Source organism: Spirillospora sp. NPDC048824 (assembly GCF_043198455.1).
In the GTDB taxonomy this organism is placed as follows: Bacteria; Actinomycetota; Actinomycetes; order Streptosporangiales; family Streptosporangiaceae; genus Spirillospora.
Genome location: NZ_JBICUS010000001.1, coordinates 493518 through 550764, shown reverse-complemented (window position 1 = coordinate 550764; position 57247 = coordinate 493518). Strand labels below are relative to the sequence as shown.

Annotated in this window: 51 protein-coding genes (1 of these 51 running past the window's edge); 32 read left to right on the top strand and 19 right to left on the bottom strand. The window is 71.7% G+C overall.

Translation table 11 applies throughout. The annotated features are described in order from the left end of the window. Positions 1 to 512 carry the 5' portion of a TetR/AcrR family transcriptional regulator gene (locus ACGFIS_RS02475; RefSeq protein ID WP_392910431.1) on the bottom strand. 133 nt of this gene lie to the left of the window's left edge, so only the first 512 of its 645 coding nucleotides appear in the window; the start codon lies at positions 510 to 512; the stop codon falls past the left edge of the window. A gap of 137 nt (positions 513 to 649) precedes the next feature. On the opposite strand from ACGFIS_RS02475, the gene ACGFIS_RS02470 reads away from it, so the two are divergent. Further along, positions 650 to 2434 carry a serine/threonine protein kinase gene (locus tag ACGFIS_RS02470; RefSeq protein ID WP_392910434.1) on the top strand — a complete coding sequence of 595 codons (1785 nt, stop codon included), beginning with the start codon at positions 650 to 652 and terminating at the stop codon, positions 2432 to 2434. 235 nt (positions 2435 to 2669) lie between these two features. On the opposite strand, the gene ACGFIS_RS02465 is transcribed toward ACGFIS_RS02470, so the two are convergent. Next, positions 2670 to 2921 (bottom strand): DUF397 domain-containing protein, encoded by a 252-nt coding sequence (locus tag ACGFIS_RS02465; protein ID WP_392910690.1) that lies wholly within the window; start codon positions 2919 to 2921, stop codon positions 2670 to 2672. After that, complete coding sequence (locus tag ACGFIS_RS02460; RefSeq protein WP_392910692.1) at positions 2921 to 3742, bottom strand: helix-turn-helix domain-containing protein; 822 nt, start codon at positions 3740 to 3742, stop codon at positions 2921 to 2923. The genes ACGFIS_RS02465 and ACGFIS_RS02460 overlap by 1 nt, the downstream gene beginning before the upstream one ends. 271 nt (positions 3743 to 4013) lie before the next feature. On the opposite strand from ACGFIS_RS02460, the gene ACGFIS_RS02455 reads away from it, so the two are divergent. From ACGFIS_RS02455 to ACGFIS_RS02430, 6 genes are all read left to right on the top strand, one after another. Beyond that, the gene (locus ACGFIS_RS02455; protein WP_392910436.1) at positions 4014 to 4643 is read left to right on the top strand and encodes an ATP-binding protein; all 630 of its coding nucleotides are present in this window, start codon (positions 4014 to 4016) and stop codon (positions 4641 to 4643) included. Positions 4644 to 4757: 114 nt separating this feature from the next. Beyond that, a complete protein-coding gene (locus ACGFIS_RS02450) occupies positions 4758 to 5111 on the top strand; it encodes an STAS domain-containing protein (protein WP_392910439.1) in 354 nt (117 codons plus the stop codon). 194 nt (positions 5112 to 5305) lie between these two features. Further along, complete coding sequence (locus ACGFIS_RS02445) at positions 5306 to 6562, top strand: M16 family metallopeptidase (protein ID WP_392910442.1); 1257 nt, start codon at positions 5306 to 5308, stop codon at positions 6560 to 6562. Beyond that, positions 6559 to 7923, top strand: coding sequence for a M16 family metallopeptidase (locus ACGFIS_RS02440; protein WP_392910444.1), 1365 nt, complete (start codon positions 6559 to 6561; stop codon positions 7921 to 7923). The genes ACGFIS_RS02445 and ACGFIS_RS02440 overlap by 4 nt, the downstream gene beginning before the upstream one ends. 215 nt (positions 7924 to 8138) lie before the next feature. After that, positions 8139 to 9950, top strand: a complete 1812-nt coding sequence (locus ACGFIS_RS02435; protein WP_392910447.1) for a sporulation protein — start codon at positions 8139 to 8141, stop codon at positions 9948 to 9950. Positions 9951 to 10107: 157 nt separating this feature from the next. After that, complete coding sequence (locus ACGFIS_RS02430; RefSeq protein WP_392969135.1) at positions 10108 to 10989, top strand: hypothetical protein; 882 nt, start codon at positions 10108 to 10110, stop codon at positions 10987 to 10989. Here the strand turns inward: ACGFIS_RS02430 and ACGFIS_RS02425 are convergent, their stop codons facing one another. The 3 genes from ACGFIS_RS02425 to ACGFIS_RS02415 all read right to left on the bottom strand — a co-directional run bounded on the left by ACGFIS_RS02425 (position 10990) and on the right by ACGFIS_RS02415 (position 16256). Further along, on the bottom strand, positions 10990 to 11733 hold the full coding sequence (locus tag ACGFIS_RS02425) for a hypothetical protein (RefSeq protein WP_392969132.1): 744 nt from the start codon (positions 11731 to 11733) through the stop codon (positions 10990 to 10992). Positions 11734 to 12776: 1043 nt separating this feature from the next. Continuing rightward, positions 12777 to 13661: a hypothetical protein gene (locus ACGFIS_RS02420; RefSeq protein ID WP_392910455.1), complete on the bottom strand. Its 885-nt coding sequence runs from the start codon at positions 13659 to 13661 to the stop codon at positions 12777 to 12779. Positions 13662 to 13787: 126 nt separating this feature from the next. Continuing rightward, entirely contained in the window at positions 13788 to 16256 is a 2469-nt protein-coding gene (locus ACGFIS_RS02415) for a SpoIIE family protein phosphatase (protein WP_392969129.1), read from the bottom strand. A 255-nt stretch (positions 16257 to 16511) separates the two neighbouring features. Between ACGFIS_RS02415 and ACGFIS_RS02410 the strand changes: the two genes are divergently transcribed. The 7 genes from ACGFIS_RS02410 (at position 16512) to ACGFIS_RS02380 (ending at position 25576) form a co-directional block, all read left to right on the top strand. Further along, the gene (locus tag ACGFIS_RS02410) at positions 16512 to 19667 is read left to right on the top strand and encodes a M14 family zinc carboxypeptidase (RefSeq protein WP_392969126.1); all 3156 of its coding nucleotides are present in this window, start codon (positions 16512 to 16514) and stop codon (positions 19665 to 19667) included. Positions 19668 to 20143: 476 nt separating this feature from the next. Further along, a complete protein-coding gene (locus ACGFIS_RS02405) occupies positions 20144 to 20674 on the top strand; it encodes a sigma-70 family RNA polymerase sigma factor (RefSeq protein WP_392910694.1) in 531 nt (176 codons plus the stop codon). A 127-nt stretch (positions 20675 to 20801) separates the two neighbouring features. Continuing rightward, positions 20802 to 21176 (top strand): SSI family serine proteinase inhibitor, encoded by a 375-nt coding sequence (locus ACGFIS_RS02400; RefSeq protein WP_392910463.1) that lies wholly within the window; start codon positions 20802 to 20804, stop codon positions 21174 to 21176. Positions 21177 to 21321: 145 nt separating this feature from the next. Then, positions 21322 to 21744 carry a CBS domain-containing protein gene (locus tag ACGFIS_RS02395; RefSeq protein ID WP_392910465.1) on the top strand — a complete coding sequence of 141 codons (423 nt, stop codon included), beginning with the start codon at positions 21322 to 21324 and terminating at the stop codon, positions 21742 to 21744. Between the two features lie 221 nt (positions 21745 to 21965). Then, positions 21966 to 22793, top strand: a complete 828-nt coding sequence (locus tag ACGFIS_RS02390) for an ANTAR domain-containing response regulator (RefSeq protein ID WP_392910467.1) — start codon at positions 21966 to 21968, stop codon at positions 22791 to 22793. A 148-nt stretch (positions 22794 to 22941) separates the two neighbouring features. Then, a complete protein-coding gene (locus ACGFIS_RS02385) occupies positions 22942 to 25011 on the top strand; it encodes a SpoIIE family protein phosphatase (protein WP_392969123.1) in 2070 nt (689 codons plus the stop codon). Between the two features lie 55 nt (positions 25012 to 25066). Continuing rightward, the gene (locus ACGFIS_RS02380; RefSeq protein ID WP_392910471.1) at positions 25067 to 25576 is read left to right on the top strand and encodes a DUF6328 family protein; all 510 of its coding nucleotides are present in this window, start codon (positions 25067 to 25069) and stop codon (positions 25574 to 25576) included. Between the two features lie 15 nt (positions 25577 to 25591). On the opposite strand, the gene proS is transcribed toward ACGFIS_RS02380, so the two are convergent. Further along, on the bottom strand, positions 25592 to 27040 hold the full coding sequence (gene proS / locus ACGFIS_RS02375) for a proline--tRNA ligase (protein ID WP_392969120.1): 1449 nt from the start codon (positions 27038 to 27040) through the stop codon (positions 25592 to 25594). 57 nt (positions 27041 to 27097) lie between these two features. Between proS and ACGFIS_RS02370 the strand changes: the two genes are divergently transcribed. Next, a complete protein-coding gene (locus ACGFIS_RS02370) occupies positions 27098 to 28792 on the top strand; it encodes a proline--tRNA ligase (RefSeq protein WP_392969117.1) in 1695 nt (564 codons plus the stop codon). A gap of 43 nt (positions 28793 to 28835) precedes the next feature. Then, complete coding sequence (locus ACGFIS_RS02365; protein WP_392969114.1) at positions 28836 to 30479, top strand: ABC-F family ATP-binding cassette domain-containing protein; 1644 nt, start codon at positions 28836 to 28838, stop codon at positions 30477 to 30479. A gap of 13 nt (positions 30480 to 30492) precedes the next feature. Here the strand turns inward: ACGFIS_RS02365 and ACGFIS_RS02360 are convergent, their stop codons facing one another. Beyond that, entirely contained in the window at positions 30493 to 31272 is a 780-nt protein-coding gene (locus ACGFIS_RS02360) for a rhomboid family intramembrane serine protease (protein WP_392910480.1), read from the bottom strand. Positions 31273 to 31596: 324 nt separating this feature from the next. Between ACGFIS_RS02360 and ACGFIS_RS02355 the strand changes: the two genes are divergently transcribed. From ACGFIS_RS02355 to ACGFIS_RS02325, 7 genes are all read left to right on the top strand, one after another. Continuing rightward, entirely contained in the window at positions 31597 to 31782 is a 186-nt protein-coding gene (locus tag ACGFIS_RS02355; protein ID WP_392910482.1) for a hypothetical protein, read from the top strand. A gap of 89 nt (positions 31783 to 31871) precedes the next feature. After that, positions 31872 to 32840, top strand: a complete 969-nt coding sequence (locus tag ACGFIS_RS02350) for an NAD-dependent epimerase/dehydratase family protein (protein ID WP_392969111.1) — start codon at positions 31872 to 31874, stop codon at positions 32838 to 32840. Further along, the gene (locus ACGFIS_RS02345) at positions 32837 to 33994 is read left to right on the top strand and encodes a glycosyltransferase family 4 protein (protein WP_392910486.1); all 1158 of its coding nucleotides are present in this window, start codon (positions 32837 to 32839) and stop codon (positions 33992 to 33994) included. Before ACGFIS_RS02350 ends, ACGFIS_RS02345 begins: the two co-directional genes overlap by 4 nt. A gap of 9 nt (positions 33995 to 34003) precedes the next feature. Next, positions 34004 to 34732, top strand: coding sequence for a hypothetical protein (locus tag ACGFIS_RS02340; protein ID WP_392910488.1), 729 nt, complete (start codon positions 34004 to 34006; stop codon positions 34730 to 34732). Beyond that, a complete protein-coding gene (locus ACGFIS_RS02335) occupies positions 34729 to 35091 on the top strand; it encodes a hypothetical protein (protein ID WP_392969108.1) in 363 nt (120 codons plus the stop codon). Before ACGFIS_RS02340 ends, ACGFIS_RS02335 begins: the two co-directional genes overlap by 4 nt. Then, positions 35091 to 36206, top strand: coding sequence for a glycosyltransferase family 4 protein (locus ACGFIS_RS02330; protein ID WP_392969105.1), 1116 nt, complete (start codon positions 35091 to 35093; stop codon positions 36204 to 36206). Before ACGFIS_RS02335 ends, ACGFIS_RS02330 begins: the two co-directional genes overlap by 1 nt. Then, the gene (locus ACGFIS_RS02325; RefSeq protein WP_392969102.1) at positions 36203 to 36970 is read left to right on the top strand and encodes a hypothetical protein; all 768 of its coding nucleotides are present in this window, start codon (positions 36203 to 36205) and stop codon (positions 36968 to 36970) included. The genes ACGFIS_RS02330 and ACGFIS_RS02325 overlap by 4 nt, the downstream gene beginning before the upstream one ends. On the opposite strand, the gene ACGFIS_RS02320 is transcribed toward ACGFIS_RS02325, so the two are convergent. The 4 genes from ACGFIS_RS02320 to ACGFIS_RS02305 all read right to left on the bottom strand — a co-directional run bounded on the left by ACGFIS_RS02320 (position 36954) and on the right by ACGFIS_RS02305 (position 40607). Further along, positions 36954 to 37487 carry a YceI family protein gene (locus ACGFIS_RS02320; RefSeq protein WP_392910497.1) on the bottom strand — a complete coding sequence of 178 codons (534 nt, stop codon included), beginning with the start codon at positions 37485 to 37487 and terminating at the stop codon, positions 36954 to 36956. The two genes, ACGFIS_RS02325 and ACGFIS_RS02320, sit on opposite strands and share 17 nt — an antisense overlap. 60 nt (positions 37488 to 37547) lie before the next feature. Beyond that, positions 37548 to 38354, bottom strand: a complete 807-nt coding sequence (locus ACGFIS_RS02315) for a VanW family protein (protein WP_392910499.1) — start codon at positions 38352 to 38354, stop codon at positions 37548 to 37550. 327 nt (positions 38355 to 38681) lie between these two features. Next, the gene (locus ACGFIS_RS02310; protein ID WP_392910501.1) at positions 38682 to 38918 is read right to left on the bottom strand and encodes a DUF6158 family protein; all 237 of its coding nucleotides are present in this window, start codon (positions 38916 to 38918) and stop codon (positions 38682 to 38684) included. A gap of 33 nt (positions 38919 to 38951) precedes the next feature. Next, positions 38952 to 40607 (bottom strand): bifunctional phosphatase PAP2/diacylglycerol kinase family protein, encoded by a 1656-nt coding sequence (locus tag ACGFIS_RS02305; RefSeq protein WP_392910503.1) that lies wholly within the window; start codon positions 40605 to 40607, stop codon positions 38952 to 38954. Between the two features lie 110 nt (positions 40608 to 40717). Between ACGFIS_RS02305 and ACGFIS_RS02300 the strand changes: the two genes are divergently transcribed. From ACGFIS_RS02300 to ACGFIS_RS02270, 7 genes are all read left to right on the top strand, one after another. Beyond that, positions 40718 to 41689 (top strand): ABC transporter permease, encoded by a 972-nt coding sequence (locus ACGFIS_RS02300; RefSeq protein WP_392910505.1) that lies wholly within the window; start codon positions 40718 to 40720, stop codon positions 41687 to 41689. Further along, positions 41682 to 42473: an ABC transporter ATP-binding protein gene (locus ACGFIS_RS02295; protein ID WP_392910507.1), complete on the top strand. Its 792-nt coding sequence runs from the start codon at positions 41682 to 41684 to the stop codon at positions 42471 to 42473. Before ACGFIS_RS02300 ends, ACGFIS_RS02295 begins: the two co-directional genes overlap by 8 nt. Before the next feature lie 256 nt (positions 42474 to 42729). Continuing rightward, a complete protein-coding gene (locus tag ACGFIS_RS02290; RefSeq protein WP_392910509.1) occupies positions 42730 to 44187 on the top strand; it encodes an ABC transporter substrate-binding protein in 1458 nt (485 codons plus the stop codon). Between the two features lie 33 nt (positions 44188 to 44220). Then, entirely contained in the window at positions 44221 to 45294 is a 1074-nt protein-coding gene (locus tag ACGFIS_RS02285) for an ABC transporter ATP-binding protein (RefSeq protein ID WP_392969099.1), read from the top strand. After that, positions 45291 to 46235, top strand: a complete 945-nt coding sequence (locus ACGFIS_RS02280; protein WP_392910513.1) for a carbohydrate ABC transporter permease — start codon at positions 45291 to 45293, stop codon at positions 46233 to 46235. Before ACGFIS_RS02285 ends, ACGFIS_RS02280 begins: the two co-directional genes overlap by 4 nt. Positions 46236 to 46257: 22 nt before the next feature. Further along, positions 46258 to 47181: a carbohydrate ABC transporter permease gene (locus ACGFIS_RS02275; RefSeq protein WP_392910515.1), complete on the top strand. Its 924-nt coding sequence runs from the start codon at positions 46258 to 46260 to the stop codon at positions 47179 to 47181. Between the two features lie 67 nt (positions 47182 to 47248). Next, positions 47249 to 47770: a YbhB/YbcL family Raf kinase inhibitor-like protein gene (locus ACGFIS_RS02270; protein ID WP_392910517.1), complete on the top strand. Its 522-nt coding sequence runs from the start codon at positions 47249 to 47251 to the stop codon at positions 47768 to 47770. A gap of 43 nt (positions 47771 to 47813) precedes the next feature. On the opposite strand, the gene ACGFIS_RS02265 is transcribed toward ACGFIS_RS02270, so the two are convergent. The 5 genes from ACGFIS_RS02265 to ACGFIS_RS02245 are packed head-to-tail and all read right to left on the bottom strand — an operon-like array spanning position 47814 to position 52528. After that, positions 47814 to 48611: an ABC transporter ATP-binding protein gene (locus ACGFIS_RS02265; protein ID WP_392910519.1), complete on the bottom strand. Its 798-nt coding sequence runs from the start codon at positions 48609 to 48611 to the stop codon at positions 47814 to 47816. Further along, positions 48608 to 49627 carry a FecCD family ABC transporter permease gene (locus ACGFIS_RS02260; protein WP_392910521.1) on the bottom strand — a complete coding sequence of 340 codons (1020 nt, stop codon included), beginning with the start codon at positions 49625 to 49627 and terminating at the stop codon, positions 48608 to 48610. Before ACGFIS_RS02260 ends, ACGFIS_RS02265 begins: the two co-directional genes overlap by 4 nt. Continuing rightward, the gene (locus ACGFIS_RS02255; RefSeq protein WP_392969096.1) at positions 49624 to 50700 is read right to left on the bottom strand and encodes a FecCD family ABC transporter permease; all 1077 of its coding nucleotides are present in this window, start codon (positions 50698 to 50700) and stop codon (positions 49624 to 49626) included. Before ACGFIS_RS02255 ends, ACGFIS_RS02260 begins: the two co-directional genes overlap by 4 nt. Further along, positions 50690 to 51520 carry a siderophore-interacting protein gene (locus ACGFIS_RS02250; protein WP_392910525.1) on the bottom strand — a complete coding sequence of 277 codons (831 nt, stop codon included), beginning with the start codon at positions 51518 to 51520 and terminating at the stop codon, positions 50690 to 50692. Before ACGFIS_RS02250 ends, ACGFIS_RS02255 begins: the two co-directional genes overlap by 11 nt. A 12-nt stretch (positions 51521 to 51532) precedes the next feature. Next, on the bottom strand, positions 51533 to 52528 hold the full coding sequence (locus ACGFIS_RS02245) for an ABC transporter substrate-binding protein (protein ID WP_392910527.1): 996 nt from the start codon (positions 52526 to 52528) through the stop codon (positions 51533 to 51535). A 120-nt stretch (positions 52529 to 52648) separates the two neighbouring features. Between ACGFIS_RS02245 and ACGFIS_RS02240 the strand changes: the two genes are divergently transcribed. Beyond that, positions 52649 to 53524, top strand: coding sequence for a helix-turn-helix transcriptional regulator (locus tag ACGFIS_RS02240; RefSeq protein WP_392969093.1), 876 nt, complete (start codon positions 52649 to 52651; stop codon positions 53522 to 53524). Positions 53525 to 53627: 103 nt separating this feature from the next. Here ACGFIS_RS02240 and ACGFIS_RS02235 read toward each other — a convergent pair whose 3' ends face one another. Further along, a complete protein-coding gene (locus ACGFIS_RS02235; protein WP_392910531.1) occupies positions 53628 to 54608 on the bottom strand; it encodes an ArsR/SmtB family transcription factor in 981 nt (326 codons plus the stop codon). 59 nt (positions 54609 to 54667) lie between these two features. Between ACGFIS_RS02235 and ACGFIS_RS02230 the strand changes: the two genes are divergently transcribed. After that, positions 54668 to 55861: an MFS transporter gene (locus ACGFIS_RS02230; RefSeq protein WP_392910534.1), complete on the top strand. Its 1194-nt coding sequence runs from the start codon at positions 54668 to 54670 to the stop codon at positions 55859 to 55861. 61 nt (positions 55862 to 55922) lie between these two features. Here ACGFIS_RS02230 and ACGFIS_RS02225 read toward each other — a convergent pair whose 3' ends face one another. Next, the gene (locus ACGFIS_RS02225) at positions 55923 to 57239 is read right to left on the bottom strand and encodes a KamA family radical SAM protein (protein WP_392910536.1); all 1317 of its coding nucleotides are present in this window, start codon (positions 57237 to 57239) and stop codon (positions 55923 to 55925) included. Positions 57240 to 57247: the final 8 nt, after the last annotated feature.

The following is a 57247-nucleotide window of genomic DNA, read 5'->3' as shown; positions in this document are numbered from 1 at the left end:
GCGACGATCTCGTCGAGCAGGATCGTCACGTGCCGATGCCAGAAGCCATAGGCGCCGATGCGGTACCGCGCACCCGGTGAAGCCGTTTCCGACATGCGGACCAGGGACAAGTGGGCCAGCACGTAGTCCAGGTAGGCGTCGGCGAAGGCGTGCAGACGTTCGGACGGTGGGACCGCCGAACCCGCATCGCCCGGCCCCAGAGGGGGCGGGCCGGACAGGATCGCGTCCTGCAGGTCGCGTTCACGTTCGTCCAGGAGCGCCACGGCCAAGCCCGCCTTGTCGCCGAAGCGGCGGAACAGGGTTCCCTTGCCGACGCCCGCAGCGGCGGCCACCGCGTCCATCGAGACCGACGCGACGCCGTGCCGGGCGAAGAGCGCGGCGGCGGCTTCGAGCACCTTCACCCGGTTGCGCGCGGCATCCGCGCGCTCCTTGGGGGGCGGCGTGCGCATCAGCTCCAGGTCGACACTCCTCCCGCCGGCCGGACCACGGTCCATCACCGCATCCCCTCCCATCAATCGGACTATAGTCCATTTAGGCCGGTATCGCCGGCTCCTTGATCATTTGCTTTGCGGAGCGCCTACCATCATCTGGCCATAGGCTTGCTGCAATGTCTTGCCGATGAGCCGAAAGTGACGGGGGAGCGAGTGGCGTGACGGACAGGACGATGCCGGACGCCCTTCCGCTGCGGTCGGGCGACCCGACCGAGCTGGGCGGGTACGTGATCTTGGGCCGCTTGGGCGAGGGCGGTCAAGGGGCTGTCTTCCTGGGTCGACCCAGCGGCGCGGCCCAGACCCTCCCCACCGTCGACCACGTCGCCATCAAGCTGCTGCACGGAGGGCTCTCCGGGGACGAGTCCGCCCGCGCGCGCTTCGTCCGCGAACTCGAGGTCGCCAAGCGCGTGGCGCGGTTCTGCACCGCTCAGGTACTGGACGCCGACGTCGCGGGCGACCAGCCCTACATCGTCAGCGAATACGTCCCCGGCGTGTCACTGCATCATGTCGTGCGCACGGAGGGCCCGCGCACGGGTGGCGCGCTGGAACGGCTCGCCATCAGCACCCTTACCGCGCTCACCGCGATCCATCAGGCCGGGATCGTCCACCGCGACTTCAAGCCGCACAACGTGATGATGGGGCCGGACGGCCCCCGCGTCATCGACTTCGGCGTGGCGCGCGCGCTGGGCGCGGCCGGTGAGACGCAGAACGTCGGCACGCCCGCGTACATGGCGCCCGAGCACTTCACCAGCGGTGAGGTCAGCACGGCCTCGGACATGTTCGCCTGGGGCACGACCATGGCGTTCGCCGCGACCGGACGTCCCGCGTTCGGCAACGACGAGATGGCCACGGTCATGCACCGGATCCTTACCGCCGAGCCGGACCTGGGCGACCTGCCCAGCCCGATGCGCGAACTCGTCCTGGCATGCCTGGCCAAGGAGCCCGCGCAGCGCCCGACCGCCCGCGAGGCCCAGGAACGCCTGGTCGGCGCGGCCGGCGGCTCGTCCTCGGCCCCGGCGCCCATCCAGCCGCTGCCCGCGTTCCCCGGAGTCGCGGCCGGTGCGGTACTGCCGCCCGACCACGTCACGGACCCGTCCGGCGTCAGGCACCAGACGGCCCCGCAGCCTCCGCCCTACGGAGAGCAACTCCATCCCCAAGGCGAGCAGCCGCCCTATGGGGCACAGCAGCCGCCCGGTGGGCACATGCAGGGCCCGCCTGGCACGCCCCCGCCGGTTTCCCTAGGGCCACCCCAAGCTCATGGGCTGGACGGTAAGAGGAGCGGGCGTCTCGTCCCGATCGCGGCGGCCGCCGCAGTGGCGGCCGTCCTCGCGAGTGGCGCCGTCTGGGCCGCGACAAGGCCGGGCGACGACAACGGCAACCAGAAGCAGACGGTGGCGTCCGACCAGACCCAGGGCACGCAGGGCGGTTCCGAGTCCGCGAACGGCGCCGGCGGTGAAGCCCAGAGTCCGACGAAGAAGCCCCGGCAACCCAAGGGTGAGCAGAGCCGGAACCCCGCGGACCCGAACTCGTCCCAGAAGCCCGGCACGCCGCGGCAGCCGGGAGATCCTGAACCGACGACGGGCAGTGGCGGCGGGGGCTCCACGCCCGACAAGGAACCGGCCAACAAGTACAGCCCGCAGCAGGTGTGCAACAACGGCGGCCATGGAGGCGGCTACTACGTGCAGCGATCGCTGCGCGTCTCCGGAGGCATCGCCTACCTGCTGTACAACAACTCCACTTACAACTGCGCCGTCACGATAAAGACGGTGAACGTGGGCACCAAGTCCCCGGTGTCGGTCTGGATCCAGAAGCAGGGCGGCAGCACGATCGCCGACAGTGGACAGTTCGACTGGTACGCGGGACCGGTGTACGTGAAGGCACCCGGCACCTGCGTCCGGTTCGGCGGCAACGGCCAGTCCGCCCCCTACGGCAACTGCGGCTGAGGGCCGACGGCCGACCCTCTCAGAGGCCGACCCTCATAGAGGCCGACCCTCATAGAAAAGGCCACCCTCGCGCCTGGGGTGGCCTCTGCTCTGATGGCGGTCGGGTCGACGTTCGGCGCACCGGAGCCGACCCGCCGCGTTTCGGACTGGCCACCGGGGTTCCCGCCCCTAGGAACTTCGTCGTCCCCATTGCGGCGGGTCAAGCGGCGGCTGCTGGCGGTTTTCCTGGGGTGTTTCAGTTACGGGAGGCGATGAGATGGTCGAAGTCGCCATCCTTGGCTCCAAGGATGAGCGCCTCGATCTCCGGACGGGTGTAGATGAGTGCGGGGCCGTCGGGATGACGGGAGTTGCGCATCGCGACCCGCCCGCCCGGCAGTTCGGCGATTTCGACGCAGTTCCCCTGGGAGTTGCTTCGCCGGGACTTCAGCCACCGCGCCCCCTGGAGGTTGGTGGCCGGCATCCCGTTGTCGTAGTAGTTCTGGAGCATCATGTCTCTCTGAGAAGATCACCGAGAAGCTCGACGGTGCGTTCCGGTGTCGCACTGTCGACGCACAGGCGTTCCATCGCCTGCAGATAGGTGTCGACGTCGTCGCGCTTGTCCAGGTACATCGCGCCGGTGAGGTTCTCGACGTAAACCACGTCCGGCAGGTCCTGCTCGGGAAAGCGCAGGATGGTGAACGCGCCCCCCTCGGCGGCGTGGCCTCCGAACCTGAACGGCATGATCTGGATGGTGACGTTCGGCAGCTTGGACATTTCGATGAGGTGCTCGAACTGGCCCCTCATCACCTCCGGGCCGCCGATGGGACGCTTCAGCGCCCCCTCGTCCACCACCGCCCACAGGCGCGGAGCGTCCGGGCCTGTGAGGCGTTCCTGCCGTTGCATGCGGAGTTCCACGCGTTGGTCGATTTCGTGTTCGGCGGCTCCGGCGTTGCCCAAGCGGATCACTGCCCGCGCATACCCCTCCGACTGCAGCAGTCCCGGAACGAACTGCAGTTCATATGTGCGGATCAACGCCGCCGACTCCTCCAGGCCGACATAGGTCTGGAACCAGCCGGGCAGCACATCGTTGTACCGGTGCCACCAGCCTGGGGTGTTGGCCTCCCGCGCAAGCTGCAGCAGCGCCTCGCGTTCTGTCTTGTCGCTGACGCCGTACAGCGAGAGCAGGTCGTCCACGTCTCGCTCTTTGAAGCTGACCCGTCCGAGCTCCAGGCGGCTGATCTTCGACTCCGACGCGCGGATGACGTAGCCGGCGTCCTGACGGGTCACGCCCTTCTGCTCGCGCAGACGGCGAAGCTGCGACCCGAGCAGGATCCGACGAACCGTCGACCCGCTTCCCGGCGTCTCTGAAGTCACGCCCAACCTCCCGGCTATTCGGCGGACAGCGAACCTAGTGTGCCACTGGCCTCAGTGTCCTGCGGTTACCTCCGATCAGCTCGCGTACATTCGCGCCGCCCCACACCCTCACATCGCGGATGCACGTGCATTGGGCCTTGCATTCGCACGCTACGATGCGCAGGATAACGCACGAGACTTCCGAGCACGGCTGCACAACGAGATCACTCTGCGGGGTCCGGTTGGAATGACGTCACGCCACGCGCACGACGACACGCGGTGGGAGCTCGGCCCCTTCGTGGGGCCGGCCGATCCGCACGGCCATGCCGGGTGCTCCACGCCCGTCCCGGAGTCGTCCGACCTGCCCCCTCGCCTGGACACGGCCGTGACGGCCCTGACCGAGCTGCGGGGCCCCACGGTCTCGTTCACGGTCAAGCCCGATCCGGAGTCGGTCACCGAGGCACGACATTTCGCCGTGTCGCGGCTCACCGAATGGGGCGTGCCCGAACTCACCGACGACGTCGGCCTCGTCGTCTCCGAACTCGTGACGAACGCACTACGGCACAGCGGGGGGACGACCCGCGGCCGGCCGGGCGGCCCGGTGATGGACGACGTACACCACGAGGGCGTGTACGACGACCCGGCCGATCCGCTCGGCTCCGCACCGTCCGCCATCAGGCTGCGCCTCGGCCACCAGGCTCCCTGGGTGCTCTGCGGGATCATGGACGCGAGCCCGGCCGCGCCGCGCCGCAAGGAACCGGACTACATCGCCGAGACGGGCCGCGGCCTCCACCTCGTTGAGTCGTTCAGCGTCCGGTGGGGGTGGCGCACCATCCCCCAAGGCAAGATCGTATGGGCCCTCTTCCGTTCCCCATGAGGACCAGGACGGGTTCCGTCCCGCGTAACGACGTGCCATAGGGGTAACAAACGAGTTCCCACTAGGCTCGGCGGGACGGGCGGCAGGCGAGACGAGCGGCAGAGAGGAGAACCGGTGGACTTCGCGGTCGAGCATCGCGTCGAAAAGGGCCTCACGGTCGTGAAGATCAGCGGTGAGATCGACGTCTTCACCAGCCCCCGGCTGCGGGAAGCCCTCCTCGACATCATCGACAACGGCGGCGCCCAGCTGGTCATCGACCTCGGCGAGGTCACGTTCCTGGACTCCACGGGCCTCGGCGTGCTGGTCGGCATCTACCACCGGCTCCGCGCACGGGACGGCTCGATGTCCTTCATGGGCGTCAACGACCGGGTACGGCGCGTCTTCCACGTCACCCAGCTCACCAAGATCTTCGTCTTGCACGCTTCCCTGGAGGAAGCCGTCGCCGCCCACGAGTCCCCGGCCTCCTGACTCGCCACCTCATCCCGATTCGGTGGGGTTCATACGGGTTTGCCTGTACGGGTTATCCACAGTTTGCGTGGGCGCGCCTCCGGCCGCGGGTACCCGGTACGGTGAGACCGAGATCAAGCCCGCCGCCTGGGTACGTCCCGCCGACGCGCGCGGTGCTGTCCGCCAGCCGACCCATCGAACGGACGGAGCGCTCCGTGGCAGAACAGCCGCTGCATGAGCACACGCTCGGCAATGGCCTGCGCGTGGTGGTCTGCGAAGACCATGTCGTACCACTGGCCGCCGTGAACATCTGGTACGGGGTGGGCTCACGACACGAGCGGGCCGGCCGCACCGGGCTCGCCCACCTCTTCGAGCACCTCATGTTCCAGGGCTCGGCGAACGTCGCCGAGGGCGAGCACGCCGCGCTCCTGGAGAGCGCCGGTGCCGCGTTCAACGCCAGCACGTCGTTCGAGCGCACGAACTACTACGAGACGGTGCCGGTCAGCCATCTGGAGCTCGCGCTCTGGCTGGAGGCCGACCGGATGGGCACGCTGCCCGCCGCGCTCACCCAGGCCAACCTCGACAACCAGCGCGACGTAGTGAAGAACGAGCGCCGCCAGCGCTACGACAACCAGCCCTACGGGACGGCGTTCGAGCGGCTGTGCGCGCTGACGTTCCCCGAGCGCCACCCGTACGCGCACACCCCCATCGGCTCCATGGAAGACCTGGACGCCACCACCCTCGAAGACTGCGCGGACTTCTTCGCCACCTGGTACGCGCCGGGCAACGCGGTCCTGTCCGTCGTCGGCGACGTCGACCCCGAGAAGACGCTGAACGCGGTGGAGCGCTACTTCGGCGGGCTGCCCGCCGGCCCGGAGAAGCCGCCCGCGCGGCCCGGCGAACTCGGGCCGCTGAGCGGTGTCCGCGGGGAGACGCTCGACGAGGACGTCCCGTCCCCCGCCTACTTCGCGATGTTCACGCTCCCCACCGACGGCGGAGACGACGTCGAGGCCGCCGAGCTGGCGGTCGAGATCCTCGGCGGCGGCTCCGGCTCCCGCCTGTACGACCGGATGGTGCGGCGCGACGAGATCGCCACCGAGGTGTGGGCCGGGGTGACGCGGCTGGCGTCCGGCCCGTCCCTGGCGATCGTGGACGCGATCGGGCCGGAACCGGACAAGATCGCCGCGGTGCTGGACGAGGAGCTCCGGCGCTTCGCCGACGAGGGCCCGGACGCCGACGAGACCGCCCGCGCCACCGCCCAGGCAGAACGCGGCTTCCTGGAGCAGACCGAGACCGTCACGGGCCTGGCCAACGCCCTGTCGCAGAACGCCACGCAGTTCGACGACCCGGCCCGGGTCTTCACCGCCCCCGGCCGCGCGGCCTCGGTCACCGGAGACGCGATCAAGGAGATGGCGGGCCGCTGGCTGGCGCCGGGCGCCCGCACCGCCCTGACCTACGGAGGCACCTCGTGAGCAGCGGCCTGGACCTGCAGCCTCGTCCCGTCCCCGGGCCCGTCCCGGCCTGGTCGTTCCCGGCCGGCACCGCGGGCCGCGTCCCGGCCGGCCCGGCGACGCTCCGCTGCGACCTGCCCGGGCGCCGCCTCGCCGCGGTCCGGCTCGTCCTGCACGCCGGGGCGGGACGCGAGCCGTCCGATCTCGACGGTGTCGCGACACTCGCTGCGCACGCGCTGACGGAGGGCACCGAGCCGGGCGGCGGCACCGCGCTGACCGCCGCGTTCGAGCGGCTCGGCGCCAGTTTCTTCGCGCACGCCGACCTGACCGCGCTGCGGATCGCGCTGGACGTCCCGACCACGCGGCTCGGCGCGGCCATGGAACTGTTCTCCGAGGTCGTGCGGCGCCCGGCACTCGACGACGCCGACGTGCGGCGGCTCGTCCGCGAACGCCTGGAGGAGATCGCGCAGGAGGATGCCGACCCGGGGTCGCGCGCCATGCGCGAGCTGCGCGCCGTGATGTTTCCCTCCGACGCCCGCGCGGCCCGCCCGACCGGCGGCACCCGCACCTCGGTCGGCGCGCTCCAGGGGTCGGACATCCGCGGCTTCTACGGCTCCGTGGTGCCCGCTGAGGCGACCGCGGTCGTCGCCGGTGATCTGTCCGGGGTCGACGCCGGCGCCGCTCTCACCGCCGCCCTGGAGGGCTGGTCCGGCACCGGGGGGCCGCTGCCGACCGCCGACCGGATCCTGCCGGAGTCGGCCGCCAGGATCGTCGTCGTCGACCGTCCGGGGTCGGTGCAGACGTACCTCAGCTTCGGGCACGGCGTCCCCGACCGCTCCCACCACGACTGGCCGTCCCTGACGGTCGCGTCGCACGTGCTCGGCGGCGGGCTCACGTCCCGGCTCAACGCGGTGCTGCGCGAGGAGAAGGGCTACACCTACGGCATGCGCGCGGGTCTGCTCCGGATGCGGCACTGCGGGCTGTTCATCGCGCAGGGCGCCGTCCACACCGAGGTCACCGCCGACGCCGTCGCCGACGCACTGACCGAGCTGCGCGGCATCCTCTCCCGGGGGATCGACGCCGACGAGCACGGCTCGTCCGTCCGCGCGCTGGCCGACCGGGCTCCCGCCGAGTACGAGACGGCCCGCGCCGTCGCCGCCGAGCTCGCCGACGTGTCCGCCAACGGCCTGGGCGCCGACTACCCGAACGCCTACCTGGCCGCCGTACGCGCCTCCACCCCGGACGGCGTCGCCCGCGCCTACCGCAAGCACGTCGACCCGGAGGCGCTGACCGTCATCGCCGTCGGAGACGCGGCGCAGATCCGCGAACCGCTGGAGAAGCTCGGCTACGCCACCGTCACCGTCACCGCCAAGGAGGAGTGAGGCCTCCGGCCGCGGAACCCCTCCCCGGCAGGAACCGGCAAGGTGCGAACTTCGTACCGTGCCGGAGGAAAAAGCCACGGTATTCCGCTTCGCGGTGTGAACCGATGGCATGGTGGAGTAGGTCTAACTCGCATCGGCCCGCTTCGCGCGGGCCGACTCAAGCGGGCTGACTCGTGCGGGGAAACGTCCTCGCCGCCGGAAGAGGGGAACGGCCGTTGTCCTACGGGCAGATGGCGGGCGGCGGCCCGTCCGTCGACACGATCCTGTCGGAGCCGAACTGCAAACCCGGCGGGGTCGTGGCGGGCAAGGTGCATCTGCGCGGCGGCGCCCAGCCCGTGGAGATCCGGCACGTGACGCTGGCGCTCATGCCGCGCATGCAGAACGGCTACGGCGGTGAGACGGCCGGGCCGGAGGTGTACCGGGGCGCCCTGACGCGCGGTTTCCGGCTGGACACCGCGCAGCAGCGCGACCTCGCGTTCTCCATCCCGCTGCCGTACGAACTGCCGTTCACCACCGTGCTCGGCCACGAACTGCCCGGCTTCACCATCGGGATGTGCACCGAGGTCGACGCGGCCGGCCAGCCCGACCCCGGCGACGTCGACCCGATCTCCGTCGAGCCGCTGGAATCCCAGCAGTGGGTGCTCGCCGCGATCGCCCGGCTCGGCTTCCAGATCTCGAACGTGACGTTCGAGGCGTCCAAGCTGCGGGGCGTCTCCCAGCAGCTGCCGTTCCACCAGGAGATGCACCTCAACCCGCCGACGTCGTACCAGGGCCGGATCGACAAGGTCGGGCTGAGCTTCGTGGCCAGCCCCCGCACCATGGCGTTCGTGCTCCGCGCCGAGGACCGCGAGGCCCCGCCGGACGAGTCGTTCGGCGTCTTCCAGGTCCCGCACGGCGAGGCCGCCGAGACCGACTGGAACACCAAGATCGGCCAGTGGCTGGAGGCCGCTGTCGCGCTGCCACGCTCGTCCCGCCCCGGCTCCGCCCACAGCGCTCCCCCACCCCCTCCGGGCCAGGCACCGCCCCCTCCGGGCCAGATAACACCGCCTCCCGGCCAGATGGCCCATCCTCCGGGCCAGATGACGCCGCCGCCTCCCGGCCAGGCACCGCTGCCCCCTCCCGGCGGCCCCTCCGCCTTCCCGCCCCCGCCGCCACCGGCACAGCCCGCCGCCGCGTCCTACGGAGGCCCCGGCGAGTACGGCGGTCCGGGCAACGCGCAGTTCCCGCCGCCCGCACCCGCCCCGGGCCAGGCGCCCGCCCCCGTGCAGGGCCCCGGCCACGGCCACGCGCCCGGCCCCATGCAGAGCCCCGGCCACGGCCAGGTGCCGCCCCCACCCGGGCCCGCCTACCCACCGGGCCCGTCGCAGCCGCTCCCCCCGCCACCCGGCGGCGTCCCCGGCCACGCACCAGGAGCCTTCCCGCCGCCCCCTCCGGGCGCGCCGCCCGCGCATTCACCCATGCCGGGCCACGGCGGCCCGCCCGCGCCTCCCGGCCACGCGCCGCCCGGGCCGGTACCGCCCCCCGCACCCGGGGGCGCCGCACCGTACCCGCCGCCCGCCCACACCGGGCCGCCGCCGCCCGCCCCGCAGGGTCCCGCGCCGTACCCGCCCGCACCCCACGGCCAGCCAGGCCCGCCGCCCCTGCACGTCCATCACGGTTCGCCGGGCTACCACGGGCACCGCGGCTACGGCGGCTACGGCGGCTACGGCGCCGCCGCGGCCGGTGTGGTCGGCGGAGCCGCCGCGCTCGGCGCAGCCGGAGTCGCGGGCGGCATGGCCGTCGGCGCGATGGGGGACGCGGCCGGATACGCGCAGAATGTCGCCGGCTACGTCGCGGGCGCCCCCGTGGACGCGTTCGGCAACGCCATCGCCGGCTACGCGGGCCAGGCCGCAGGCGACATCGCCGGCAACATGGTCGCGGACGCCGCAGGCGGCGTCGCCGGCGATATGGCGGGGAACGTGGCCGGAGAGATCGCGGGCGGCGCCGCCGAAGTCCTCGGCGGCCTCCTGGGCGGCCTGTTCGGCTGACCCGCACGAACAAACCACCCACCACGGTCCGAAGACGGCTCTGTCCGCGGGGCGGGCGCGGGAAATGCCGGGCCTTTTGGACGAGATCCGCCGCGTCCTCCGCCAACACGGCCGCGGATGGTTATCGTCGAAAGCGCAGCCCCTTTCGAGGAGTCACATGACCACCGTGGTCCTTGTCCTGCTCTGCCTCGCGATCGCCGGACGCGAGCTCTACCTGGCGTCCGACAAGCGGCTCCCCCGCGCGCAGGCGGAACTGCGCGACCTGCGCAACCAGCTGTCCGAACTCGCCCGGCGGCACGAGGCGCTCAGGACCGTGGTCGACGAGGCGACCGAACCCGCCGGCATCACGATCCCGCCGCCGCAGCCCGAAAGCCCGCCTGGCGAGGTGATGGACAGGCTGGATTCCGTCACCGGCCGGCTGGACCGGCTGGAGAAGCAGTTCGGTGACATCTCCGACGAACTGGCGGGCGTCGACCTCGACCGCGATGCCCAGCGTGCCCTCGCCCGCTCGCTGGACGCGGTGGAGCAGGACGTCGTGGAGCTGCACCGGGAGATGCTCGACCGTCTCGACCGCGAGGAAGGCGTCGTCACCGGCGTCCTGCTCAGCGAGGAGGGCGAGGCGGAGGCGCTCCTCGCCGACGCGTACGAACGGTGCGCCGCCGAGTACGGGCTGCGGGCCCGGGTCCGCGACGGGCGTTCCGCGCAGGCCACGGGCACCTACCGGGGAACGGTGTACTACCTTTCGGGCCGACGCCCGGAGGTGCTCGCGGAGGACATGTTCACCCACGTCCGCGGCCTGTACGACCCGCGCGACTCCTCCGCCCTGAACGCGCTGCTCACGGAACTGGCGGCGCTGCGCGGCGGGGGCGTCGCGCAGTTCGGCCCGTTCACCGCCGTCAGCACGCAGAGCGCCCTGGTCTGCGGCGTCCTCCCGGAGGAGGGCACACCGCCGACCGAGCCGTGGCAGCTCGTGGACCATCTCCGCGAGCTGCCACCCGACCGGCAGAGCGACCTGTCCTGGCTGCGCTCGGACGACTGATCAGGGCCGGACGAAGCGGGGCGCGACCTCCGTCCGGTCCACGTGGAACGCCAGCAGGCACCGGGGCACCCGGGCCGCGTCGAGCTGCAGGCACAGCCCGAGCCCGAGGTCCGGATCGACGAGGACCACGCGCCGCAGCGCCCACAGCGCCTGCCTGACCCGCGCTCGTGTCTCCGGACGCGCCGACTCATGCAGGGTCCCCGTGACGACCTGGCCCGCGTATCGCCACAGGGCGGCCGAGTCCAGCACCCGTACGCCCGCGGCCGTCAGGTTCGCGACGATCACGACACCGCTGTCGTCGTCCTCCGCCACCGGCGGCACCGGCAGCGCCCCCTCACCCGGCAGGTCACGCGGCGCCCGCGGCCCGCCCACGGCACGGTGGTACCGCAGCGGATCGAGCGTGTCGATGACGAACGCCCCGGCGTAGGGCCGTGACGCGCGGGGGCGCCCCGGCCGTTCCCGCAGCGACGTCCGCGCGGTCCGCATACCGAGCTGGGCGCTGAGGTCGAACACCATCCCGGCGTCGTCCAGCCATGCCGGAACCCGGAGCCTGGCCGCGGACTTCCGGTCGAGGGCGTCCATGGTCCGCCACAGCTCATCGGTGCGGCGGGAAAGCGTCGCCGCCATCCCCAGCCCGGGGAACGCCCCCTCCAGCACCGCGAGCATCGCCCGCCACGTCGTGCTTCCGACGAACTCGGCCACGAACGCGTCCGCCAGCGCCTTGCGCCGCTCCGGGTCCGCCATCGGCCCCGGCCGCACCGGCGGCGGCGTCTTCTCGGGTCTCGTCCGCGGCGGCTCGGCCGACAGCCCCTTCCCCGGCAGGAAAGGCTCGTCACCGGCCCGCTCATGCCGTCCGGAGGATCTGCCCTCGACGCCCCGCCGCGCAGCCGCGTCCCCCGCCGGGGAACCGGCTCCAACGCCCGACGGGTCGTGCGACGGAGACCGTCCCGAAGGCTCGTCCCTGCCCGGCGGCTCACCAGGAGCGCGCCCCGCCGCCGTCCCGAAGGACGGAGCAGGCTGCGGCACGGTGCCCGGCCCACGCGACTGCCAGGTCGCGGGTGAATCCGGCGGAACGCTGGGAGAGGAACCGGCCCCAGCACCCGGCGGAACGTGCGGTTCCCAGGACGAAGGCGACTCGGCTTGCGGGGCGCCCGACGCAGAACCAGCCGGGGAACCGGCCCCGGCCACCGGCGAGGAACCCGCCTCCGAAGCCGACGGGACGTGCGGCTCCCACGACGGGGACGGCTCGGGTTGCGGGGGGCTCGGCGGAGAGGCGGGTTGCGGTGCGGCGCCGGGGTCGTATGGGCGCCGGGCAGGCGGCTCCGTGCCGCTCACCGGCGAGGCGGGGCGGGTGGGGGGTGGGTTCGCCGGCGCGTGCGGTGTCCATGGGGCGGACGACTCGGGGCGCGGGCGCCTGGGTGGTGGTGGCGGGGATGCCGGCGTGTCCGGAGGGCGGCGGGACGGAGTGTCGCCAGGAGCGTGGCGGAGGGGCTCCACGCCAGAGGGGGGTGTGGCGCCGGGCGGTGGGGTCGGCTGGTGGGGGGTCCAGGGCGGGTCGTTCGCGGGGGCCTCCTCGACGGGGACCCAGTCCGAGGGGGGTTGGTCTTCTTGCGGGGCGGAGCTTCTGCCCGCCACGTGGACGTCTTCCGGGTAGGGGCCGGGACGCGGCCGGGGGGCGGCGTCTTCCGGCTCCGGGGGGCCGGGGTCCTCGGGTTCGGGGCTTGGACGGTCGCGCGGGCCGAATCTCACGTGTCGATCCTGCGCTCAGATCAAGATCATCGGCAAGTTCATCGGCGGCTTTCGGGTGCGCCGAAGAGGGCGGCGCACAGGGATTCGAGACGGTCCGGGCCGTCCTCGGCGGGCAGCACCGTGAGGACGGGAGGCTCGCCGGTGTCGAGGCGCAGGCGGACCGACACCTCGCGGCGCATCGGGTCGTCGGTGCCCTGAGCGGCGGCGATGTCGCGCAGGCCCACGGAGACGAGTTCGGGGACGTCGACGACGAGGGGCTGTTCCCCGGCGGGGAGTTCGTCCAGCCAGAGGTCGAGGACGCGGCGGGCGAGGCCGTTGAGGAGGCGCCCCCACGGTTCCAGGAGGGCAGGTGGGACATTTTCGGTCTGCAGTTCGGGGAGCCCGAATCTGGCCAGGCCCTTGGTGGTGAAGAAGAAGCCGTCCGGGCCCGAGGTGTGCGGGAGCAGCATCCAGTCGGTGAGCCGGAAGGTGCCGTCCGGGCCGGGCAGGGAGCGTTCCAGGTGGGCGAGAGGCAGGACCTGCGGGGTGAAGACGTCGATCACGGGGGCGGTCAGCGCGGCCCCGACGGCGCCGGCGACGGCGCGGGCGGCCCATTCGTGCGCGGGCGGGCGGCCGGGACGGTACGCGGAGCTGACCGCGAGCAGGTGCGCGGCGGAGTCGATGGCCGTGAGGTCGGACGGGGCGGCCCTGTAGGCGGCGAGGAGGTCGCCGGGAAGCGGCGGGAAGTCGCCGGCGGGGCGCTGGTCGAGGGTGAGCATGGGGCTGTCGAGCATGCCGAGGACCAGGTCGCGGAGGGGCGGCCGGGTCCGTCGCGTCACCTCGTCATGGGCCAGTGCGGCCGGGTCGGCGATGGGTGTGGGGAGCGCCACGGCGTAGGTGCCGTAGAGCGTCTCCGGGACCGCCAGCGTCAGATTCCGCCCCAACTGTTCCCCCGGTGGCCTCGATGCACGAATCACCATCGATCAGAGCGGACGGGAACGGCGGAAACCATCCATTGAAACGGGACATTTACCTCACAGGGCCGCGATGCGGGCCCACGACCTCGGACATCAGCGCGGCAGCGGATGTTCGAACCAGACGACCTTCCCCCGTTCGGTGCGGTGCGTGCCCCAGCGCGCGGCGAGGTGGCTGACGAGCTGGAGTCCGCGGCCCGACTCGTCGGTGGCGTCGGTGTTGCGGAGGCGGGGAAGGTCGGCGCCGTCGTCGTGGACCTCGCAGAGCAGGCTTCCGCCCTTGATCACGCGAAGGCCGATGGTTCCGGCGCCGTGCACGAGTGCGTTGGTGACGAGTTCGCTGACGAGCAGTTCGACGGTGTCGGTGAGCGGTTCGAGGCGCCAGTCGGCGAGCCGGCCGGCGACCTGCGTCCGGATCCACGGGATGGTGCTGGGCCGCGGTTCCAGTCGTTCCCAGATGGAGACGTCGTCCTTGGGGATCCCGTCGAACCCGACCGCCACGATGGCGATGTCGTCGGCGGGGGTGGGTGCGGCGAGGGTGTCGAGCAGGGTGTCGCAGGTGCCGTCGAGGTCGGCCGTCGCCCCGGTGAGGCGGCCGCGCAGTTCCTCCAGCCCCTGTTCGAGGTCGCGGTCGCGGCGCTCCAGGAGGCCGTCGGTGCACAGGATGAGCTGCGCCCCGTCCTCGACCTGCACCTCGACGGCCTCGAACGGCACGCCGCCGACGCCGATCGGCACACCGGACGGGACGGTCAGGACGCGGCTTTCGCCGTAGGCCGACACCAGGACGGGCGGGACGTGCCCGGCGTTGGCGAGGGTGCATCTGCGCTCGACGGGGTCGTACACCGCGTACAGGCAGGTGGCGAGGTAGTCCTCGCCGAGCCGGCGGGCGAGGCCGTCGAGCTGGCGCAGGAGCCGAGCGGGCCGCATGTCCTCGGCGGCGAGGGTGCGGACGGCGGTGCGCATCTGCCCCATAATCGCCGCTGAGGTGAGGCCGTGGCCCATGACGTCGCCGACGACGATGCCGAGCCGGCAGCCGGGCAGCGGGATGGCGTCGAACCAGTCGCCGCCGACGTTGACGGCCTGCTCGGCGGGCCGGTAGCGGTAGCGGACGCGCGCGCCGGCGACGTCCGGCGGATCGTCGGGCAGCATGCTGTGCTGCAGTTCCTCGGCGACCTGCACCTCGCGGCGGTACAGCCGGCCGTTGTCGATGCACAGCGCGGCGCGGCGGGCCAGTTCGTCGACCATGGCGAGGTCGAGTTCGCCGAATCCGGGCCGGTCCGGTTTGCGAAGCAACTTGAACGTCCCGAGCACCCGGCCCCGCGCGATCAGCGGGACGATCAGCAGCGTCCGGCCGGTGAACAGCGGCCGCAGGTCGCGGTCGCCGAACGAGGCGGCGATCTCGGCGGCCCGCCGGGTGTCGACGCGGGGGATGTGGACGGGACGTCCGGTCCGCATGGCCTGGACGAACGGCGAAGCGGACGACAGCAGCAGCGCCTCCCCCTCGGGGACGAGGTCGTCCCAGCGTCCGCACTCGTCGTTGTGGACGACCGCGACGCGGCGCACCTGCGTGGTCTCGTCGATCTCGTCGAGGGGCGGCGCGGAGTCGGCGACGACGCGTTCGAGCAGTTCGACCGCGGCGAAGTCGGCGAGCCGAGGGACCAGCACCTCGGCGAGTTTCCGCGCGGCCTGCAGATGGTCGAGAGAGCTGCCGATCTGCTGGCCGGCCTCGCCGAGGTAGGTCAGCGGCTCCCGGACGGCCATGGTCTCCCACTCTTCTTCGGCGCCCGGTCCGGTATCGGGGGGCGGGTGGGGCGCAGCCGGGGGCGATGCGTGGGGCGGGCGCATCCGGTCGGCCTCCCCGTGCGGGCGGATCTCCTCAGGCGGGAGGGGACCGGGCCCCGGCGGCGGAGCGGGCACGGGACGGGGCGGCGGGACGGGCGGCGCATCCGCGTGCGGGACGATCGGCAGCCGGACGGTCAGCCCGAGCGAGACCGCCGGGCAGCCGAGGCCGAGCACCCGCAAGGTGATCCGTTCGGCCGCGGCCGGTTCCATCGCGGGCAGCAGGCCGGGAAGCAGGTCCGCCAGCCGGGCGGAGGCGGGCCCGGCCGGGGAGGCCAGCGCGGGCTCGACCCGCAGCAGCCGCGCCCCGGCGGCGCGCCGGGCGGCGCCGTCGGGCGGCGCCACGGGCAGGTCGCCCATGGTGACGCCGGGGCCGTCCTCGCGGAGCCGGCGCAGGTCGGCGGCGAGCGCGAGGACGCGGACGTCCAGGCCGCCGGGGTCGGGTTCGATCGGGTAGACCCACCAGCCGACCTCGGCGGGCTCGCCGTCGTCGACGCGCGGCAGGGTGCAGGCGCCGCACCAGACGTGGCCGAAGATCTCCGGCTCGAAGGCGCCGCGGTGTTCGCGCGGGAGCCGCAGCAGCGCGGCGGGCGGGCGGCCCACGGCCTGGTGCCGTCCGGCACCGAACAGGCGGGCGGCGGCGTCGTCCCAGTGGCTGATGCGTCCGCGACCGTTCAGGGTGATGGCGGTCATCCGCGCCACACCCAGTAGCTCATCGACGACCATCTGGTCCCCTCCCCCGGAGCGAAGGACGCTCGACACTTTCGGCCACTCCCGGTAAAGGGGACGTTACCTGGCGTAAGAAGATCGTGCCGGCACTCTGCGGAATTCGGTTCGGCCGGAGGGCCCGAAGCACAGATGGAGACGGCCGCCAAGACGGTGACCGAATGCGGCATAGGACACTAATGCCCCATTGACACCCACCATCCCCCGGCAGACGATCACGCAACCCCCGTTCGTGTTCCCTGCCAGGGAGGCGCAATGCCGCGCACACATTTCCGGCATCGAAGACTCACCCCCATCCTCGCCGCCGCCGCGCTCCTGATCGGAACCCTGGTGGCGGCCCCCGCCCACGCCGCCCCCGGCCCCGCATCCCCCGGCGCGGCCGTGAACGTCTACACCGCCGAGCTGAACCCGGCCCAGGTCGAACTGCTGAACGGCTCCGGCCTCGACCACGAGGACGTCCGTATCACCAAGGGCGCGAAGAAGGGCACCGTCCGCGTCGAGGCCGTGATGAGCGCGCCCCAGGCCGCCTCGCTCAACAGGCAGGGCCTCGGCCTCACGGCGAAGGCCGGCGGCCAGGACGCCCGCGCGCGCACGAAGGCCGCCCCCGACGGCGTCTTCCGCCCCTACAGCGGCCCCGGAAACATCCGCGAGGAACTCCTCAAGGTCGCCTCCGACAATCCCTCCATCGCGACCGCGGTGGAGATCGGCAAGAGCGGCGAAGGCCGGCCGATCACCGCCGTCAAGGTCACCAAGGACGACGGCAACGAGAGGGGACGGCACAAGCGCCACGAGAAGCCCGTCGTCGTCTACCAGGCGGCCCAGCACGCCCGCGAGTGGATCACCCCCGAGATGGTTCGCCGGCTGCTGCACCACTACGTCGACGGGTACGGCACGGACGCCGGCATCACCGGGATCGTCGACACGACCGAGCTGTGGTTCATCCCCGTCATCAACGTCGACGGCTATGACCTGACGTTCCAGGACGGGTTCCGCCTCTGGCGCAAGAACACCCGCGACAACAACGGCGACGGCCAGATCACCGGCGTGGACGGCGTCGACCTGAACCGGAACTTCCCCTACAAGTGGGGCTACGACAACGAGGGGTCCTCGGACCAGCCCTCCAACCAGACCTACCGCGGCCCGTCGGCCGGGTCCGAGCCCGAGACCCGTGCCCAGATGGACCTCTACAAGAAGGTCCGCCCCACCTTCCTGATCAACTACCACTCGGCGGCGGAGCTGCTGCTGTACGGCGTCGGGTGGCAGGCCCTGACCGACAGCCCGGACGACGTGATCAATAAGGCGCTGCTGGGCGACATCGACAACCCGGCCGTCCCCGGCTACACGCCGCAGCTGGGCGCCCAGCTCTACACCACCAACGGCGACACCGACGGCTACGCCGACAACGTCGACCACGCCCTGTCGATCACGCCGGAGATGGCGACCTGCGAGTCGGCCGCCGAGTCCGACCCGGACGACGAGTGGGAGCCCGGCGACTGCGGCAGCGGCTTCGAGTTCCCGGACGACGAGACACTCATCCAGAAGGAGTTCGAGAAGAACATCCCGCTCGCCCTGTCGGTCGCCAAGTCGGCGGACGACCCGGACGAGCCCGTGTCCCCCGTCGGACGCACCGCCGCCGACTTCGAGACCGACGCGTTCGGCACGTCCTACGGCCACTCGCAGGAAGTGGCCTCGGTGATCCGCAGGTCACTGCGCCACAAGACGCTCAGCTACCGGATCAACGGCGGCCGCGTGCACCACGACCGGGTGCGCGAGTGGCGCGGCGGCGAGCGGTACGGCGACGAGAACGACACCTACTACGGCGAGTTCCGCGGCACGGTCGAACGGCAGCGGCCCGGCGACAAGGTCGAGGTGTGGTTCACCGGCGTGAAGGGCCGCGACCGTGTCGAGAGCGAACACTTCACCTACACCGTGCGCGACCAGAACAGGGCCGACGTCCTGGTCATCGCGGACGAGGACTACACCGGCGTCAACCCGTCCTACCCACCCGGGACGGACAAGCCCCGGTACGCCGAGCAGTACGCCGATCTGGTCAGGGCCGCCAAGCACAAGCCGCTCATCTGGGACATCGACAAGGACGGCGTCCCGCACGACCTCGGCGTCCTGAAGCACTTCAAGGCCGTCGTCTGGTACCTGGGCGACAACCGCCTCACCCAGGACGAGGCCGACGAGCCCCTGCGGACCGTCATCGGCGACTACCCGGACTCACAGGTGGCCGACCGGGCGAAGGACCTGCTCCTGAACGTCCGCTCGTACCTGAACGAGGGCGGCAAGCTCCTCCACACCGGTGAGACGACCGGATACAACGGACCGCTCGGCCAGGCGAACGGCGGCGGCATCTACTACGGCCTGAAGGGGCATCCGGAGAAGCCGTGCGTGATCACCACGAGCTTCCGTGACGACTGCGAACTTCTGTCGGACGACTTCTTCCAGTACTACCTGGGCGCGTACGACAGGCAGCGCATCGGGGCCCCGACGGAGTTCACCGGCACAAAGGGGCCGTTCGACGGCGTCACGGCCGGACTCCCCGGGACCGCGACGAACCCGCTGAACGAGACGGGCGGGTTCCAGGTCACCTCGACCGTCCTGCCGAAGGACGACTTCCCGCAGTTCGACAGCTGGAAGATCGGCGACTACGCAGGCGCCGCCGCGCCCACCGAACCCGTCGAGGGCGAGTGGTACGTCGCCGGACCCCACCAGGACTCCACCTGGCGGCGCCTGACCCGGACGATCGACCTGTCCGGCGTCACCGCCGCGCAGGCCCCGACCCTCCAGGCCCAGCTCGCCTACAGCACCGAAGCGGGCTTCGACAACGTCATCATCGAGGCGCACACCGCCGGCGGCGACGACTGGACCACGCTGCCCGAGAAGAACGGGCGGACGACCACGACCGTCCCGGCCCAGTGCGAGCAGGGCTACTACCTCGACATGCACCCGTTCCTCAACCACTACCTCACAGGAGGCAACCCCTGCGGCGACACCGGAACGTCCGGTGCATGGAACGCCCTCACGGGCAACTCCAACGGCTGGGTTCCCGCCGCGTTCGACCTGTCCGCCTACGCGGGCAAGCAGGTCGAGGTGTCCTTCTCCTACGTGAGCGACCCCTTCACCGGCGGAACCGGACTGTTCATCGACGACACCAGGCTCACCACGTCCCCCGGTGAGATCGACGCAGAAGGCTTCGAGACAGGCCTCGGCCCCTGGGCGATCCAGGGCGCACCGGAGGGAAGCCCCGGCAACAGCGAGGAGTTCCTCCGCACGCAGGCCCTGATCGACTCCGTCTCGTCGGTCGCGACCAGGGACACCATCCTGTTCGGCTTCGGGTTCGAGCAGGCGGACCCCGCGGACCGGCAGGCCCTGATGGCCAGGGCCCTGAGACACCTCACCCGCTGACCGTCCGTCCCATTCCGTTCACCTGCGGCGTGCCGCCCTCATGGAACCTCCGATGAGGGCGCCGCGCCGCAGGTGAACGTCGTCCGGGAGGGTGTGACGGACGACACGCCGCCGCGCGCAACCATTTGGACCCTTCCAGGCGTCTTACATGACAGGAAGACCACCGATGGGTGGGAAGCGCCTGATCGAGCATGGCCCGCGACGTCTCGGAAGACGGGGTCGCCCTGGCATCGCCGACCCGCGCAAACCCCTCGGCCCACCCTCCATGCGCGGCCGAGACCCCTCCGAACCCGTCGGGAACGGTGGCACGTACCACTTGAACGGGGGGCGGTTCGTCCGCCCGGTCCGCGCGTGCCCCCGAACACGCGCCAGCAACCGGCCCTTTCCCGCCGGGCCACTACCTACGGGGAGCGACGATGACCGCTGTGACCACGCCTGTCCGCCGCAACGCGAGCCGCGCCGCGACCGCCGACAGCATGCGGCGCTACGAGCGCGACGTCCTGCCGCTCGCCGACCCGCTGTACGCCAGCGCCGTCCGCATGACCCGCAACTCCGCCGACGCCGAAGACCTCGTCCAGGAGACCCTGGCCAAGGCCTACGTGAACTTCCACCAGTTCCAGGAAGGCACGAACCTGAAGGCGTGGCTGCACCGCATCCTCACCAACAACTTCATCAACACCTACCGCAAGAAGCAGCGCGAGCCCCAGCGCGCCGGCTCCGAGGAGCTGGAGGAGTGGCAGATCGCGCGCGCCGAGGCGCACTCGTCCGGTTTCCGGTCCGCCGAGTCCGAGGCGCTGGACCGCATCCCCGACTCCGAGGTCGTCACCGCCCTGCGCGCCCTCCCGAAGGACTTCCGGGACGCCGTCTACCTCGCCGACGTCGAGGGCTACGCCTACAAGGAGATCGCGGAGATGATGGGCACGCCCATCGGCACGGTCATGTCCCGGCTGCACCGGGGCCGCAAGCAACTCCGTGAGGCCCTCTCCGACCACGTACTCGCCGCATAACCGTTCGCACTCGGTCCCGCAGTTGCCCCGTGACTGCGGGATCGGCCATTTTTCCGCACGATCAGTTACTTTGCGGATACTCTGAGCGATCGTCGATGCCCTTACGCCCTCGACCCTCGGAGTATCGATGCCGAACCTCGCCACCGGCGTCATCGCGGGTGCGGTGATCGCCCTCATGCCGGCGGTGCCGGCGGAGCCGGGGACCTCCCTCAGGCTCACCCTCACCCACCCGGACCGCGCCACGACCGGTGGCAGGGCCACCACGCTGCGTTGCGGACCGCCGGGAGGCGGGCACCCCGAGGCGGCGCGGGCCTGCTCGGAACTGGGCGAATCCGGCGGGGCGTTCACCCACGCGCCGGACGGGCGAATGTGCACCGCGGTCCACTCGCCGGTGATCGCCGAGGCGAAGGGGCGGTGGCACGGAAAGCCCGTACGCTTCCGGGCCGGGTTCGGCAACGACTGCGCCATGCGGTCGCGCACCGGAATGGTCTTCGCCTTCTGACGGCAAGTCCGGTTCACGGAAAGACCGGCTCACGGCAAGTCCGGGCAAGGTCCGATAGCGGAACCGTCCGCATAGGCGCGCCGACCGTGGGTAGGGCGCGCACACGGGCCACGCGAGCCGCCGGCGATTCGGAAGGATGTGCTCGATGCCACCAAGGGTCAGCGACGTGATGACGGCGGCTCCGCAGACGCTGCCGCTGGACGCGACGCTGTACGAAGCCGCCCGGATCATGCGGGACAGGGGAATCGGCGACGTTCTGGTCACCTACGCGGGACGGCTGTGCGGCGTGGTCACCGACCGGGACATCGTCGTCAGGGCGGTCGCCGAGAGCCGCGACACGTCGCTCACCCCTCTCGGTGACGTGTGCACGGCGGAGCTGACCACCGTGCACCCGGACGACGACACCGGGACCGCGGTCCGGCTGATGTGCGAACAGGCCGTCCGGCGCCTCCCCGTCGTGGACGCCGAGCACCGTCCGGTCGGCATCGTCTGCATCGGTGACCTGGCCGTCGCCAACGGCGAGGTCGGTCCACTCCCCGAGATCAGCAAGGCCCCGCCGAACAACTGACCCCGCCAGGCAACGCCCCTCCCCGGTCGAACGAGCCCTCCCACCTGAACCGCCCGTCCCATCGAACGCCCTTGCGAGCAGCCCATCCCTCCCACCACGAAGCAGCAGCGTCCTGGCACTTTCGAGCACTGGGGACTTCGATGAACCGCGGATACAACGGAAGGGGAGCGGGACAGGCGCCGCCGACGCCGGAACCCTCAGCGCAGGATAATCTCGGAGGGGTGAGGCCCACCGAAACGGTTCTGACGGACCAGCTCGCGATGGAGATCGCCCGGCTGGGCGTGGTCGGGGAGTCCTCCGACATCGGCACCCTGCACCGGGTGACGGAGCTGGCCTCGCGCGCCGTCCCCGGATGCGCGGGCGCGGCGAGCGTGCGCTGGGCGCTCCCCGATGCGTCCGGGAACGATCCGGGCACCGTCCCGGCCGTCTCACGCAGCGCCAGGCAGAACGTGCGTGCGCGCGGTACCCGGCCCGGTGCGCCGGTGCCCGAGGAGATCAGGCCCGAGCCGCTGGCGGCCGCGGCCAGCCATCCCGATCTCGCCGAGGTCATCGAGCGGCAGCTGTCCCGCGGGCACGGGCCGATCTTCGACGTGGTGCTGGGCCGCCGGGCGCTGGCGTCCGACGACATCCTCGCCGAGACCCGCTGGCCCGAGGCGATGGCCGACATGCTGCGCCGCGGGGTGCGCTGCTTCACCACGACCCCCCACCTGAACCAGCCCGTCCTCGTCACGCTCTCCCTGTACGGGGTGACGCCGAAGTCCCTCGGTTCCGGCCGGCACGTGCTCGCGTCCCTGCTCATGGCCCAGGGCAGCGCCGCGGTGACCAACACCCGGCAGTACGACGACGTGCACCGCACCGCCGTGCAGTTGCAGGAGGCGGTCGAGGCGCGCGCCGTCGTCGACCAGGCGAAGGGCATCCTCATGCACGCGCTGGGGTGCGACGCGGACAAGGCGTTCGCCGAGATGCGCCGTATCTCACAGACACGTCACGTGAAGCTCACCGCCCTCGCCCAACGTATCGTCGGTGAACAGGGGCTCCCTGAGGCATGAATCTAGGCGCGCGGGGGTGAGGCGCATAGGCTGCGCTCAGTCGAGCCCGGCAGGGCCGGCCGTTGCGCGGTACGAAGACCGTGGTCCGGTCGGCCGTGCGAAAAGCCGACCTGGTTTCACCGCGTGATGCGGACGAGAGGGTGACCAGATGCACGATCAGCCCGACCAGCTCGAACCCGAGGCCGTGATGCGGGAGATCTCGGACCTCGAAGGGCGCATCGGCGAGCTGCGCCAGGCCGCCGGTGTGCCCGAGCCCGACCTGCGGGCCACGCTGGACGCGGCCCTGGTCGAGCTGGAGCTGGCGCTGACCGTGCTGCGGACGATGGGCACCGAGCACACCGGTGAGCAGGGCGGATCGGCCGCGGCCGAGAACGAGCGGCGGGTGCTTCGCACGGTCTTCCAGGACGCCCCGGTGCCGCTGTTCCTGTTGGACCGCAACACGAGCGTCCGGCGCGTCAACCGGCAGGCGGCGGCGCTGCTCGGCACGTCCGCCGGTTACGTGTCCGGCAAGCAGTTCACGGCGTTCTGCGACATGGCGGGCCGTGCGGCCGTGCGGTCGCAGCTGGCCGCGGCCGTCCGGACGGGTGGGCGCCGCCGTGTCCCGGTCCGTTTCCTCGGCCGCGACCGGCCGGTCGACGCCGTGGTGACGCTGGCCCGCGTGTGGATACGCGGCGAACCGGACCCGATGGTCGTGGTGGCCGCCGGTCCGACGAACACCCCCACCCATCACCAGGCCCCGCCCGTCCGGCAGGGGAAGGCGAAACGGGCGGCGTCCGCCCAGATCGCATCGGCCCAGGCGGTGCCCGCCCGGGCGGTGCCCGCTCCCGCCGCGAAGGCGGCCGCCCAGGACGGGCCCGCCCACCCGAAGACGGCTCCCGGCGCACCGCCGGACGATGAGGCCGTCGCCACGATCGTCCACCGGATGGACGTCCTCGCCACCGCCACTGAACTGCTGCTCGACGAACCGGTCTTCAACGAGACCGTGGCGGTCCGGCGGTGCGCCCGGCTGCTGGCCGCCGAACTCGCCGACTGGGCGTTCATCGACCTGACCGGCCCGAACGGCGGCGCGGGGGCGTCCTCACCGGCCGGGGCGCACGCGGCGGGCTCGGCGCCGCCGCTGCGCCGCCAGGTCGTGATGGGCCCGGAGGACGAGCATTCCGTCGAGGCCGCACGGATGCTGGAGGAGGTCGAGCCCGTCCAGGGCACCCTGCCCCACACCGTGTTCGTCACCCGGCAGAGCGCCCTGCGGCCCCACGTGGAGGACCTCGACATCCTCGGCGTGTGCCCGGACGGCCAGCCCGTCTGCGGCAAGATCGGCGCGACGTCGGTGCTGAGCGTCCCGATCGAGGACGGCGTCCACGCCATTGGAACGATCACGCTGACGGCGAGCGGCGAGTACGGCCCGTTCGATCTCATGGATCTCGGGGTCGTCCAGCGGCTCGGCCGCTACCTGGCCCTGGTGATCCGGGCGGCGCGGCTGTACCGGCGCCGCGCCGAGGTCGCCGAGACGCTGCAGGCCGGGCTGCTGCCGAAATCACTGCCGGCCATTCCGGGCATCAGCGTCGCCGCGAAGTATCTGACGGCGACGCACGGCTCGGAGGTGGGCGGCGACTTCTACGACGTGTTCCGCACCGAGAACGGCTGGGGGCTGATCCTCGGCGACGTGTGCGGCAAGGGCGAGGACGCGGCGGCCGTGACCGCGACGGCCCGGCACTGCGCGCGGCTGGCGGCGCGGTGGAAGGCGCACCCGGGCGACGTCCTCGGCGTCGTGAACGAGGCGCTGCTGGACGAGGACCGGTTCGTCACCGCCGTGATGGCCGGGCTGACCGTGGAGACGGAGCGGGTCATCGTCACCCTCGGCACCGCGGGCCACCCGCCCGCGGTCGTCGTCCGCGCCGACGGGGTGATCAGGTCGGCGTCGCGCGGCGGCGTCCCGCTCGGCCTGTTCGAGGACTTCGAGGCCGGGCTGGACACGGTCGAACTCACCGTCGGCGACACGCTGATCCTGTACTCCGACGGCGTCCTTGAGGCGTGCGACATGCTGCGGCAGGAGTTCGGGCAGGAGCGCATGCTGGAGTGCCTCGCCGGTCACGCGGGTGAATCTCCGGAGGAGATGCTGGCCGCGGTGGAACGGGCGCTGCTGGATTTCTGCGACAGCGACCTGCGCGACGACGTGTCGATGCTCGCGCTGCGGGTGGAACCGCCGTCCCTCGGGTAGGAACGGCCGGCCCGGTCGGTGGACTGATGGTCGTTCAGCCGGGTAAATGCGTTCCATGACCGTCGATCCCTCGAAAAAGCCACGCAACGAGACCGAACACGAACGTCTCGACCGGCAGCTGGTGGAGCTCCTCCAGGGGTTCCGTGTCGCGGTCACCGGCGTGCAGGTGCTCTTCGCGTTCCTGCTCACCGTCCCGTACTCCGCCAACTTCGACAAGGTCGACGGTGCGGGGATACCGCTGTTCTACATCGCGCTGTTCGGGGCGGCGATCGCCTCGATCTGTTTCACCGCGCCGGCCTTCCACCACCGGATCCTGTTCCGGCAGGGGCAGAAGCCGCTGCTGATCCGCCGCGCCAACTTCTTCGGGATCATCGGCGCGTTCGCCCTGATGGCGTCGATGACGGCGGCGACCACGCTGATCGTCGAGTCGCTCGCGGAGACACCGACCTGGACGATCCTCACGGCGGCGTCCCTGGCGGCGTTGTGCACCTACGTGTGGTTCATCCAGCCGTACATGACCCGGCTGAAGGTGAAACGCACCCCGTCGAATCCCGAGAGCACCTGACGCGAGCGCGGCCTCTCAGTAGGCGCGGCTGAAGATGACGCGCTTGCCGTAGGCGGACGGGCGGCCGCACTTCACGCAGTCGCCGGCCTCCTCCGGTGCGTCGGACGCGATGACCCGCGGTGTCGCGGCGGTCTCCGCCTTGATGTCGTCCTCGCAGGCGCCTTCGCCGCAGTGGAACGCGCGGGCCCATCCGGACGCGACCTGCGCGCCGAACGCGTCCCAGCCGTCCACGACGGCGGTGCGGTCCTCGCGGAACGCTTCGGCGCGGCCGAGCAGGAACGACTGGAAGTCGTCGAGGACCCCCGGCAGAACCTCCGCCAGCTTCTCCAGCGGGATCTGCTCCTTGCCCTGCCCCTCGACCGTAGGCAGTCGCCGCACAAGGGTGGCGACGCCCGCGTCGATGTCGCGCTTCCCCAGCTCGATGCGGACGGGGACGCCGCGCATCTCCCACTCGTTGAACTTGAAGCCCGGCGACAGCTGCGGACGGTTGTCGTCGACGTGGACGCGGATGCCCGTCGCCTTCATCGCCGCGCCCAGCCTGCGGGCCTCCGCCGCGACCTCCTCGCCCTGCTCCTTGCGCCCGATCGGGACGATCACGACCTGGTACGGCGCGATGCGCGGCGGCAGCACGAGGCCCTTGTCGTCCCCGTGCGTCATGATCACGCCGCCGATCATGCGGGTGCTCATGCCCCAGGACGTGGTGTGCGCGAGGGTCAGCCTGCCCGCCTCGTCCTGGTACTGGATCTCGAACGGTTTGGCGAAGTTGGTGCCGAGGTAGTGCGACGTCCCGGCCTGCAGGGCCCGGCCGTCCCGCATCATGCCCTCGATGGTGTACGTGCGGACGGCGCCGGCGAACCGCTCACCGGGCGTCTTCTCCCCCGCGACGACGGGCATCGCCGCCAGGTCGCGCGCGAGGCTGGTGTAGGCGTCCAGGGCCCACATCGTCTCGCGCATCGCGTCGTCCTCGTCGGCGTGCGCGGTGTGGCCCTCCTGCCAGAGGAACTCGGTCGTCCGCAGGAACATCCGGGGCCGCATCTCCCAGCGGACGACGTTCGCCCACTGGTTCAGCAGCAGCGGCAGGTCGCGGTGCGAGTCGATCCACTTGGCCATGTACTCGCCGATGACCGTCTCGGACGTCGGCCGCACGACCAGCGGCTCCTCCAGGTCCTTGCCGCCCGCGTGCGTCACGACGGCCAGCTCGGGGGAGAAGCCCTCGACGTGCTCGGCCTCGCGCTTGAGATACGACTCCGGGATGAACATCGGGAAGCACGCGTTGTCGTGCCCCGCGTCCTTGATCCGCTGGTCCAGGTCGGCCTGGAGCAGCTCCCACATCCGGTAACCGTACGGGCGGATGACCATCGTGCCGCGCACCGGTCCGCGGTCGACGAGCTGGGCCTGCACGACCAGCTCGTTGTACCAGGCGGAGAAATCCTCGCTCTGCGGCGTCACACCTTCTCGACTCACGGCAATCAGGGTACTGACCGGCGGCGGCGGGCAGGAACGATTGGTTAGGCTCGCGGGATGCGCTGGTCCCAGATGTTCGTGCCCACTCTCCGCGAGGACCCCGCCGAGGCGGACGCGCCGAGCCACCGGCTGCTGCTCCGCGCCGGTCTCATCCGGCAGCTGACCGCGGGCCACTACTCGCTGCTGCCGCTGGCCGTCCGCGTCCGCGCGAAGATCATCCAGATCGTGCGGGAGGAGATGAACGCGATCGGCGCGCAGGAGATGCTGCTCCCGGCGCTGCACCCGGCCGAGCCGTGGCAGAAGTCGGGCCGCTGGGAGCTGATGGGCCAGGAGATGTTCCGGCTCCGCGACCGGCGCGGCGCCGACCTCGCCCTCGGCATGACGCACGAGGAGATCTTCGCGACCGTGGCGCGGGAGCTGAGCTCCTACAAGCAGCTGCCGCAGCAGTGGTACCAGTTCCAGACGAAGTTTAGGGACGAGCCGCGCCCCAAGGGCGGCCTCATGCGCACCCGCGAGTTCACCATGAAGGACGCCTACAGCTTCGACATCGACCGTCCCGGCCTGGACGCGTCGTTCGACGCCTACCACGGCGCCTACACGCGGATCTTCGAACGGCTGGGCATTCCGGCGCTGCCGTGCGAGGCGTCCAGCGGGACGATGGGCGGCTCCGGCTCGACCGAGTTCATGTGCCCGTCCGACGTCGGCGAGGACCTCGTCGCCCACTGCCCGGCCTGCGGCTACGCGGCGAACATCGAGCGTGCGACCTCGGCGCTGCCCGCTGCTTCGGACGGCCCGGGGCTGGACGCACCGGAACGCTTCGACACACCCGGCGTCCGCACGATCGAAGATCTCTTGGCGTACGACGCGCCGGGCGGCCGGCAGATCAAGACACTCGTCTACATCCTGGACGGCACGCTCACGCTCGTGCTGCTGCGCGGCGATCACCCGCTCAACGAGCAGAAGCTCGTGGACGCGACCGGCGCGACCGAGATCCGCGCCGCCGAGCCGTCCGAGATCCTCGACGCTCTAGGGGCTCTGCCGGGCAGCCTGGGCGCGGTCGGCGTGGCGCTCCCGGTGATCGCGGACGAGGCACTGCGGGGCCGCCGCGACATGTTCACCGGCGCGAACACCGACGACGTCCACCTGCGCGGCGTCTCGGTCGAACGCGACATCGGCGTGGGCACCTGGGCCGACCTGCGCGAGGTCGCCGCCGGCGAACCCTGCGTCCGGTGCGGGTCGCCGCTGGAGATCGTCCGGGCCATCGAGGTGGGCCACATCTTCAAGCTCGGCGACCGCTACGCCCGCGCCCTCGGCGTCGAGGTCCTGGCCCCGGACGGCCGCCTCGTCCCGGTGGTCATGGGCAGCTACGGCATCGGCGTGGAGCGGGCGATGGCCGCGATCGTCGAGACCCACAACGACGAGCGCGGCATCGTCTGGCCGCTCTCCGTGGCGCCGTTCCAGGTCGCGGTCGTCCCGGCCCAGTCGGACGACGCCGAGGTGGCCAAGGCCGCCGAGGACGTCTACGCGGGTCTGGCCACCGCGGGCATCGAGGTGGTCATCGACGACCGCTCCGAACGGGCGGGCGTGAAGTTCCGCGACGTGGAACTGACCGGCATCCCGTTCCGCGTGACGATCGGCCGGCGCAGCCTGGCCGAGGGCCTGGCGGAGGTCACCACGCGCGCCACCGGCGAGACGTCCAAGATCGCTCTGGCCGAGGTCGTCGCCCACGTCGAGTCGCTGCTCGCCCCGTAATTGGTTTGACGCGTCCAGCCGGCCTTCCCGAGACTCGGGCACCATGGGACACGTCGAGGTGGGCCACGTCGGCCATGTGCTGCCGGACGGCCGGATGCTGCTGGACGACGTCTCCTTCCGCGTCGGCGACGGCGTCACCGCCGCCCTGGTCGGCCCGAACGGCGCCGGTAAGACGACGCTGCTCCGCCTGATCGCCGGCGACCTGACGCCCCAGTCCGGAACCGTCGGGCACAGCGGCGGCATCGGCGTGATGCGCCAGTTCATCGGCAGCATGCGCGACGACTCGTCCGTCCACGACCTGCTTCTCTCCCTCGCGCCGCCGCGCGTCCGGTCGGCCGCCGAGGCGGTGGAATCAGCCGAACTCGCGATGATGGAACGCGACGACGAGCCCACCCAGCTTCGCTACGCCACGGCCCTGGCAGGCTGGGGCGACGCGGGCGGCTACGAGATCGAGGTGCTCTGGGACGCCTGCTGCGTCGCCGCGCTGGGCATCTCGTACGACGGCTGCCGCTGGCGCGAAGTCCGCACCCTCTCGGGAGGCGAACAGAAGCGCCTGGCCCTCGAAGCCCTGCTCCGCGGCCCTGACGAGGTCCTCCTCCTGGACGAGCCCGACAACTACCTGGACGTCCCGGGCAAACGCTGGCTGGAAGAGAGACTGCGCGAAACACCCAAAACAATCCTCCTGGTCTCCCACGACCGCGAACTCCTCGACCGTTCCGCCGACCGGATCGTCACCGTCGAGGCGTCCCGCGTCTGGATCCACGGCGGGCGTTTCGCCACCTACGCCGCGGCCCGCCGCGACCGCAACGAGCGCCTCGAAGAACTGCGCCGCCGCTGGGACGAGGAGCACGCGAAACTGAAGGAGCTCGTCAACACTCTCCGCACCAAGGCCACCGTCAACGACGGTTTCGCGTCGCGCTACCGGGCGGCTCAGACGCGCCTGCGCAAGTTCGAGGAGGCGGGCCCGCCCGAGATCCCGCCCCGCGACCAGAACCTCAAGATGCGCCTGCACGGAGGCCGCACCGGCAAACGTGCGGTGATCTGCGAGAGCCTCGAGCTGACGGGCCTCATGAAGCCCTTCGACACCGAGATCTGGTACGGCGAACGCGTAGCGGTCCTGGGCTCCAACGGCTCCGGCAAATCCCACTTCCTACGCCTCCTGACCGCAATAGCCGAAGCACTCCCCCGAGGCGCCACACCGGTAGAACCCGTAGCCCACACCGGCCTGGCCCGCCTGGGCGCGCGCGTCGTCCCCGGCCTTTTCGCGCAAACGCACGCCCGCCCTGACCTGGCGGGCCGCACCCCGTGCGAGATCGTCATGACCGAACACGCCCGCCTGCGCAACGACGCCATGAGCGCCCTGACCCGCTACGAGTTGAACGTCTGCGCGGAACAACCCTTCGAAACCCTTTCAGGCGGCCAACAGGCCCGCCTGCAGATCCTGCTCCTAGAACTAGGCGGCGCCACACTCCTCCTCCTGGACGAGCCGACCGACAACCTGGACCTGGCCAGCGCCGAAGCCCTCCAAGAGGGCCTGGAGTCCTACGAGGGCACGGTCGTCTCCGTAACGCACGACCGCTGGTTCGCCCGCTCCTTCGACCGCCACCTGATCTTCGGCGCCGACGGCTCCGTCTACGAGTCCCCCGAGCCCGTCTGGAACGAGGCCCGGGTGGCCCGTCCCCGCTGAACCCGCAGCGGGGTCACAGGAGGGTGCCGCCGAGTTCCGAGGTCTTGATCACCACCAGGGCGGCCAGCAGGACGAGCATGGCCGCGGCGGCGCCCACCTGGACGAGAAGGCGTCGTTCTCTCGGTGCGTAGGCGAAGGCCAGAGCGATGGCGCCGCCCGCGAGCAGACCGCCCAGGTGGCCCTGCCACGCGGTGACCCCGGCCGAGACGACCAGCCAGATCATCGCGAACACGACGAGCCGGTTGGCCTCGTGCATGGGGTGGCCGAGCCGGCGCATGAAGATCCAGTAGGCCGCGGTGAGCCCGAAGACGCCCCCCGAGGCGCCGATCGCGTTCATGCCCGGGTCGATCAGGTAGCCGAGGACCGAGCCGCCCAGCGCGGCCAGCAGGTACAGGGCGAGGAAGCGCCACCGGCCGAGCATCTCCTCGGTCGGCCGGCCGAGCCGCCACAGCCACCACATGTTCAAGACGATGTGGAGGATCCCGAAACCGCCCTCCGTGGGCAGCAGGTGCACGAACGCGGAGGTGATCAACCGGTACCACTCGCCGTACGCGACGCCGACCGACTCGAACCCCGGGTACGTCCCGCCGTCGGCCGCGTACATCGCACCGTCCGAGCCGATGAGGCCCATGCCCAGGGACCCGAGCTTGTCGGCCAGGTCCGGCTTGGCCAGCTCACCCAGGTAGACCAGCACGTTCACGGCGATCAGGACGTAGGTCGCCCAGGGCGTCACCGAGACCTTGCCACCGAAGACCGTCCGGCCCTGGCGAACGGTCCTGTTGCCCTCGCGCACGCATTCGACGCACTGGTGACGACCTGGACGTGTTCTTCAAGACTCAGGCGCGCGCATTCTGGCGCATGTGGCGAGAGATCAAACGGGAAGGCAAGCACCTGGCCGCCCCGCCCGGCTTCTCAAGGTACGCGTAACTCGAAACCGAGTGCAGCGCAATGCGTTCCTTCGAGTCCTCGGCCGTGCCCGGTCTACTCCAGACGCCTGGCTGGTCATGGGAGAGTCGCTCCCGAACGACGAGTCTCTCAAGATGATCGAGAAGATCCAGGAGGGCTAGGCTCGCGCACGACGAGGACTGCCACCGGACGATCGCGGAATGGGTGGCCCGTGTTCGACCGGATGCACCTGGCCTTCTGCGCCTCGCGGATCGGTTCCGGGGCCGTCGCGGCCCGCCAGTTCCGGGCCATGGGCCCCTACTGCTCCGAGATGCCCTGGGGCGGTTTCGTCATCCTGCCCCGGTTCCGGACCCGCGTGCACCGCCGGCTCACCCTGGCTGCCCACCGGCGTCGCTGAGCAGCTCCCCGTGCCGGGTATGCCGTGTCCCGGTGGAACAGGGACAGGAGCCCTGTCCCTGTTCGGGCGGCGGCGGATAAAGTGCCCGCGTGCGGGTGGTCGTGACTGGGGCGGCGGGGTTCATCGGGAGCCATGTGGTCGACGCGCTTTCGGGCGCGGGGCACGAGGTTCTCGCTGTTGACGCGCCCTCGCGGTCGCTGGCGCCCGAGGTGGCGTGGCGGACGTGGGCGGAGGTCGCGGCCCGGCCGGGGGTCGCCGCGGCCGAGGTCGATCTGGCGGTGGACGGGCTGGACGCCGTCGCGGCGGCGGACATCGTCGTCCATCTGGCGGGGCGGCCCGGCGTGCGGGACTCGTGGGGGCCGGGGCGGGCCGTCGCCGAGAGGGACAACGTGACGGCGACGCGGCGGCTGCTCGCGGCATGCGTGGAAAGGCCACCGGGGCACAGGCCGAAGGTCGTGGTCGCGTCCAGTTCGTCGGTGTACGGGTCGGCGGGGCGGCGGCCGAACCGGGAGGACGACCCGCTGAACCCGGCGAGCCCGTACGCGGTCAGCAAGGTCGAGGTGGAGCGGCTCGCGGGCCTCGCGGCGGACGCCGGGCTGCGCACGGTGCTGCTGAGGTACTTCTCCGTGTACGGGCCTCGCCAACGGCCCGACATGGCGTTTCACCGGTTCGTGGAGGCGGCGCTGGACGGGCGTCCGCTGCCGGTGTTCGGGGACGGGCTCAGGTCGCGGAGCTTCACGCACGTCAGGGATGTCGTCACGGCGACGCTCGCGGCGGTGGCCGAGGAGTTGCCACCCGGTATCGCCATCAATGTCGGCCATCGTGAGCATGTGGCCGTGCGGGATGCGATCACGATGCTGACGGACGCCCTGGGCGTGCAGGCCGAGATTCAGCGGGAGACGCCCGTGGCCGGGGACGCCGCGCGGACGTGGGCCGACATCGGGCGCGCCCGCAAACTGCTGGGCTGGGCGCCCACGATCGGTCTCCGAGACGGGCTCCACGACCAGATCGCCTGGCATCGGGCGCTGCGGACGATGGAGGAGGTGCGGGTCGGGTGAGGCACAGGGCGGCCTATGTCGCGTTCGACCGGTTCCCGTCCAGCAAAGGGTCGGCGGTTCACATCGCCCAGATGGCCGACGAGCTGTTCGCGCACTGCGGCGGCGGGCTCCTCGGCGTGATCGGCGGCGGTGACCTGCCCCGGTACCAGCGGGAGGGGACGCGGGAGATCGTGCGGTTCGACGCGCAGATCCCGAATCTCATCGACCGGGCCGAGGCGTTCTCCGGATGGGTCGCCGACCATCTGGCGCCGCACTGGGACACGCTGGAGATCTGCCACGTCCGGGACCCGTGGAGCGCGCTTCCCGTCGTCGCCGACGGGCGGCGCCACAAGGTCGTGTACGAGGTCAACGGCCTGCCGTCCATCGAGATGAGCCACACGTGGCCGTGGGCGGCGCCGACCACGCTCGGCAAGATCCGCGAACTGGAGCGGTTCTGCCTGGAGCGCAGCGACGCGGTCGTGGTGCCGTCGCGGGTGATCGGCGGCGCCGTCCGGGAACGGGGCGTCCCCGAGGACAAGGTCCACCTCGTGCCGAACGGCGCCGACGTCACCGGCGGAACCGCACGGCCGGCCGACGCACCTGAGCGTTATGTCATCTACGTCGGCGCGATGCAGCCGTGGCAGGGCCTGGACGTACTGATGCGCGCGTTCGCCCGGCTCGCCGACCTGCCCGCCCTCCGGCTCGTGATCTGCGCGTCGGTCCCGGAGCGGCGGGCGAAGCCGGTGCGGCGGCTGGCCGAGCGGCTCGGGATCGCCGAAAGGATCGACTGGCGGTTCACCCTGCCGCACCACGAGGTCGCCGCGTGGCTTGCGCACGCCGAGGTGTCGCTGGCGCCGCTGACCGGCTGCGCCCGCAACCTCGACCAGGGGTGTGCGCCGCTGAAGGTGATCGAGTCCATGGCGGCCGGTGTGCCGGTGGTGGCCTCGGATCTGCCGGCGGTGCGGGAGCTGATGGCGGACGGGGTGCACGGGCGGCTCGTCCCGGCCGACCGTCCAGCCGAGCTGGCCAGGGCCGTCCGGGTTCTGCTGGAGTACCCGCTGGAGGCCGCCGCGATGGGGCGCAGGGGCCGTGAGCACATCGAAGAGAGCCTGACCTGGGCGCGGTCGCGCGCTCGGCTGGCCGAGGTCTACCGCACTCTCACACAGGTTCGATAGGGGTACGTCATGTTCTGGCGTAAGCAGAAGGCCGCCATCGAGCGTTTCCATCCGCTTCACAAGGCCCTCACCCTGGAGAAGGGCTTCACCGTCACGCTGCGGCGGGACGACTGGGAGCCGGTGATCCAGAGCATCGCGGGGCACGACGCGCAGGTGAAGCGCCGCAAATGGCTGCTGCACGACCGGGTCCGGGGCGTGCTCGTGCCGATGCTGCGGGTGCTCGCGGCCGACATGGCGCCGGGCGGAGTGCTGTCGGTGGCGGCGGACATGCGCGGCCCGGCGGTCCCGGAGAAGAACGGTCCGCAGCAGGACCTGCCCTCCCGCCCCCCGGTGTCGAGGCTGAAGCAGTGGTACTCGTTCGATCCGTGGCTGCGTGCGCGCGCCGAACTGCGCGACGGCAGCGTCGTCGAACTCGTGGTCACCGACCGGGTGCGCAACCGCAGGTACCGCAAGCGGAACCCGCGCGGCAAGATCAAGCTCAAGAGCAAGTCGAAGACGGTGCAGCTGGTGCGGGTCACCCGGCGGCTGCCGAAGGGCGCCGTCGTCCAGCGGCCCCCGTCGCCGCCGCCGAGCTGGGTCAGGGTCCGGGTCAAGCCGGGCACGCGGACGGTGGTCCGCGCGAGCGGGAAGTTCCCCGGCCCGCGGGAGAACCTGGCCCTGGTCGACCTGATCCTGCAGGTGTCGACGGAGCCGTTCCGGTGGACGCCGCCGGGCACGGCCACGAGGAGGACGACATGACCCGCTGCTCCGTGACCACGGGTTTCTTCGTGCTGGGGCGCTGCGGCCAGGTGGCGGCGGCGTCCTGCGCGCAGTGCCGGCGCGCCGTCTGCGCCGCGCACGCCGCGTACGCGGCACAGGGCGCGCTGTGCCCGGAGTGCGCGGCGGCGCAGGGGTACGGGACGCCGGACCCCCACCACCCGTCCTGGGCGGGCGGATACCGGCGCCACTACTACCGGCGCAGCTCGCAGGTCTACAGCGACGTCCACTGGTATTCGTCGTTCGACGCGTTCGACCGCGGGGCGTTCAACCCCGGTGACGACTACTCGCAAGGCGGCGACTGGGGGGCGGACGACGACACGGGGTTCGTGGACAGCTGATGCCCCGCGTCCTGTGGATCACCGAGCACTATCCGCCGAGCCGGGGCGGCATGTCGCAGTCGTGCGACCGGATCGTGCGGGGTCTGCGCGGCGCGGGCGCCGAGGTCGACGTCGCCCACCTGACGCGCCGGGGCCGCCGGTGGGGCGTTGAACGCGAGTACGGCGGGCGGCTGCTGACCGCGCCCCTCGGCGACGACTCCGAGCACGCGCTGCGTCGGCTGTGGACGACGATCACCGCGGAGAACCTGACCGGCTACAGCCATGTGGTCGCGTTCGGCGGCGTGTACGCCATGCTCGCCGCGCCCGTCCTGTCCGCGCTGCTGGACGCGCCGCTCGTCACGCTGCTGCGCGGCAACGACATCGACGTCGGCGTGTTCTCGATGCGGCGGCGCGGCGTGCTGGCGGACGCGCTGCGCGCCTCGTCCCGCGTCTGCGTCGTCGCCCGGTCGCACGCGCCGCTGGTGTCGGCGCTGGCCCCGGACGCCGCCGTCACGTTCGTCGCGAACAGCGTCGACACCGGGCAGTGGCGGATCCTGCCGTCCGAGCGGGAGCGGGGCCGGGCGTGGCGGGACGGCGGCGTCGGGGCGGGACGCCGGACGATCGGCCTCATCGGGCAGCTCAAGGTCAAGAAGGGTGTCGGCTTCTTCCTGGACGCCCTGGCCGCGTCGGGGCACGCGGAGGCGTTCCATCTGCTGCTGGTCGGCGAGGTCGAGGAGTCCGTGCGGGAGGGGCTGGCCGAGCGTGAGATTCCGCACTCGTCGTTGCCGTTCATGGAGCGCTACGACCTGCCGGCCGTCTACGCGGGCTGCGACCTCGTCGCGCTGCCGTCGTTCTACGACGGGATGCCGAACGTGGCGCTGGAGGCGGCGGCGCTCGGCGTGCCGCTGATCGCGTCGGACGGCGGCGGGCTCGCGGACGTCGCGGACGACGAGATCGGGTTCACGTTCCCGGCCGGGGACGCGCACGCCTGCCGCGCGGCGATCGACCGGGCCGCGCGGGCGAGCGCCGAGGAACTGGCCAAGCTCGGCGCGGCGGGCGCGGAACGGATCCGCCGCGACTTCACCCCGGCCGCCGAGACCGCCGGATACCTCGCGGTTCTCGACTCCGTGCGGTGATCGTCTGCTACGCGGCCGGGGACGGGCTGGGGCATCTCACACGGCTCCGGTCGGCCCTGCACACCCTGTCCCCGGACGGGCCGGTGACCGTGGTGACCGGGTCGCCGTTCGCCGCCGATCCGCGCGTCGCGGGCGGCTGGCACGTCGTGGAGAGCGCGGCGGGCCCGGTACCGGACGAGGTGATCGTGGACGCGTTCCCGGCCGGTCTCAGGGGCGAACTCACCCGCTTCCCGCCCGGGACGAGGGTCACGCATCTGGCCCGGCTGCTGCGCTGGGACGCGTACCGGCCGCTGATGCCCGCCGACCCGCCGCGCTTCGACCGCACGTTCGTCCTGGAGCCGCTGAACCCCGCCCATGAGGCCCACCTGCGCGAGGTCTCGGACGAGATCTCACCGCTGGCCCTCATCGACCCCCCATCGGAACCGATCGACGTGGACGGCTGGCTCATCGTGCACAGCGGGCCCGACCTGGAGACACGCGAACTCGTCGCCTACGCGCGGGACATGGCGTCCGCCGAACGGGTCCGCCCGCCCATGACGCTGGTGTCGCCGCGCAGGCCGGACGGTCTTCCCGCGGACATCGCCCACCTGGACGTCTATCCCGCCTGCCCGCCGGGCCCGAACGTCGGGCGCATCATCACCGCGGCCGGGTTCAACGCCGTCCGCCAGTACGCGCCCTGGCGGGAACGGCACCGGATGCTGCCGTTCCCGCGCAGCCTCGACGACCAGTACACCCGCGCCGCCCGCGCTAGGCGGGAAGCCTGACGTCGAACTCGATCTCGACGTCGTCGGCGAGCCTGAGGGCGCCGAAGAACGCCGAGTACGGTTTGATGCCCCAGCGGCTCTGCGTCACGGTGACGCCGCCCCGTACGCGGTCACCGTCAAGGGCGGCCGGGATCCGCACCGGCTTCACCCGCCCCATGATCGTGAGGTCGCCCTCGATCTCCTCGTTTCCCGCGATCCGGGTGGAGACGAACGTGATGTGCGGATAGCGGTGGACGTCGAGCACCTTGCGCAGGTTCTTCTTGATCTCCGCGCGGTCCTCGTCGGTCAGGGGCTTCACGCCCCCGGCGCCCTCCCGCACCTCCAGCGCGTCCACGTCGACGGTCACCTCGACGGACGACCCGTCCAGCGGCTCCCGGACCTCGACGGCCGCCGTCCACCGGGTGGCCTCGATGGTCAGGTCGTGGCCGGCCCGCCGCCCGAGCCCGCTGCGGCCCGTCCTGATCAGCAGCCGCCCGTCGTCCGGCCCCAGCTCATACGTTCCTTCGCGTGCCGTCATGACTTCAACACCGCCATGCCCTCACGATGTCACGCGCCCCGCCGGGCCTCGCAGGCACCCCTACACGCACTTCACCTTGGGCTGGGGGCGGTACTCGGTGTGGAACCTCTCACGGCTGACCTTCCGGCCGCCGTCGTCGAGCAGGGTCCGCCAGACATCGATCTCGAAGCCTTTGCGGCCGGCCGTGGGAACGCATGTGCGTCCCCGCCCGACACCCGTCCCGTAGGGCCTGAACCCGTACCGCTCGGACGTCTTCGACCGCACCTGGTACCTGCGTTCGCCCCACAGGCTGACCGTCAGCGACGACGCCGTGGAGGCGACCTGGATGCGCACGGGACGCCCGGTGTCGTTCCGCCAGGTGAAATCCAGGGCCGGGTAGGACACCGCGGCTTCGCGCCCCTCCGGGTACTCCGGCATGTACATGGTGTGTGCGCGCGACTTCCGGATGTCCAGGCCCGCCCGGAACACCGCGTTGAACAACGTCGCGGACACCTGGCAGATGCCGCCGCCCACCTCGTTCACCAGCCGCGAGCCCATGATGGCCGGGGCGGGCACGTAACCGCGGCGCCTGGTGCGCGGCCCGACGACGCCGTTGAACGAGAACGTCCGGCCGGGGGCGACGATGTGCCCGTCCAGGATCCCGGCGGCCAGCTCGATGTTGCGCACCCGGGGCTCCCCCGGCGTGAAATGCGTGGTGTAGCTGCTGATCGGCCGCTCCGGCACGGTCTTCCTCGGCACGGGCCTCGTCTGTAACGGCCGGCCGGGCCGGCCGGCGCCCGTGACGGCCAGCGCCGCCGTGCCCGGCTCCCGCGGTGCCCACAGATAGGCGCCGAGCAGCAGCCCGCTCGTCGCCAGGGCTCCCGCCACGAACGGCCACCACTGCCGGACGCACTCACCGAGCTTCGGCTGGTGCCCACGACGCTGCCGTCTCCGATGGCCCAGCCGTTCCCGGTGACGCAATCGTGTCCGATGGCGCAGTCGATTCCGGCCAGGCCGGGTCCGCCTCACAGATCACACCCCCCGAAGATCCCTTCCGGATCCTGCAACGGACCCTCCCGCTCCCCCGCGGCCAACGCCCGGCCTTTTACCCGACCAAGACGAACCCCCGAACAAGACCAGCCCGCGCACAGGAGGCCGACCGTCCCGGCCGGTGGCGCGGAACCGGCCGGGCGGTCGGGGCTCATCGCGAAGCCGTCAGCGGGCGCGTGCCCCTTCACGCAGCCGCTCGGGGTCGATCTCGCGTCCCGGACGCCTGCGCAGGTATTCGGCTTCGAGCTGGTTCATGCGGCGCGTGTGCTCCCCGTAGGCCTGGTCGGCGGCGTGCCGGAGGGCATCGAGCCTCGTCTGATAGAGGTGGCCCAGCTCACGGAGCAGGTCGGCGTCGTCGAGCGCGCCGGGGTCGACTCCTGTCTCGGTGTCGTGACTCGTCATTCCGATCCCCCTCCTCCGCGGGCGTCCCGTCCCCTACCCGGCCGCCGCCCGCCGAACCTCGCCGGTGCAGAACACGGCGAGCGCACCGGCGTGCTTGCCGAACCGCAGTGCGGCGGGCAGCGAGGAGACCTCGCCGTCCCGGGCCAGCCGCACGCCCCCGGACGGCGACACCACCTCCAGGCCGCTCGCCCGCCACGCACGGTAACCGGGGGTGATGTGCAGGTGCCCGACCAGGATCGCGGCGAGAGCGCGGACGCGGGGGACGCGGCGTCCCGTGGCGACCATCCGGACGTCGAGCCGCCCGTCGTCGAGACGTTCCCGCCAGGTGGGGGCGGCGCCCCGCGAGCCGTAGACGCAGTTTCCGACGAACGCCAGCCAGACGCGGCGCCTCCGGCCGTCCACGACCAGGTCGACCGGCTCGGAGTGCCACAGCGTGCGCGCGGCGGCGACGGCGAGCGCCGGCCACTTCCCGATCCGGTCCTCCAGCCGCTCCCGCCGGTCGATCATCTCCGTGTAGGCGCCGAAAGCGGCGGTGTTGAGGAACAGGTGCTCCTCGTCGCGCCCGTGCCCGCCGGTCGCCGGTGCGACGTAGGAGACGTCCACGCGGCCGAGCCGCCTGCCCCGGTAGGCCGCGATCGCCTCCGCCGCGGACCCCAGGCCGAGCGCGCGGGCGAAATGGTCGAACGTCCCGCCGGGGACGACCAGCAGCGGGACGTCGTGGCTCAGCGCGGCCCGCGCGGCCGCGTTCACGGTGCCGTCCCCGCCGATGACGGCGAGCACCGCGGCCCGCCCGGCGGCCTCGCCGAACACCTTGTCGATGTCCTCGTCGGGCCCGGTCCGGACGATCTCCGCCGCCGGCAGCTCCCGCTCCAGCAGCCCGATCGCCATCTCCGCACGCCCCGGCAGGATCCCGGCGGCCGCCTCACCGGCCACACCCGACCCGGCATTGACGACCGCGACCAGGCCCCGCCCGTCCTCGGTGACCGGCCCGTCACCGGTGGCCGCGTCCTCGACCCGGGTCACACGGGCCACCGGATGGCGGGCGGGCCACACCACCCGCGTCCCGAGCGCGGCGAGCGCGCCGATCCCCATCCCGGCGAGGACGTCGCCCGGATAGTGGGCGCCGGTGTAGACGCGGGAGAACGCCACCGCGGCGGCCGTCGCCGTGACCGGTACGGCCACCCGGCGCGGCGCCTCCATCGCGACGCCCGTCGCGAACGCGGCGGCGGACGCCGAGTGGCCGGACGGGAAGGCGTGCGACGTCGGCAGCTTCCAGCGGATCCGGATCGGCGGCACCAGATCCACGACGGGACGCCTGCGGCCGAACGCGTGCTTGCCGAGGACGTTCACCGCCGGGCTCGCCACCGCGATCGCGATCGAGCCGCGCAGCGCCGCGCGTCGCAGCCGGGCCCGTCCCGCGAGGCCCATCACGCCCGCGGTCGTGAACCACAGCACACCGTGGTCGGCGAACCGAGACAGCCTCGGCAGGACGTACTCCAGCCCCCGCAGCCGCGCCGCCGCGACCCGGTCGAACGCCCACCGGTCGACCCGTCCGAGCCTGCGCAGCAACCGGGACCGCCGCACGCCCGCGGGCAGCAGACCGGGCCGGGGTTCCGGTTCCGGGCGGCGGCGGGGCCTGCGGACCGGCCGTGACGGCGCGGAGATGCGCCGGGTGTGGTTGACGCGCATGACCGGGGTATCCCCAGGGACGCCGACATGATTCAGCAAAGATCTCAAATCGGGGGTCACATGCGGGCACACGTCACTCTGGACTCACCGACTGCAATAAGCTTCGCGGCATGAGTCACCCGGAACGGCTCGGTTCATCGGGTGGCGAGTCGGTCGGAACGATCGCGGAGCCCCATCACGTGAACGAGACGCTGTCCGACTACGCCGCTCGGTATGGGCTGAGGCAGAGTGCGGCGCGCCCCCCGCTGCGCAAGTACCTCCAGAGTGTGTGGGCCCGGCGGAACTTCATATGGGCGTTCGCGTCCGCCAAGAACATCTCGATGTACAGCGACTCGCGCCTGGGCCAGGTGTGGCAGGTGCTGACACCGCTGCTGAACGCGGCGGTGTACTACCTGGTCTTCGGGTTGCTGCTGGGCATCAGCCGCGGCGTACCGGACTTCATCCCGTTCCTGGTGACCGGCGTCTTCCTGTTCGGATTCACGCAGCGGTCCGTCACCGCCGGGGCCAAGTCCGTCGGGGACAACCTCTCGCTGATCCGGGCGCTGCACTTCCCGCGCGCCACGCTGCCGCTCGCGATCGCGGTCGTGGAGTTCCAGCAGCTGCTGATGGCCCTGACCGTGCTGTTCACGATCATCATCGCCTTCGGTGAGCCGATCACGTTCAACATGCTGCTGTTCGTGCCGGTGGTGCTGCTGCAGCTCATGTTCAACGTGGGCATCAGCATGGTGATGGCCCGGCTGGGCGCGTTCAACCGCGACATCACCCAGCTCCTGCCGTTCGTCATGCGCACCTGGCTGTACATGTCCGGTGTCATCTTCAGCCTGCCCTCGCTGATGAGGCCGGGCTCCAAGCTGGCCGAGTACCCGATCCTGGGTGAACTCCTGGAGCTCAACCCGGCCTACGTGTACCTCGAGCTCAGCCGGTACGTGCTGCTGGGCGAGTACCGGAACTACGTCCATACGGATCTGGGCGTCACCTCGTCGATGCACCTGTGGCTGTACGGCCTCATATGGTCCGTGGTGATGCTGGTCGGCGGGTTCATGTACTTCTACAGAGCCGAGGAGCGTTACGGCCGTGGCTGACACCAAGGTCCGGGGGGCCGTCGAGATCGACCCGAACCGGGAGCCGATCGTCGTCGTCGACGACCTGCACATCGTCTACCGCGTCTACGGAGCGGGCGGCAAGGGCAACGCCGCGTCGGCCTTCTCCCGCGTCCTGCGCCGGCAGCACCGCCCCACGATGACCGAGGTCCACGCGATCAAGGGCCTGTCGTTCATCGCCTACCGGGGCGAGGCCGTCGGCATCATCGGCACCAACGGTTCCGGCAAGTCGACGCTGCTCAAGGCGATCGCGGGGCTGCTGCCGCCGCACAGGGGCGGCGTGTACACCGATGGCCAGCCGTCCCTGCTGGGCGTGAACGCGGCCCTGATGAAGGACCTCACCGGCGAGCGCAACATCGTCCTCGGCTGCCTGGCCATGGGCATGACCCCGGCGGAGACCAAGGCCCGGTACAAGGAGATCGTGGACTTCGCCGGCCTCAAGGAGGGGTTCATCCAGTACCCCATGCGGACCTACTCGTCCGGCATGGGCGCCCGGCTCCGGTTCGCGATCGCCGCCGCCAAGACCCACGACGTGCTGCTGATCGACGAGGCCCTCGCCACCGGCGACGCCAAGTTCAAGGTCAAGAGCAAGCGCCGGATCGAGGAGCTGCGCAAGGAGGCGGGCGCGGTGTTCCTCGTCGCCCACCAGCTGGACGTGGTGAAGGAGACCTGCGACCGCGTCATCTGGATCGACGAGGGCCGGATGCACATGGACGGCGAGCCGGACGAGGTCATCGCCGCCTATACCGAGGCCACCGGCAAATAGCGGGGCCACCGGGAACGTGAAGGCACCGGGCCACCGGCGGGCAATGTGCCGGCTTGGCGTGCCACCGGAGAGTAAGGCCCGCTGAAACACCGGGTCAGTGGTTTGTCAGGACCGGTGAAGAGCAACGCGGGTGACCATCGGGACCGGTGTTGCGGGTGAGACCACAGTGACGCCGAGTTACCGGATCGTCTCTGGATGAAACGGCCTCGTCGATCTACCTTCGAGGGGAGACCTTCAGCGGCGAGGGAGACTCCCGATGGCCGACCGGCTCAGTACCCCCCAAGAGGGGACGACCCTCCACACCCCCCGCACCGACTCCGCCGGAATCAGCAGACGCGGATTCCTGTCCTCCACGGCGCTCGCCGCGGGCGCCTACGGGCTCCTGGCCGGATGCGCCAGCGAGTCCAGCGGACCGCAGGCGAAGAACACCGGCAACGCCCCCAAGGAGGTGTTCACCGCCCCGGCATCGAAGCTGAGCGGCTCCCTCAGCATCCTGATGTGGAGCCACTTCGTGCCCCGGCACGACAAATGGTTCGACAAGTTCGTCGCCGACTGGGGTGAGAAGGTCGGGGTCGACGTCCGCGTCGACCATGTCAACACCGTGGACGTCCCCCGCCGCGCCGCGTCGGAGATCCAGGCGAAACGCGGACACGACCTCATCCAGCACATCGCGCCGTTCTCGCAGTACGAGCCGTCCGTCCTGGACATGTCCGACGTCGTCCAGGAGGCGAACCGGCGGTGGGGGCAGCAGCAGGAGCTGTGCCGCAAGTCGAGCTACAACCCGAACACCAAGCGGTTCTACGCCTACTGCCCCGGCTGGACGCCCGACCCCGGCGACTACCGCAAGTCGATGTGGCAGAAGGTCGGCATGCCGAACGGCCCGGCCAGCTGGGACGACCTGCTGCGCGGCGCCTCGGAGATCAAGAAGCAGACGGGGGTGCCGTGCGGGATCGGGCTGTCGCCCGAGACCGACTCGAACATGGCGGCGCGGGCGCTGCTGTGGTCGTTCGGCGGCTCCGTCCAGGACGAGAACGAGCGGGTCGTGATCAACTCCGACGCGACGATCGCCGCCGTGGAGTTCATGACCAAGCTGTTCAAGGAGGCCGAGACCAGCGAGGTCTTCTCCTGGAACCCGGCGTCCAACAACCAGGCGCTCATCGCCGGCAAGTCGTCGTTCATCCTGAACTCGATCTCGGCGTGGCGGACCGCGATGGGCACCAACCGCACGATCGGCGACGACATCTTCTTCGTCCCCGCCCTGCGCGGCCCGAAGGCGGCGTTCGCCGCGCAGCACGTGATCCAGCAGTGGATCGTCCCCAAGCACGCGGAGAACGCGGACGCGGCGAAGGAGTTCCTGCTGCACTACACGGCCAACTTCCCGGCCGTGACGTACCACTCCGAGCTGTACGACCTGCCGGCGTGGCCGTCGCTCGTGCCGCAGCTGAACGGCTGGTTCGACGACGACCCGTGGGGCGCCAAGCCGGCGAACAAGCTCAGCCTGCTGAAGGACTCGGTGTCGTGGAGCGCCAACATCGGCTACCCGGGCCCGTCCAACCCGGCGATCGGCGAGACCTTCAACACGCACATCCTGCCGACGATGTTCGGCCGTGCCGCACGTGGCCAGGCGTCCCCCGCGGACGCCGTCGCGGAGGCGGAGAAGAGCATCAATTCGGTCTTCGACAACTGGCGCTCCCGCGGCCTCGTAGGCGGCTGAGCCCGTGCACAACCTCTGGGCGGAGGCGAGGCCATGCACACGGTCGAGGTGAAGGGGCTGGTCAAGGCGTTCGACGGGCATCTCCGGGCGCGGCGGGGCCGGTCGGAGCAGGTACTGGCCCTGGACGGCGTGGATCTGGCGGCGGAGCCCGGGGAGTATCTGGTGCTGCTCGGGCCGTCCGGGTGCGGGAAGACGACGCTGCTGCGGACGATCGCCGGCCTGGAGCAGCCGACGGAAGGCGAGGTGCTGATCGGCGGGAACGTGGTGAACGGGCTCCCGCCGCGGGTCCGGCAGATCGCGATGGTGTTCCAGTCGTATGCGCTCTACCCGCACAAGACGGTGAAGGACAACATCGTCTTCCCGCTGCGCGCGGAGGGGATGGACAAGGAGGAACGCGAACGCAAGGCGAACTGGGCGGCGGAACTGCTGGAGATCCAGCCGCTGCTGCGGCGCAAGCCGCGCCAGCTGTCGGGCGGCGAGCGGCAGCGGGTGGCGCTGGCGCGTGCCCTGGTCCGCGACCCGGCGGTGTTCCTGCTGGACGAGCCGCTGTCCAACCTGGACGCGAAGATGCGCGCGACGGCACGGGACGAGCTGAAGCGCTTCCAGGAGCGGGTCGGCACCACCACGATCTACGTGACCCACGACCAGGCGGAGGCGATGGGCCTCGGTGACCGGATCGCGGTGCTGGAGCAGGGCCGCGTCCGGCAGGTCGGGACGCCGCAGGAGGTGTACGACGACCCGGCCGACACGTTCGTCGCGACGTTCATCGGGTCGCCGCCGATGAACCTCGTCGAGCGCGGCGACCGGCTGGTCGGGTTCCGTCCCGAGCATCTGCTGCCCGCCGAGAACGTCGCGGCGGACGCGCGGGTGACGATGCCGCTGCGGGTCGACCGGATGGAGTACCTGTCCGGCGACCGGCACGTGTACGGGACGGTGACGGGCATCGGCGAGGAGACCCGCGTCATCGCCCGGCTGCCCGCGACCGTGGGGACGCCGCTGGAGGCCGGGGAGACGCACGAGTTCGCGGTGCCCTCGGACCGGCTCCGGTTCTTCGACGCCGAGGCGGGCACCCGGGCGGCCGCGGTGCCGGTCGGGGGCGCCCCATGACGGACGTGAAGACCGAGCCGGAGCCGGACACCGCGCGCAGGCGGGACAGGCGCACGAAGGCCGGGCTCGCCGACCGCGACGGGTTCCTCGCGTGGGTGATGCTGCTGCCGTCGGTCGTCTACATCCTCGCGCTGGTCGGCATCCCGTTCCTGCTGGCGGTCGCGTTCGCGTTCTCGGACGTGACGACCGGCGACCCGTCGTTCGACTTCGTGGGGTTCGCCAACTTCGCCGAGGTGTTCGACGACCGGATCTTCTGGCGCGCCCTGCGGAACACGCTGGTCTTCACCGGCGTGAGCATGGTGCTGATCGTCGTGTTCGGGAAGATCCTCGCCAACATCCTGGTCGCCGACTTCCGCGGCAAGTGGTTCGTCCGGTTCCTGATCCTGCTGCCGTGGACGACGCCGGTGGCGCTGTCGACGATCTCGTGGCTGTGGTTCCTGGACTCGATCTTCTCGCCGCTCGACTGGGTGCTGCGCCAGGTCGGGCTGATCGACGCGAACGTCGTGTGGCTCGGCCGTCCGGGCACCGCGATGGCGTCGGTGATCGCCGTGCACGTGTGGCGGCTGACGCCGCTCGCCGCGGTGATCGTGATGGCGGGGCTGATCGCGATCCCCCGCGACCTCGACGAGGCCGCGCGGATCGACGGCGCCGGGTTCTGGCGGCGGATGTTCGAGGTGACGATCCCGCTGACGATGCCGGTGATCGCCGTCGCCGCGCTGTTCGGCGCGATCCTGACGTTCACCGACATGACCGTCCCGTACGTGCTGACGCGGGGCGGCCCGACGCACTCGACGGACGTGCTGGCGTCGTGGGCGTACTTCCGCGGCATCGAGGGCGGCGACGTCGGGCAGGGCGCCGCGATCGCGTTGTTCCTGTTCCCGCTGCTGCTCGCGGCCGCGGTGGCGATCCTGCGCGCCGTCCGGCGCCTGGAGGCACGATGAGCCCCGAGCGGAGGCGAGGAAGGTGAGCACCGCCCCGGCGTCCGGTGGCAGGGCGCCCGTCAAGGAGGTGTCCGGCGGTGAGATGGAGCGGCTCCGCCGGCGGTACGGGCGGCGGCATGCGGCGTCCCGGTTCGGCGTGTACGCGGCGGCGATCACGGCCGCGCTGCTGTGCGCGCTGCCGTTCCTGTGGAGCGTGATCAGCGCGTTCAAGCAGAACCAGGACCTGTACGACCCGGAGAGCAACCCGTTCTTCTTCAACATGCCGGCGACGCCCGACCATGTGACGTTCCTGTTCACCGACACGCCGTTCATGACGTTCGTGGTCAACACGCTGATCGTGGGCGCGGCGGTGGTGGCGGTGACGCTGGCGCTGGCGCTGCCCGCCGCGTACTCCCTCGCGCGCCTGGACCGCCCGTGGGGGACGCCGATGGGCATCGCGATCTTCATGGTGTATCTGGTGCCGCCGTCGCTGCTGTTCCTGTCGCTGACGCGGGTCGTGGTGGCGCTGCATCTGGAGAACACGCTCTGGTCGATGATCGTGGTGTATCCGACGATCACGGTTCCGGTGTCGGTGTGGCTGCTGATCGGGTTCCTCAAGGCCGTCCCGAAGGACGTGGAGGAGCAGGCCATGGTGGACGGCTACAGCCGGCTCGGCGCGTTCCGGCGGGTGGTGATGCCGCTGGTGTTCCCGGGGATCGTCGCGGTCGTGGTGTTCAGCTTCACGCTCACGTCCAGCGAGTTCGTGTACGCGCTGGCATTCGTGTCGGCGAGCCCGGAGATGGTGATCAGCACCGGGGTGCCCACGCAGCTGGTCCGGGGGGACGTGTTCTTCTGGCAGTCGCTGCAGGCCGCCACGGTGATCACGGCGGTGCCGATCGCGTTCCTGTTCAACCTGTTCCTGGACCGTTTCGTCACCGGGTTCACGATGGGAGCCGTCAAGACCTGACCGTCCCCTGATAGAGATGGAGGGCGAGCAGATCCCTGACGCGCAGTCCCCCGACTAGGAGGTCGCCATGGCCGGCAAGCCACCGCTTCCGCACGAGCACCTGCCCGAGGTCCCCTCGTTCACCGTCACCAGCGACGACGTCACCGACGGCGGGCGCCTCCCCGACGGGCAGGTGTTCGACGACTGGGGCTTCAGCGGCGGCAACCGGTCACCGCACCTGCGCTGGTCGGGGTTCCCCGCGGAGACGAAGAGCTTCGCGGTGACGTGCTTCGACCCGGACGCGCCGACCGGCAGCGGCTTCTGGCACTGGGTCTTGTTCGACGTGCCCGCGGACGTGATCGAGCTGGCCACCGGCGCCGGCACTGAGGACTCCAAGGTCGGTGTCCACGCCCGTAGCGACTTCGGGGTGAAGGCGTACGGCGGCGCGGCACCGCCGCCCGGCGACCCGCACCGCTACGTGTTCACCGTCCACGCCCTGGACGTGGAGTCGCTCGGCCTCGACTCCGACACGTCCCCGGCCGTCGTCGGCTTCAACGTCACGGCGCACACACTGGCCCGCGCCACGATCATCGCGGAGTTCGCCGCCTGATCCCGGCCGTCCCGGCCGTCCCGGGCGCGCGGCCGGTTCACCGCTAACCGGCGTCCGGGACGATCATCGGGGTGCCGGTGACCGGGTCGGGGACGATGACGCAGGACAGGTCGAACACCTCCTTGATCAGGCCCGTGTCGACGATGTCGGCGGGCGCGCCCTCGGCGACGACCCGGCCGTCGCGCATCGCGATGAGGTGGTCGGCGAAGCGGCACGCCTGGTTGATGTCGTGCAGCACGGTGATGATCGTCCGGCCTTCGTCGCGCAACCTCGCCAGCAGGGCGAGCAGCTGGTACTGGTGCGTGATGTCGAGGAAGGTGGTGGGCTCGTCCAGGAGCAGGTAGGACGTCTCCTGCGCGAGGACCATCGCGACCCACACGCGCTGCCGCTGCCCGCCGGACAGGCTCTCGACGGGCCGTTCGGCGAGGTCGGTGACGCCGGCCGCCTTCATCGCGGCGGTCACGGCCCGCTCGTCCTCGCGCGACCAGGTCGACAGCAGCGTCTGGTGCGGGAACCGGCCGCGGCCGACGAGCTGCCGCACCGCGATGTTCTCGGGCGCGACGAGGCCCTGCGGCAGGAAACCGACCTCGCGGGCGATGGCCTTCGGCCGGTAGTCGCGGACGTCGCGGCCGTCGAAGCTCACGCGGCCGGCCGACGGCGCCAGCAGCCGGGCGAACGAGCGCAGCAGCGTCGACTTGCCGCAGGCGTTGGCGCCGACGACGGCGGTGAACGCCCGGTCGGGGACGTCGACGGTCAGGTTCGCCGACACGACCCGGTCGCCGTAGCCGAGGGTGACGCCGGCGGCGGTCAGGCGTCCCGTCGCGGCCTGCTCTTTCGTCACGACCGTCTCATTTCCATGATCAGCAGCCAGATGAGGTAGGTGCCGCCGATCGCCGTGGTGACGACCCCGACGGGCAGCTGGACGGGGGCCAGCACCGTCTGGGCGGCGAGGTCGGCGGCCAGGAGCAGCAGCGCCCCGGTCAGCGCGGCGGGCAGCGCCGGTGTCCCGGCCGCGCCGGCGACGCGGCGGCCGATCTGCGGGGCGGCGAGCGCGACGAACACGATCGGCCCGGTCGCGGAGGTGACGGTGGCGGTGAATCCCACGCCCGCCAGGATGACCAGCAGCCGGTACCGGTTCAGCTCCACCCCGGACGCCGCCGCGACGTCGTCCCCGAGGGCGGCCTGCCCCATGGCCCGGGACAGGGCGGCGAGCAGCAGCGCCAGCACGGCGATGATGAGGAACGGCAGGCGGACCTCGTCCCAGTCCAGGCCGTTCAGCGAGCCCGCGCTCCATCCGGTCGCGGCGATCGCGACGTCCAGTTGCGCGCGCAGGATGATCCACGAGTTGACCGCGGTCAGCATGGCGTTCACCGCGATCCCGATGACGACGAGCCGCAGCCCGCTGAGCCCGGACTTCATCGACAGCACGTAGACGGCGGCGGCCGCGGCGAGCCCGCCGGTGAGGGACCCGGCCGCCAGGCCCCCAGCCGTCCCGCCGAACACGGTGATCGCGATCAGGACACCGGTGTAGGCGCCCGCGTCGAGGCCGATCACGTCGGGGCTGCCGAGCGCGTTGCGGGTGAGGTTCTGGAAGACCGATCCGGCGCAGCCGAGGGCGGCGCCGAACACCAGCGCCGCGCTCACCCGGGGCAGCCGCCATTCCTGCACGACCAGCGCCGCGTCCCCGTACCCGGCGAGCCCCGCCAGGACCTCGCCGGGCGGATCCCAGGCGTCGCCGCGGCACAGCGCGACGACGGCCAGTGCCAGCGCGGCGCCCGCCAGCACGAGCGAGGTGACGGCGGTCCGCCGCTCGATCCGCGCGGACACCCGGCCCGCGCGGACCACCAGCCCGCTCACGGCTCCACCGTCCCGTACCGGCGGACGACCCAGATCAGCGCCGGTCCGCCGAGGAACGCGGTGACGACGGCCACCGGCACCTCACCGGTCGGCAGCAGCACCCGCGACCCGATGTCGGAGACGAGCAGCAGGATGGGTCCGAGCAGCATCGTGTACGCCATCAGCCACGGGACCGACCCGTGGGCGGCACGCCGCGCCAGATGCGGCACGATCAGCCCGACGAAGGCGATCGGGCCCGCGATGGCGGTGGCGGCGCCGGCGAGGACGGTCACGAGGGCGAGTACCGCCACCCTGATCCACGTGACGCGGACGCCGATCGCGTGCGCGACGTCCTCTCCGAGCGCCAGCCCGGCAAGGGGGCGGGCGGCCAGCAGCGCACCGGCGAGGGCGAGGGCGATCGTCAGCGCCGGCACCAGGTACGGCGTCTGCTCGCGCCCGGCGAGCGACCCGACCGACCAGAACCGGTACTTGTCGAGGACATCCGGGTACTGGAGGCGCAGAGCCAGGGTCATGCCCGACAGCACGAAGGTGAAGGCGACGCCGGCGAGGACGAGCCTCAGCGGGACGGTCCTGCCGACGCCGTAGACGACCAGCGCCGCGACCACCGCCCCGGCCAGCGCGAGCGCCAGTCGCGCCGACTGCGATTCACTGATCCCGAGCACGGTGCCGACCGTGATCGCGAACGCGGCGCCGGCGGTCACCCCGAGGATCCCGGGCTCGGCCAGCGGGTTGCGGGTCAGCGTCTGGACGAGGGTGCCGGAGACGCCGAGGGCCGCGCCCACGCAGATGGCGAGGATCGTCCGCGGCACCCGGATGTCGCGGACGATCAACTGCTCGTTCGTCCCGGTGTAGCCGGTCAGGGCCCGCCAGACCTCCTGCGGCGGGGCCGACCCCGCCCCGACGGCCAGGCTCGCGCCCGTGAGGACGACCATGAGCAGAACCGCCCCCAGCAGGATCACGACCCGCCGGGACGGGCCGGCCGGTGCCGGGCCGGCCGGTGCCGGGCCGGAGGGTGCCGGGCCGGAGGGTGCCGGGCCGGCCGCGGCGAGGCCGGGCCGCTGATCAATCCTCAAGATCGGCCACTCCGAGTTTCCAGTAGCCGGTGAACAGCGCGTCCATTCCTTCCGCGGCCCCGCGGTCCCGCGCCCAGGCGCGCAGTGGCTTGATCGCGCCCGTCTCCCCGGCGGCGAACAGGAACGTGCGGCGGGCGGGCAGGTCGAGCGACATCACGGCGCCGGCCAGCGGGGACCGCCCGCCGTCCCGGACGAGCCAGGTGACCTCCACCCCGTCGCGGGCGGCGAGCGGGTAGGCGTGGTCGGCGGCGTCGGCGGTCTCGACCACCAGCCGGGCGGACACGTCCGGCGGGGACTCCTCCAGCCACCGCGCGGCGGCGGGCAGCGCGGTGGCGTCGACCGCGAACACGTAGTGGTCGTAGTTGTGCGGGAACGCCTTGGCGCCGGGCGGCCCTGCGATCGATACCTCCTCGCCGGGCTGCGCCTCCGCTGCCCACGCCGAGGCGAGCCCGTCCGAGTGCAGGACGAAGTCGAAGTCGATCTCGCACGTGTCCGCGTCGTAGCGCCGGATGGTGTACCTGCGGCTGGGCGGCGGAGGCTTCGGCCAGTCCAGCGACAGGTCGGCGGTGGGGACGGGCAGGCGCCGCGTACCGTCCGCGTCCGGAAAGACGATCTTGACGTGGTCATCGGCCTGGTAGGTGTGGAAGCCGGCCAGCTCCGGGCCGCCCACGGTCAGCCGCACGATGTTCTTCGTGATCTGCTCGCGGCGCAGCAGCCGCCCGGTCCGGATGCAGATCGGGTACCCGATGCGGCGGACCTCCGTGCCCGTCCGGTGGTGCTCAAGCACGCGGCCGCGCGGATCGTGACGCTCCGTCAGCATGTGGCCCCCCGCTCACTTCTCCAGCAGCGGCGCGAGCGCCTTGTCGATCTCGTCCAGCGTCCGCGTCGCGGACTCGTAGGTCGCCGCCTCGGTGTAGCGGATTCCGAACGCCATGTCGTTCTTGACGGCGGGCAGGTTCTTCCACAGCTCGGAGTCGAGGACGTACTTCGCCGACTCGCCGGGCTTGCCGCCGGGCTCCAGCGAGTAGGTGACGGCGTCGGCCTCGCCCAGGCTCTCCGGCAGTTCCTCCAGGGACGGGGTCTCGCTGACGTCCTTCGAGCCCCCGCCCTTCTTCTCGACCTCGCCGTAGTAGGTCACGCCGATGTCCTGAGCGATGTTGGTCCCCCATGATTTGCCGAACTCGCGCATGAACGTCCCGGCGGAGACGTCGCCGTATTCGCCGACATGCCCGAATTTGAGTCCTGCGAGTGCGTCCTCGTACTTGGCCTTGAGCTCGCCCGCCTTCTTCTCGTACGCGGTCTTGGCCGCCGCGTGCTCGCCGGACCGGCCGGCGGCGTCGGACTGCCGGAACGACAGCTCGCGCCACGCGGACGGGACCGTCGGGCCGATGGCCACGGTGGGGGCGATCGATTCGAGGCGCTTCATGTCCAGGTCGCCGAGGACGGGCGCGGGGACGCCGATCACGATGAGGTCCGGGTTCGCCTTGGCGATGGCCTCGTAGTTGGTCTCGGCGGCGGTCTCCCCCGCGATCTTGGTCAGGTCGTCGTAGGTCTTGCGGTCCTCCGCCGTCATCAGCGGCAGGCCGCGCTTCCACGACGAGATCCCGGCCAGCTTCGCCCCGGCCTCGATGAGGACGGGCACCGCGTACCCGGTCGCGATGACGCGCTGCGGCTCGACGGGGATCGTGACCTTGCCGTTGTCCGCCTCGAAGACACGGGTCTCGGCGGACGCGCCGGAGCCGGAGTCCGAGCCGGATCCGCAGGCCGTCGCAAGGACGAGCGAGGCGGCCGCCGCGGCGGCGAGTCTCCAGGGTTTACGAGCGTGCATGGTCGCGATCCTTCACGGGGTTTCCAGGGGTACGCGGGGTCGGCACCCCGCTGACATGGTCGAATGCCTGGTTAGGTTAGCCTTACTTAATCCGAGCTCATATCGCTGAGAGGACAAGCTGTGCCGGTCACGAGTCACTACGGGAACGACCCGGAGACCTGCGAGGAGTACGGCTACGGCCTCGGCGCGCCCGGCGGGATCCTCGTGCTCAAGTACCGCTCGGCGGGCGGGCTGGCGATGGGCGAGGGCCGCCAGGACTTCCTGCACCAGCTCTACTGGTCCCCAGACGGCGTGCTCGCGTTGCTGTATGGCTCGTCCACCCTGTTCGCGGGCCCCGGTGAGGCGTTCTGGGTGAAGCGCGCGGTGAGCCACGACGTGCACGCGGGCGACCGGCAGACGGTCTACCGCGTCTGCCTGCGCGAGGTGCCGCCCGCCCTGGACGGCCTCCGCGCCGGACCGGTGACGGTCGACGCCGAGGCCGCACACCTCATCGAGGCGATCGCCCGCCGGGGCTGCGACGAGGCGGCCGCGCTCACCGCCCGCCGCCGCATCCTGACCGGCCTCGGCGCACCGCCCGCCGGCCCGCCCGCGGGCGTCCAAAGCACAGGTTCCCACAGCACGGGTTCCCACAGCACGGGCGTCCACGGCACGGGCGTCCACGGGGCGGGGTTCGCGCTGACGGTCGCCCGCGCCCTCTCCCGCGACCCCGCCGACCCGACCCGCCTCGACGAATGGGCCGACCGGCTGCGCGTGAGCGTCAAGACCCTCCAGCGCGACTTCCTCCGCGAGTTCGGCATGCCCTACACCCGGTGGCGGACCCGCCTGCGCCTGCGCGCCGCCCGCGTCCTCCTCGACTCCCACCCGGTCACGAAGGTCGCCCACCAGGTCGGCTACGCAAGCCCGTCCGCCTTCATCACGGCCTTCGCCAAGGAGTACGGCCAAACCCCCGGCACCTATGTCACCGATGCCCCGCGGGAAACGCCGGAGCGCGTCTAGTCCGTCGCCGCCCTGCCACGCGGGACGCCGGTCGAAACCGGGCCCCCGCTGCCTTCTACTGCTTCCTTCTTCGGCAGAGTTCGGAACGGGCGCGACCCCGGCGTCAGGGCGTGTCGGTCAGGACGTCGCCGGCGGCCGTGCGGCGGTAGAGGACGGAGCGGCCGGTGCGCTCCCTGGTGACCAGGCCCGACGCGCGCAGCACCGCGAGGTGGTCCCCGACCCCGCCGACGCTCATCCGGAGCCGGGCGCTCAGCCAGGTGGTGGTGGCGGGTTCGGCGAGCAGGCGCAGCAGATCCGCCCGGGTACGGCCGACCAGCTTGGCGAGGGCGTCCTCGTCGCGCGGCGTCCGGCCCTCCCACAGGGCCGCCACTCCCCTGGCCCGGTACATCAGCGTGTACGGCCAGCCCTGCTCGACCGCGAGGCCGAGTTCCGAGAAGACGACGGGCACGAACATCAGCCCGGCGCCGCCGAGCCGGCGGGTGGCATCGCCGCCGCCGGCGATGTCCACCTCGATCACGCCGTCACGCCAGCGCACCTGACGTGACAGACCGTCCAGCGCCTCTGCCCAGCCGTAGGCGGCCAGCCGGCCGGCGCGGTGGACTATGTCGCGTTCCGGAATCGACCGGACCACCGGCCAGTCGGGCTCCAGCAGGGCGCGCCAGGCGGTCTCCAGGCCGGTGGCGAGGCGCTCGACCATGTCCGTCGCGTCCAGGACGTTCCGGACGACGGCGGCAGGCTCGGGCAGGCCCCTCAGATTGCGGGCGACCTCCCGTCGTGCCTGGTCGAGTGGCGTCGCCCGCATCGTGGCGAGCTGCTCGGCGACCGTGAGGTTCGGCCGGGCGGGCGGCGGGCCGACGAAGTCGGCCATGTACCCGAAGCGGCGGCGCAGGAACACCAGCGCCCGAACGGCAGGGTCGCCCGCGATCGTCAGGTACCGGGGCCGCGCCCGCTCCACCCATGGGCGCAACGGCTCCGGCGGCACCCGGCCCGCCGCCAGGCCGAGCGCGTTCATGGTCTCCAGCAGCGGCGCGATCCCGAACCGGCAGGCGGCGATGTCTTCTGGGCCGACCTCGATCCGGTACATGTTTCGTTCCTCCCCGAAACATTGTCGCGGGCCGGAGCCATCGCCGCAGAGTCTCCCTTGTGACCGCTTCCCCCTCCGACTCCGCGCGGTACCGCGACGTTTTCGGGATCCCGGAGTTCCGGACGCTGTTCTCCCTGCAGACGCTGCAGGTGGCCGGCGACTCGATCCGCACGATCGCCTTGTCCGTGCAGACCTTCCAACGGACGGGCTCTCCGGCCGCGGCGGCGCTCGTCTTCGCCGCGAGCATGCTGCCGTACGTGGTGGGCGGCGCGCTGCTGCTCTCGCTCGCCGACCGTGTCCCCGCCCGGCGGCTCCTCACCGGCTACCATCTGCTGCGCTTCGCGGTCACGGCCGTGCTCGCGCTGGGCGGGTTCCCGGTGCCGGCGATCCTGGCGTTGCTGTTCGCGGTGGGGCTGTTCGCGCCGGTCGGGGGCGCGGCCGTCCAGGCACGGCTTCCGGTCCTGCTGCCCGGCGACGGCTACGTGCTCGGCCGGTCGATGTTCACGATGACGAGCGCGGGCGCCCAGATCGCGGGACAGGCCGCGGGCGGCCTGCTGCTGGCGGCGCTCAGCCCGGCCGGGACGCTCTGGCTGGCGGCGGGCGGCGCGGCCCTGGCCACCGTGCTCGCCCGTTTCCGGCTCCCGGACACGCCGGCGGCCGCGGCGAAGACGTCCTCGGGTGCGGCGCGCGAGACGTGGCGGGTCAACCGGCTGCTGCTGGGCGGGCGCACCACGCGCGGGCTGCTGCTCTCCGCCTGGCTGCCGATCTCCCTTTCGGTCGGCGCGGAGGGGATGGCCGTCCCGTACGCGGGCGGTCTGGGGAACCCGGACGCGGCCGGGCTGCTGCTGTCGGCCGCCGCGGCCGGGATGTTCGCGGGGAACCTCATTGTGGGCCGCTTGATCCGCCCCGGCCCGCGCGAACGTCTCACTCTGCCGTTGGCCGCGCTGACCGGTGCGCCGCTGGTGGTGTTCGTGTTCGAGCCCGGCCTGCCGGCGGCCTGCGCGCTGATGGCCGCGGGGACGTTCGGGCTCGGCTACGAGTTGACCGTCCAGCGGCGCCTGGTGGACGCGGTGCCCGAGCGAATCCGCGGGCAGGCCCTGGGCCTGTCGAACAGCGGCCTCATGACGGGCCAGGCCGCCGGGATCGGCGGGGCAGGCGCCCTCGGCGAGTTCCTGGCCCCGTCCCATGTCATCGTGCTGTGCGGTACGGCGACGCTGATCGCCTGCCTCGCCCTGACGCGCCACTTGCGCTGACGGGCCGGTGGTGAGCAGGTGTGGCGTGTCCGCCGGGTGGGCGGACACGCCACGGCGGGTGTTACCGCTGCCAGGGGAAGCGGTCGGCGAAGGCCGGCTTCAGGTCGTCCAGCCAGACCGCGTTGGGGTCGTACTTGGCGTAGAACGGCTTGCCGACCAGTTCGGCGTCGCGGCACTGGATGAGGTGGAGCGCGAACGCCTTCTCGCCGGCCAGGTCGACGACGCCGTCCACGCAGACCTTGCCCGGTGTCGCGGACATGGACGGGCCGCGGACGGTGCGGGCGAGGCCGGAGACGTTCTTGTAGGCGTCCCGGAAGATCCCGTACGCCTCGGCGAGCGGGACGGCGAAGTAGTCCTGCGGGCCCGTGTCGCGCTCGACGAACATGTAGTACGGGATGAGGCCCATCCGGGTCTGGGTGCGCCACATGCTCTCCCAGTCGGCGGCGCGGTCGTTGATCGTCCGGATCAGCGGGGCCTGGGTGCGGATGATCGCGCCGGTGTCGCGGATGCGGCGGCACGCCTCGGTGACCATGAGCGGCTCCAGCTCGCGCGGGTGGGTGAAGTGCGCCATGAACGCCAGGTTCTTGCCCGACTCCACGACCTGCTCGAACAGGCGGAGCATGTCGTCCGCATCGGGGTCGGTGACGAACTTCTGCGGCCAGTAGGCCAGGGACTTGGTGCCGATCCGGATGGATTCCAGCTGGTCGAGCTCCAGCAGCGGCTCGACGTAGCGGCGCAGGACCGTCTCGCCCATGATCATGGCGTCGCCGCCGGTGAACAGGACGCTGGTCACCTCGGGGTGCGCGACGAGGTAGTCGCGCAGGGCGGTGACGTCGTCGCCGGCCATCTTGAGGTCGGCCTCGCCGACGAACTGGGCCCAGCGGAAGCAGTACGTGCAGTACGCGTGGCAGGTCTGGCCCTGCTTGGGGAAGTACAGGACGGTCTCGTCGTACTTGTGCTGCATTCCCGGGATCTTCCCGTCGCCGAAGCTCGGGATGTTGAGTTCCATCTGGCCGGCCGGGTGCGGGTTCAGCTTCATCCGCACCTTGTGGGCGGCGGCCTCGATCTCGGCCTTGGGGGCCTCGCGGCTCAGGAGGCCGGCCAGGTGCGCGACGTCCTCGGGAGGGAGCATGTCCTCCTGCGGGAAGACCAGCCGGTAGATCGGATCGTCGGGCGCGGCCGACCAGTCGATGAGCTCCTCGATGACGTACGCGTTCGTCCGGAACGGCAGGACCGTGGCCACCGCCCGTGTCGCGAGGCGCTGCGCGGGCGACAGCCCCGCGCGAGCGGTGAGCTCGTCAAGGTGCTTCGCCGTGAAGGCGCGGAACTTGCGACCTGTGGACCGCACTGCGGGCGCCGCGTCGTTCACCAGTGTCACGTGTTGGT

Bases quoted from the DNA above. Each gene is read 5' to 3' on its own strand.
- ACGFIS_RS02335 (WP_392969108.1), top strand. From the start codon at position 34,729: ATGACCCGCTGCTCCGTGACCACGGGTTTCTTCGTGCTGGGGCGCTGC.
- ACGFIS_RS02415 (WP_392969129.1), bottom strand. From the start codon at position 16,256: ATGGTCGTCGATGAGCTACTGGGTGTGGCGCGGATGACCGCCATCACC.
- ACGFIS_RS02330 (WP_392969105.1), top strand. From the start codon at position 35,091: ATGCCCCGCGTCCTGTGGATCACCGAGCACTATCCGCCGAGCCGGGGC.
- ACGFIS_RS02395 (WP_392910465.1), top strand. From the start codon at position 21,322: ATGCCACCAAGGGTCAGCGACGTGATGACGGCGGCTCCGCAGACGCTG.
- ACGFIS_RS02405 (WP_392910694.1), top strand. From the start codon at position 20,144: ATGCGGCGCTACGAGCGCGACGTCCTGCCGCTCGCCGACCCGCTGTAC.
- ACGFIS_RS02370 (WP_392969117.1), top strand. From the start codon at position 27,098: ATGCGCTGGTCCCAGATGTTCGTGCCCACTCTCCGCGAGGACCCCGCC.
- ACGFIS_RS02410 (WP_392969126.1), top strand. From the start codon at position 16,512: ATGCCGCGCACACATTTCCGGCATCGAAGACTCACCCCCATCCTCGCC.
- ACGFIS_RS02305 (WP_392910503.1), bottom strand. From the start codon at position 40,607: ATGCGCGTCAACCACACCCGGCGCATCTCCGCGCCGTCACGGCCGGTC.
- ACGFIS_RS02385 (WP_392969123.1), top strand. From the start codon at position 22,942: ATGCACGATCAGCCCGACCAGCTCGAACCCGAGGCCGTGATGCGGGAG.
- ACGFIS_RS02270 (WP_392910517.1), top strand. From the start codon at position 47,249: ATGGCCGGCAAGCCACCGCTTCCGCACGAGCACCTGCCCGAGGTCCCC.
- ACGFIS_RS02455 (WP_392910436.1), top strand. From the start codon at position 4,014: ATGACGTCACGCCACGCGCACGACGACACGCGGTGGGAGCTCGGCCCC.
- ACGFIS_RS02425 (WP_392969132.1), bottom strand. From the start codon at position 11,733: ATGGCGGACCCGGAGCGGCGCAAGGCGCTGGCGGACGCGTTCGTGGCC.
- ACGFIS_RS02235 (WP_392910531.1), bottom strand. From the start codon at position 54,608: ATGTACCGGATCGAGGTCGGCCCAGAAGACATCGCCGCCTGCCGGTTC.
- ACGFIS_RS02300 (WP_392910505.1), top strand. From the start codon at position 40,718: ATGAGTCACCCGGAACGGCTCGGTTCATCGGGTGGCGAGTCGGTCGGA.
- ACGFIS_RS02245 (WP_392910527.1), bottom strand. From the start codon at position 52,528: ATGCACGCTCGTAAACCCTGGAGACTCGCCGCCGCGGCGGCCGCCTCG.
- ACGFIS_RS02340 (WP_392910488.1), top strand. From the start codon at position 34,004: ATGTTCTGGCGTAAGCAGAAGGCCGCCATCGAGCGTTTCCATCCGCTT.
- ACGFIS_RS02310 (WP_392910501.1), bottom strand. From the start codon at position 38,918: ATGACGAGTCACGACACCGAGACAGGAGTCGACCCCGGCGCGCTCGAC.
- ACGFIS_RS02280 (WP_392910513.1), top strand. From the start codon at position 45,291: ATGACGGACGTGAAGACCGAGCCGGAGCCGGACACCGCGCGCAGGCGG.
- ACGFIS_RS02365 (WP_392969114.1), top strand. From the start codon at position 28,836: ATGGGACACGTCGAGGTGGGCCACGTCGGCCATGTGCTGCCGGACGGC.
- ACGFIS_RS02400 (WP_392910463.1), top strand. From the start codon at position 20,802: ATGCCGAACCTCGCCACCGGCGTCATCGCGGGTGCGGTGATCGCCCTC.
- ACGFIS_RS02320 (WP_392910497.1), bottom strand. From the start codon at position 37,487: ATGACGGCACGCGAAGGAACGTATGAGCTGGGGCCGGACGACGGGCGG.
- ACGFIS_RS02465 (WP_392910690.1), bottom strand. From the start codon at position 2,921: ATGCTCCAGAACTACTACGACAACGGGATGCCGGCCACCAACCTCCAG.
- ACGFIS_RS02430 (WP_392969135.1), top strand. From the start codon at position 10,108: ATGACCACCGTGGTCCTTGTCCTGCTCTGCCTCGCGATCGCCGGACGC.
- ACGFIS_RS02250 (WP_392910525.1), bottom strand. From the start codon at position 51,520: ATGCTGACGGAGCGTCACGATCCGCGCGGCCGCGTGCTTGAGCACCAC.
- ACGFIS_RS02290 (WP_392910509.1), top strand. From the start codon at position 42,730: ATGGCCGACCGGCTCAGTACCCCCCAAGAGGGGACGACCCTCCACACC.
- ACGFIS_RS02380 (WP_392910471.1), top strand. From the start codon at position 25,067: ATGACCGTCGATCCCTCGAAAAAGCCACGCAACGAGACCGAACACGAA.
- ACGFIS_RS02285 (WP_392969099.1), top strand. From the start codon at position 44,221: ATGCACACGGTCGAGGTGAAGGGGCTGGTCAAGGCGTTCGACGGGCAT.